This window comes from Actinoplanes sp. NPDC049681, from assembly GCF_044465265.1.
Lineage (GTDB): Bacteria > Actinomycetota > Actinomycetes > Mycobacteriales > Micromonosporaceae > Actinoplanes.
Map to the genome: position 1 here is coordinate 123027 of NZ_JBITLP010000003.1, position 57671 is coordinate 180697.

Here is a 57671-nt window from a genome sequence, read left to right on the forward strand (position 1 = left end):
CCCGGCCCGGAGGCAGGGCGCAGCCCTCCCGGAAGCAGAGCCAGGGGTTCCAACGCAGTTGCGATCCTCGCCCGGCCCGGAGGCAGGGCGCAGCCCTCCCGGAAGCAGAGCCAGGGGTTCCAACGCAGTTGCGATCCTCGCCCGGCCCGGAGGCAGGGCGCAGCCCCTGGTAGTTGATCTGCCACTGGTCGGCGTACCCGGTGTTGCGATCCTCGCCCGGCCCGGAGGCAGGGCGCAGCCCGGCGCCCGGGTTGTTCTCACCGCGGGCGAAGAACAGGTTGCGATCCTCGCCCGGCCCGGAGGCAGGGCGCAGCGGACCCGTTCAGCTCCGACAGCATGCCGAAGAACGAGTTGCGATCCTCGCCCGGCCCGGAGGCAGGGCGCAGCGGTTGTGCGCCGGCACGGATGGCACATCGACGCCGAGGTTGCGATCCTCGCCCGGCCCGGAGGCAGGGCGCAGCTTCATCGAGACCCCGGCGGACAAGCGAACCGGTGAGATGTTGCGATCCTCGCCCGGCCCGGAGGCAGGGCGCAGCGTCACCGATCCAGCGTTGGCCTTCGCCAGGGCGTTGTTGCGATCCTTGCCCGGCCCGGAGGCAGGGCGCAGCGCATCGACCAGTACGCCACCAAAACGGGCGCTGGGCAGTTGCGATCCTCGCCCGACCCGCAGGCAGAGCGCAGCGGCAGCTGAGCTGCTGAAACAGCCGTCACTGCTGTCGGGAGCAGATGTCGTCTTGCAGGATGAGCGCGGCTTGCCGCTGGCAGTAGGCGCAGTGTTCCAGCGCGGGCAGCGGCACCTCGGGGCCGCTGCCCGCGTTGTCTTGGCTGGTCATGGCCAGAGGTCGACCAGGCGGGTGAGTTCGATGCCAGCCGGCTGGTCGGTGGTGTTGATAGTGCGGTCGTAGTCGGTGTGTTGCCGTGGCGGCTTTTCGGGGTTGCTGCGGGTGAGGGTGATGCGGTTGGTCAAGGCGGCGGCGGGGGCGACGCCGAGGGGGTCGGGGTGGCTGAAGACGTACAGCCCGCACAGTTTCATTTCGCCGCGTGAGGCGGCTCGGTCGTGGTCGAACATGACGGTCAGGGCCTGCCAGAGGGCTGCCATGTCGTCGCTGGTGATTCCCGTCTGCTGGGCGCGGGGGGCGGAGAAGAAGAGGTGCGCCCGGTACAGGCCGTAGGGGACGGTCCATTTAGAGCCGATCTCTGTCTGCTTGCCGGCGTCGAGATCTTTCTGGGTGGTGGGAGTGACCCGGGTGATGGCGTGGTCGGTGGGCAGGATCGCGTCGAGGCTGCGGGCGAAGGTGAGCTGCACCGGCCCGCGGACCTTGCCGGCGCCGCCTTTGGTGGCGCCGGTGCTTAGCACGCCGCCGAACATGCGGATGTCGAAGTAGTGCTCGCACAGCCACTGCTGGGCGCCGGCGGCGTTGCCGGGGTGGGCGGTCAGGGCCTGCTCGATGCGGGTGTTTAGGGCGTGGCCGGCCTCGACGAAGATGCCGTAGCGGGGGTCGTCGCCGTGCAGCAGCGACACGGTGTCGCGGATCTTGCGTTTGAGGGCGACGTCGGTGACCAGGCCTTGACCGGTCTCGTCGTCGGTGCGGGGCTGGTTGCCGCCGTCGGGGTCACCGTTGGGGTTGCCGTCGACGACGTCGAACAGCAGCACGGCGTCGTGGCGGCGGGTGGGGTCGAGGTGCGCGGCGGTCATGCCGGGACTCCTTCGGTGACGGTCGCGTCGAGATCGACGGTGTCGAGGTCGGCCGGGTCGGTGGTGGCGGGCTCGGGGGCGGTGCCGGCCGCGGCGGCGTCTTTGGCCTTCTTGGCGGCGCGGCGTCTCGCGGTGGACGCGGCGCGTTCCTGGTGGTAGCCGAGGATGAACGCGGCCTGGTGCACGGCCACGGTCGAGGCGGGGATGCCGCCGGCGTCGGCGAGCTGGTCGAATAGGGCGTCGAGGCGCTGTTCGTAGGCGGACGCGGCGGCGGGTTTGGCGCGGCGCAGTCGTTTGAGCCAGGCACGGGCGTCGCGGCGGCCGGCGACCAGCGCGGTCAGCGGGCTGGTGACGGCGCGGCTGAAGTACCGGTCGGCGAAGGTGGTGTTGATGTCCTGGCCGTAGGCGCGGGCGTTGGCGCCTTGCAGGTCTTCCAGGACGGCGAAGACGCGTCCGGCGAGGTAGGCCGGTGACGGGTTGTCGGTGTTGAGGGTGGGCATGAGGGCCTCTCGGTCGGCGGCGGGGATGCGCGGGTGCCGGCGCAGGCTGAGCCGGATCAGGGCGGCGCGGGCGGTGTCGACGCGCCCGTCGGCGCGGATGCGGTGGATGAGGTGCACGAGCAGCCGCGGTGGCAGGGGCCGGCCGAGCACGGCCGCGGCCAGCAGCGCCCGGTGGACGCCGTCGGGGCGGTCCTCGCCGCGGGCGCCGAAGTCCGCCCAGACGCCGCGGCGGCGGTCCCAGCGGCCGGTGACTCGGGCGAGGTGCCTCAATGGGATCCGGGTCACCTCGCCGGTGAACGCGTCGGCGATCTCGTGGTCGTCCAGCCACGCCGCGATGTGCTGCTTGAGCTGCGGCAGCGGCATCTGCACCCAGTCACGGACCATGACCCGGGCGACGTTGCCGCCGACGGTCAGGGAGCAGAACGTCGACGTGTCGTCCAGCGTGGGTTGTGCGCCGCGGTGCACGTCGGTCAGCAGCCGCGCCACGTCGGCGTCGTTGGGCTGCTCCAGCGTGCCCCACGGGTCGTAGTCGGAGCCGCCGACGATCCACCACGCCAGCCGCACGTTCTGCCCGGGGTAGGCGACGCTGTGCTGCGGGTCGGACAGCAGGTCGGTCAGCGCGGAGGTGAACTTTAACGCGCAGTCGGTGCACACCGGGGTGTGCACCAGTTCCTTCTTCAGCCCGTAGCCGTGCACGGCTTCGTTGATGCTGACCAGCGAGGCGTTGTTCGACGCGCCGGGCAGCCAGCGGCGGGGGATCTGCTGCGGGATGGTGTTGAGCAGCGGCCGCGGCTGACCACAGACCAGGCACAGCCCCACCCGGCCGGAGCCCTTGCGGGCGCCGGCGACGATGGCCCAGAACCGGGTGGCGGTGTCGGTGCCGCACGCCACGGTCTGTCCGACGCGGAACGCCACCAGGTCCCCGCGGGTCCATCCGGGCGGCTGGTCGACGTCGGCGTCGTGGTGGCGGCGGTAGAACTCGGCGATGGTATGTGCCGGGCCGGCCGGGTCGTCGTCGGCCTGCTCCCAGGCGAAGATCAGGTCGCGGAACGCGGCGTGCTGCTTGGCGACCCGGTCGGGTTTGCTGGCCTCGCCCTCCCAGCCGAAGACGTACTCCGGGGTGTCCACGGCCAGCGTGGGTGACACCCCGCCGGTGCGGGTGACCGCTGGCACCAAGCGGGCGGTACCGAACTTGCGGGTGCGGTCGGTGGGGTCGGCGGTGTCGATCAGCTGGCCGGCGACGCTGCCGTCGGGATGCAGGTCGAGCAGCCACCGCACCGGCTTACGCGCGTAGAACGCCGGCACGGAGTCGGTGCTGGCGTCGGCGTACTGGACCAGCCGCTGCAGCAGCATCAGGCCCCCCGGGGCAGGTCGAGGGCGATACCGCTCGGCGGTACGTGCAGCACACCGTCCTGCAGCCGGGCGGCGAACCACTGCATCGCGACGACACCGTCGGTGTCGCGGTCGATGGAGTGCAGCATGATCCCCAGGTCCTCGTTCAGGTCCTGCCGGGGTGTGTCGTCGGGCCAGTGGAAGTCCGCGGTGAACTCGCGGGTGCCAAGATACGGCTGCTGGAAGCAGGCACCGCGGCGGACCCGGCGGCGCAACTGGTCGCGGTAGGCGGCCACCGGCTTGTCCGCGTGCGCGCGCACCTCGATGTGGGCGTGGATGCGGTAGGCGACATCACGCAGGCAGACCGCGTGACGCTGGTCGCGGTGCGCGGCGGTGTCCACCCGGCGGGTGCCCTTGATCGCCTCGGCCAGCGGCGCCACGTCGGTGGTCTCGTTACGCCGGATGGTGAACTGCTTGATCGGGTTCAGGACCTCGATCGCCACCACCCGGTAGCGCATCTCCGGTTTCCAGAAGATCGCCTCCAGCACCCCGACCGCGGCCGTCGGCGTCATCACCGGGTACGTCACCCGTTCCACCTTCAGCTCCGGGCGGGAGAACAACGCCGCGTCCCCGCGGACCTGCACCACGATCGGCAGGTCACCGCTGGCCGTGCGCTCCAGCCTCAGCCCGTTGACGGTGTTCGTCACAGCACCAGTCCTTCCACTGCGGTGTCCAGGGCGATACCGGTCGCGTCGTCGTACTCGCCGCACCACTCGAGTAACGCTCCGGGGGCTATCTCGGTGCCGAGGATCGGGCGCAGCAGCGCCGCGACGTCGGGGCGCGCGCGTAGCACGCTGCGGTGCAGGGTGGTGGTGAAGGGCTGCAGCTCGCGCAGGCCGGCCATCGCCGGTACCGGCGCGGCACGCAGCTCGGCGATCAGGTTTTCCACCTGCCGGCGCTCGCCGACGTCGGCGGCGCCCTGGGCGGTGACCACCGTCAGGGAGTCGTCGTCGATGAGCCGGAACGCCCGGCTGCGGTCGCGGCGGTTGGTGCCGGCGTCCAGCGGGCCGTCGCTGACCGTCTGGAACTCCCACCGCGCGCGGGCGCGCTGCAGGTGCTGCCCGACGTGGCCTCGGTCGGCCAGGGTCAGCGCCTCGTACAGCGACCGGTAGTAACGCGGCAGCGCCTGCAGGTCGTCCGGGTCGGCGCGGCCCGGGCCGAAATACGCGGCGGTGGTGTCCACCATGGTGGTGTAGGGCGGCGGCTGATGTCCGTCGGCCGGGGCGAACACGACCACCCTGCCGAGGCCCTGCAAGCGGCCCTCCCGGTTGGCGCGGCCCGCGGCCTGCAGCAGCGAGTCCGCCGGCGCCACCGCCCGGAACACCACCGGAAAGTCGACGTCCACGCCGGCCTCGATCAGCTGCGTCGACACCAGCAGCACCGGCCGCCCCGCCTTCAGGCGCCCCCGGACCGCGGTCAGCACCCGTCGGCGGTGCGCCGGGCACATTCGGGTCGACAGGTGCCACGCCGCCTGCTCGCCAGCGTCGCGCCACTGCTCGAACACGGTCTGCGCGTCGCGGGTGGTGTTCACCACCACCATCGCGCAGCCCGCGTCGGCGGCCTGCGCGGCGACCCCGGCCAGCGTCGGCTGCGGATCCAGCTGCCACTCGAAGCTCACCCGCCGCAGCTGGGCGGCCACCGCGGCGACATCGGGTACCAGATCGGTGGCCTCCAGCTGGGCGAACGGGCTCAGCGCCCAGAAATCCGGCTGCGTCGCCGACGACAACACCACGCTCACACCGAAGTGGCGCACCAGCAGCCGCAGCCCGTCCAGGATCGGCACGAGCATCGCGTGCGGCAACGCCTGAACCTCGTCGAGCACGATCACCGAACCGGCGAGACGGTGCAACCGGCGCACCGCCGCGGGTTTACGCGCATACAGCGACTCGAACAACCGCACGAACGTGGTCACGATGAACGGCGCGTCCCAGTTCTCCGCGGCCAGCCGCCCCCACCGCCCCGCCGCAGCGTGGTCGAAGTCCACACCACTGTGGTGCTCCAACACCACCGGCTCGGCGTCCCTACCGTCGTTGAGCAGTTCCCGGTAGACGGCGGCGTTCTGCTCCGTGATCGTCAGGAACGGCACCGCCACGATCACCCGCCGGCGGCCGTGCAGCTGGGCGTGCCGCAACGCGAACCCCGCCGCGGCCAGCGTCTTGCCGCCCCCGGTTGGCGCCGCCAGCCGAAACATCCCGCCCGGGCTCGCCGCCGCGGCCAGACACCCGCCGTAGATGTCCTGTCGCAGGCCGTCGATCCGCGATCTCGCCCTGCCGGCCAACGCAGCCGCCCGCCGGACCTCGAACCGCTCGAACAACACGCGCATGTCGACATCCGGGCGCACCCGAGCGGCCGGCGCACCGGCGAAGTGCGCCCCAGTGTCTAGGAAGTCCGCGTCCACCAGGGCGCTGAAACACAACCGCAGCGCCATCTCACCGAGCAGACGATCGCTACGCCACGCCGCCGGCACCGCATCGCGCAGATCCGCCGGCAGGTCGGCAAGCAACTCCGGCAGCCGTTGCTCAGCGCTCGACACGTTCACCTGGTGCTGCGCCAACGTCGCGCGCAGCGTCTTGCCCCACGTGGGTAGGTCAACCAGCCCGCCGTGATGGCCCCAGACTCCAACCGCGAACGGTCCCAGGCCCCGCTCGTGTGCGATCCGCGCACCCAGCGCCTTGTGATCCAGACCGACGCGACCGCCCGTGCCCGCCGCCCGGACCAGCCCCGCCTGCCAGGCACACGCCGCCTTACCCACATCGTGCAGCCGGCCCAGCCAATACCCGACGTCGCCTCCACCGAACGGCGCCGCGAAACCCCTCGCCAGCTCCGCCGTACCCCGCAAATGATCATCCAGCAGGTGCCAGGCGGAACCGGCCGCCGCCGGCGAATGCGCATACAACGGCGTCAGCTCTTGATCACCACCAGGCAGCGAAGCACAACCCATGGTGAGCATCGTGCGGGGGCGGTACGACATTTCCTTGCCCGGCCGCGCCGGCATGAGGCCGCCGGCACCATCCCGTCCACGTCCTGCACCAGCTCCTGAGCAGTGAAGATGACATCGCCGTAGTTACGTGATCTTGCCGGGTTCCGACCGCACACCGACCACTCGTACGGGTGACGGACCGGAACGTCTCACCGCGTCGGCCCTCGTCTAGGTCCAGGCGACTTGCGGGGAAACCGCTTCGCTTTGCACCGCAAATCTCCAGCCGACGCCCGCCCCGGGAGCACGCCCGGCACGAACGCTGTGGCGCTGCTGGCGGCCGCTGATAACGGCGCCGGTGGGGTGCAGCCATCGCTCAGGTGCGGCGCCGGTGCCGAGGCTGCAGCGCCGACTCGGCCAGGAACCCTCGCGTTACGCACCGACGCACACCGCCGTAGCGAACCCAGTGACGTCCCCAGTGATGGCGAGGTGCCCTCGTCACGCGTCGCACGACAGCCTGGGACAGCTACGGACAGCTATATCGCGGGACCCCGGGCGGGCAGGGTCGTCAGGGAAGCGGGCTGAACTCCAGAGCCGCTGATGCGCCGGTATCACCGACTCCCGGTGTCGGCAACGTACGCAGCGCCTTTCCGTCGGCGCGTCGCCCTTGAAGCCCTTCAGTGGAGACTTCCCTTGACCACCGCTATCGACCTCCAGCCCGGCACAAGCACCGACGCCCCCGACGTATTGCGCCGCTACCGCCTCGGGATCAGCCTGATGTTCGGCATCGCCGGCATGACCATCGGTACGTGGACCGCGCGGATCCCCACCATCCAGCACAACATCAAGATGGCCGACAGCAAGCTGAGCATCTGTCTGCTCCTGCTCGCCGTCGGCGGCCTGCTCGGCATGCGCGCCGCCGGCCGGTTCGTCGACCGCCACGGAAGCACCACGGTCATGGTCTGGCCATCGCTGGGCCTCGGCGGCGCGCTCCTGCTCGCCGGGCACGCCCCGACCTGGATCATGCTGGCCGCCGTCCTGCTCACCTTCGGCCTCCTGCACGGCACCCTCAACGTCGCCATGAACGCTGCAGCGGTCTCGTGCCAGACCGCGTACGGACGACCGATCATGACGTCGTTTCACGCGCTGTTCAGCATCGGCGGCGTCGCCGGAGCAATGCTGTCCGCCGCCTGCGCCCACATCGGCCTCAGCGTCGCCGATACCTTCGCCGCCATCGCTGTCATGTCCACCGCTGCGGCCGGATGGGCGATCCACCGCCTCATCCCCGCACCCGTCTCGAACCCCGACAGCCAGGAGTCAACAGCCACGGCCGAACCGGCGCAGCGCCAGCCGCGAACCCGGATCCTGCTGCTCGGCCTGCTCGCCTTCAGCGCACTCATCAGCGAAGGAGCCGCCGCCGACTGGGCCAGCACCTACCTCACCCGGCTCGGCGCATCACCCGCCACGGCCGCCACCGCCTACGCCGCCTTCGCCGCGAGCATGACCATCGGCCGGCTCATCGGCGACCGCCTCACCGCCACCATTGCACCCGCCGCCCTGCTGCGCAGCTGCGGCCTGATCGGCGGCGGTGGCCTCGCCCTCGGCCTGATCGGCGGCACCCCGCTCACCGCGATCGCCGGGTTCGCCTGCCTCGGCGCCGGCCTGTCCTGCGTCGTACCCCTGCTCTACTCCACCGCAGGCAGCCTCAACCCGGGCCGCCCCGGCGCAGCGCTGTCGCGCGTCGCCGCGCTGGGCTACCTCGGCTACGTCACCGGCCCGGCCATCATCGGCGGCGCCGCCATGCACGTCGGCCTCGGCAACGCCCTACTCATCCTCCCCGCCCTCGCGACTCTGCTGATCATTGCCGCCCCGGTCGTGCACCGCAGCCGCGGCCGACACCACCGAACGAGAAGCCCTCGTAGCCAGAACCCGCTCGTGCCGGCCGGAGGCGACGCCAAGGCACATCCCACCCGCCAGATCCTCACGCCCAAGTTCACCACCAACCACATCGACCATCAGGTCCCCGAGCTCGAAGGAGCCCTCCGATGAACACCACCCTCACCCGCACCGCCACCATCGCCGACGCCGCCGCGGCCATTCCTGAGCACGACAAGACGATCAGCTCGACCCGGGTCACCGCCCGGACCCGGCGCCGCACTCCGCTGCTGCTGATCATCGCCGCCGCCATCGCCGCGGCACTGCCACTGATGGGCGCCACCCCGGCGCAAGCCGCCACCTACCGAGATCCGACCCCGAACTCAGGACCAAGGGCAGCCCTGGCCGCATCCGGCTGCCGAGCAGCACCGTACTCGTTCAGCTTTTCGGGGTATGGCTCGCTGATGTTCCCCGAGCACCCGGACAAGGGATGGAGCCGCAGCTTCAGTCCGGTACTCAAGACCACCAAACAGTGCAAGGACATCCAGATCTGGAACACCAACAACTGGCGGATCCGAGCCTGCGTGAGCTTCGGTACCAGTACCTACATCAAGTGCAACTACACCACTGACTTGATCGCCGGCCAGTGGAAAAACGTGGCCACCAACGTCAAGGACGGCACCAAGTTCCGCCTGGTGGTAGGCATCATGTTCGAGGACGGCGTCCCTGGCGCATCGGGCAAGGCCGAGTTCTGAGTTCCCGACACGCCCTAGACCGACGACAGGGTGTTGCTGCGGTTCGCGCGACACCCTGTCGTCCCGCCGAGGCGGTGCCGGGCCGGGTGGACTCATGCAGCCGCCAGCCTGCTCACCGGCGGGATCGACCCTCCCTGTCCGCGTGCCCGGACGCGGCCTTCCGGGTACCCGACGGAAGCCGCGTCCGTGCGGATCGTCCACGACAAGGTGATCGTTTCTCCGCGTGGCGTGGCACCACCTCAACGTCGATGCCGAGTCCTGCGCCGTGACGCAGCACGGTGTTCTGGTAGCCACCGTCGACCCAGACCTGAGTTGGGCCAGATTAGTGCACACTGGCTGGCGGCTGGTTGATGCGGTCGAGGGCCTGGCGGAGGTCGTCGGGTAGGAAGCCGGCGGCGGTGATGGTGTGGCCGCGAGCTTGGATTTCGATGGTCCGGTAGCGGCGTGCGGTGCGGACGAATTTCGTGGTCGATCAGCCGGTCCGGTCCTCGGTCCGGCGGCCGACCGCGAGGGCAGCGAACACCATTTCACGGGCGTGCGGACGCACCGGTTCGGTCGATGTCGGTGGTCCGTGGTCGCCGCGATACTGGGTCTGCACCGATGGATCCCTGTCCCGGCTGATTCGGCGGTACGCCAGTGCGCATCGAATATGACGGATTGACGCTGATCGTGCACCATCCCGTGCCGCCGGCGGCCGACAGCCTGGTGCGGCTGGTGTTCACGCTGATGCCTGCCGCCGAGGACGCCCGGGTCGACGTATCGATGGCGGCCGACGAGGACGGGGCGCGGCCCCTCGCGGCCACCGCGGTCCGGGTCGAGCCGGGGGGCAAGGAGTTCGCCGTCGACGTTCCGTCGTACCTCGAGGGTCGGCGGGTAATCGTTGAGGTTCAGGGGACCAGCGCGGGCCGGCGGGTTCCGGCTGAGGATGACACCCGTGCCGCCCGCTGCACCGTCCTGATGCCGGCGGCGGTCGGGGAGATGGACGACGGCGAAGAGGCCGGCGACGGACGTCGCCGCGGTCGCGAGGTATTGCCCGATTTGGCCACGACGGCGACTGTGGAGGAGCGACAGGCACTCTTCGACGCCGGGCTGCGGAGCCGCGTCGAGATCAGCGCGCAACCTGCGGCGCTGATGCGGGGCCGGCTTGGTGAGACCTTCGCGCCGGAGCGGGCCGACGCGATACACCGCGTTGCAGTCGCGCAGATGTCCCTTCTCAACCAACTGGCACTGGACGCGGCGCCTGCGATCACCGGCAGCCCCTCCGGTCGCTGCGATTGCGACGATCGCGAGGCGGCGACCAGTCCGCTGGCCTACTTGGTCGATCTGATCACGTACATCGAGGCGAGCGTCACCGTCGGCACTGGCGCGCCGCTCGACATCGCACGACTCACCTCGCTTCTGCGACAGCCTCTGGGCGAACTGGTCGCCACCGTCGAGGCTGTGTCCGAGCCGGTGCGCGAGGTCCGGCTGACCGTCGAGACGCTGCGCCAGCACCTCTCGGCCAGCGGGCCGGCCGACGCCGACGTCGTGTGCAGCCCGGTGCCGCTGCCGCTCGACTTCCTGATCGGCGGCGACATCGACGGCGACCGGCGGGACGAGCTGGTCGTGGGCTTCCGCGCCGATCCGGCTTCGCCGCTGCCGCTGCCTCCCGGCGTACAGGGCGGATTCTGGGTGATGGATTTCGACCCGGTGGCGCGCACCTGGTCGCACCTGCGGCCGGGGACGGACGGCGCGGGCGCCGACGTCCTGCTCGACCCGGGCCTGCGGGTGGCGTTCTCGTGCTGCGGCGACGTCGACGGCGACGGGCGCGACGAGGTGATCCTGGCGGTCGGCAACGCCGACGGGAGCGTCGACCCGATGCGCGGGGCGTTGTGGCTCTGGATCATGCGGTTCGACCCGGCCGGCGGGTGGTCCCACCTCAACCCGTGGACGTTCGGCGCCACCGGCGCCGACCTGACGCTGGACGACCGCTCGGCCCAGGTGGTCCAGATCGTCGCCGGCGACATCGACGGCGACGGTGCGGACGAGATCGTCATCGCCACCACCTCGGCGGCGCTGCCGAACGCGTTCTGGGTCTTCGACCTGGTGACGTTGCCGAACGGGGTGTTCTGGCAGGCGCTGTCGCCCGGCCTGGATGCGTCCCTGCCGTCCTTCGAGTGCGCGCCCAGCGTCGCGTACGCCCCGCGGCTCGTGCGGATCGCGGACGTCGACGCCGGCGGCCGTGCCGAGATCGTCGGCCTGCTGGACGCGCCCGGCGCGGACGGCGCGGCGCCGTGGGCGATCGCCTATGACCCGCCGGCCGCCGGGGCCGGCGCCGTCGGCACGTGGCGGCACCTGCGGGGCAGCAACCCGGCCGGCCCGGACGTGCCACCCCCGTGGCCGTGGAACGAGCCGGCGGCGCATCTCGCGATCGCCCGGGCTCGCGGCGGTGACGCGCGCCTGGTGCTGACGGCAGGAGCGGTCGACCCGGACCGGATTTTCGCAGTGGGATACGACGGCGCCGCCGCGGATCCGTGGACGGTGGTCGCCGACGTGGACGCCGGCGCGGGTGGCGCGCGGCTCTCCTACCTGGCGGCCGCGGACGTCGACGACGACGGCCGGGCCGAGTACGTCGCGGTCGCTGAGATCGGCGGCCGCAAGATGGCATTCGTCCTGCACCGCCGCAACGACGGCTCCTGGGGACACCTCTCGCCGATCGCCGGCAACGCGGCCGGGGCCGACCTGGAGTGGACCCGCTACGAGCACGATCTGGCCGGCGTCGTGGCCGCCGACGTCGACCGTCCCCGGCCGGCCGTGCTCGACCTGCGGCAGGAGCTGATCTTTCACGGGCGCAGCTGCAACGAGATCTGGGTGATGAGCTACGACCCGGACGCCGGCAGCTGGGGACACCTGAGCCAGGTGACGCCGCCGGACCTCTCCTCGGCCTACCTGGCGGCGGCCTACCAGGCGCTGCTCGCGCAGATCGGCACGTCGCTGGAGGAGCTGCGCGCGCTGCGTGGCGCCGACCCGGCGGACCGTCAGGCGCTCGCCGATCGCCTCGGCATCCCGCTGGTCCCGGATCCCGCCGAACCGGAGAGCCTGGACCAGCTGCTGCTCTCGCCGGCCGAGGTGAGCGAGGCGGTTCTGGAGGAGCTGTTCGGCTACGCCGACACCACCCGCAATCCGCTGTCGTCCGCGGTCGTGCCGGGCGACACCCGCCGGCAGGTACGCGGGATCTCGCTGAGTGCACCGGTCTGGTCGACCAGCCCGTGGACCGCCGACGTCGGCCCCGGCGGCGACCTGCGGCTCTACATCGCCCGGGTGAACCCGCCCGCGGTCCAGGTGATTCTGGCGCGGCCGGACGGCGGGATCGTCGCCCGCGGCGAGGGGCCGCCCGGCGGGCGTATCCGGCTCAACGCCGAGTTCGGGCGCAGCGTGTCCGGCTGGATCGAGGTGGACTACCGGCAGGACGTGACCGACCTGCCGATCCAGGCGATGCCGAAGCTGACCGCGTGGCGGTTGAGCCGGTTGCGGGAGCTGTGGGACCTGCAAGACTCGCCGTCGCCGGCCGGCGACGGCGTCCCGGTGGCGGTCGACCCGGACGTCGTCGGCCCGGACGACTTCCGGGTGCCGTGCGCCAAGGCGGCCGGTCCGGACCGGGCGTTCGACCTCTGGCTGGCGCGCCGCAAGTGGGTCGACGACCGGCTGGCCGCGCTGACGGCGCTGCAGCCGGACCTCGACGCGATGTTCGCCGCACTGCGGCCGGCGCCCGGCGGTGGGGGCGGCGCGCCCGAGGACACGCCGTGGGACGGCGCACCCACGCCGGACGAGTTCGCTGCCTTGGCCGAGGCCCTGACCAGGGGAACGCCGGCCGAGGCGCTCGCCGCGGCGGAGACGGTGCGGACCGCTCTGTGGTTGCCGGCCGACGCCTTCCTGCGGATGGTCGCGCTGTCCGCCCGGGTGCGGGACGCGGTGACGCCGCCGACCGCCGCCGAGTGGGCGGAGTTGCGCTCAATCCTGGTCGTCGCGCTGAAACGACGCCGCGCTGAGCTCTGGCGAGCGGAGGAGGCGGCGTCCGGCTGCGTCGTCGGCCCGGCCGAGTTCTGGGCCGCGACCCGGACCCCCGCGGAGGGGGAGTGGCCGCCGCCGGCGCCGGCCGACGGCGTGTGGATCGATCCGGACACCGTGGCCCGGGCCGATCTGCCGGCGGGCGTCGCCGGTCTGACGGCGGCGGGCCTGCTGCGCGCCCGGCAGCGAGAGCTCGACGGCTACGCCCGGGCTGTCCGCGCGGCCCGCCCGGACGGGCTGGAGGCGATGGTGGTCGCGGCGCTGGGCCCGGCCGCGGCCGGCACGACCTGGCGCGAGCGGATCGCCACGCTCGGCACCGACCTGCAGAGCACCGATCTGACCGTCGCGGCGGCCGCCCGGGCCGCGGCCGCGGCCGAGTTCGGGCTGGACGTCGGCCCGTTCCGGCGCCTCGCCGCGGCCGACGCGGCGCTGACCGCCGGGCGCTCGCCGACGGAGACCGAGTGGCTGGACGTCGAGGCGGTGCTGACCACCGCGCGCAAGCGGAAGCTGGAATACCCGGCCTGGGTTGCGCAGGAGGCACAGCTGGCGCAGCTGCTGGCGCCGTGGCGTGCCCGGCGCGCGGCGCTGCCCCGCTGGCGCGCCACCGCCGACGACCGCCTGGCGTGGGAGCTGGAGTTGCGGCAGCGCAGCCGGGCGGCGGTCGTCGACCCCGACCGGTTCCCCTTCGGCTGGACGCGCAGCCGCGGCTTCATGGAACCCACCAGCACGCTGTACTCGCAGCGCCGCACCTGGCTGCTCCAGGAGGCGAGCCGGCTGCGGGCGGCCCGCCCGGCCGGCGCGGAGCTCCTGGAACAGTTAGACGCGGTGCTGCGCGCCGGCCTGTTCGACGTGGGGGAACACCCGCGCCTCGCCGCCGAGCTGGGCCGGCACCGGGCCGCGCAGGGCGCGCCGGCCGTCCTGGAGGAGGTGTTCGGGGCCGCGGCGGCCGATCTGCCGCAGGTACGGGCGGATCTTGACTCCGCCGACCCGGCCACCGCCCGTGCCGCGGGACGCCGGGCCGCGCGGGACTTCTGGCTCACTCCGGACCAGCTGCGCGACGTCGCCGACATCGCCGCCGGGCCAGACCCGGCGCCCGCCGCCGACGGGGCCCGCTTCGACGCCGTGGTCGCCGACGCGGCGCAGGTCGGCCGGATCGTGGCGGCCGAGCAGGACGCGAAGGTCACCGGCGTGCGTACCGCGCTGCTGCTGGCCCAGCTGGGGATCAGTCCGGCGGCCCGGGCCCAGCTGCTGCGCACGCGGGCCGTGGCGATCGCCGGTGGGCCGGTGCTCGACGAGGAGTGGGACACCGTCGTCGCGATCGCCCTGCGCGCCGCCAAGCAGCGCCGCACCGGCGAGTGGCAGCGGGCCGAGGCCGGCAAGGTCCGGCTCGGACCGGACTCGTTCGGCGAGGCCCCGGTGGAACCGTCCGGCGACGAGGGACAGCCCCGCGACTGGCTGACCACGCCGGAGGAGGTGCGCTGGTGGAGGGACACGATCGCCGCCCGGTACGACCTCGAGCGCACCGTCGTCGCGGGGCTTCGCGACGCCGTCGCGCGCGCCGAGGAGCAGGCCCTGCCGGTGCTGCGCGATCGCCTGCTGGCCGCGGTGTCCCCGCCCGACGCCGACGCCCCGGCCTGGGTGCTGGACCACTACCTGATCGACGCCCGGATGGGCCCGTGCGCCGTCACGACGCGAGCGGCCCGCGCCATCGACACGCTGCTCGCGCTGCTGTGGTCGCTGCGCACCGGCCAGCTGCGGGACACCTACCCGCAGCTGCTGCTGGACGCGCCGGCCTTCGACCAGGACTGGCGCTGGATCGGCTCGTACGCGTCGTGGCGCTCGGCGGTGCTGGTCCGGCTGTACCCGGAGAACATCCTGCGGCCGAACCTGCGCCGGCACCGGACGCCGGCCTTCGACGAGCTGCTCGACGCGGTGCGCTCGAACCGCCAGCTCACCGCCGGGCGGGCCCGCCGGCTCGCGGCCGACTATGCGAAGTACTTCCGGGATGTGTGCAGCCTGAGCCTGGCGTCGCTGGCGTGCGCGCGGGTCGAGCAGTGGACCCGCACCGGCGACGAGGGCGCCACGCCGGGGACGTACGACTTCCTGTTCGCGACCAGCGAGGCGTCCGGCAAGCTGTACTGGTCGACGCTCGCGGCGCCGGGCGCGGCCGCGGACCCGGGCTACGAGCAGTCTTTCTGGCAGGAGCTGCCGGGCTTCGACGGCGCGATCTCCTCGGTGGTCGGCGCGACGACGTACCGGCCGAGCCCGCCCACCCCGCGGGCAATGACCGCCGCGTGGGTGTACGTCTTCGTCCTCACCCGTGACCTCGACCGGCAGGGCGTGGCCTTCGTCCGGTTCAACCTGGTCACCCGCGCCTGGGAGTCGCCCAAGGACCTCGAGCCGCCCAAGAACGCCCCGGAGTTCAGCGCCGCCCTCCTGGCGGCGCCGCCGACCAGCCCGCCGGCGATGGCGTTCACCACCACCCGGCCCGACGCGGCCGGCAACCCCATCCGGGTGCAGTTCCGGGCCACGATGAACGCGAAGGGCACGGCCTGGAACAACGACGGCGTGGTGGAGCTGGCGCAGTGGCGGTGGCATGCCGTCGACGGGCAGCTCGCCGGCACTCCCGGCGATCTGCTCGCCCTGGACGCCGACGGCGACGGGATCGCCGAGCTGGCTGCGGTGCCTCCCGGCGCCGGGCGGATCGCCTTCTACGCCGGCCACGCCACCACCGCGGTCAGCCCGGCCGGGCAGACCTCGCGCGCGATCGAGAACGGCTCGCTGGTCTGCGCTGGGGACTTCAACGGCGATCGGCGGGCGGAGATCGCCTGGACCCCCGCGCCGGGCGTCAACGACATCTCGCGTACGACCGCCGTGTTCATCGAGCGGCTGGACGGCGGCGCCTGGGTGCCCGACCGCCCCGACCCGAACAGCCCCGACGGCGCCAGCGTCCCGGCGCTCAGCGTGCCGGTCCGTACGCCGTTCCTGCTGGCCGGCAACGTCGACCGCTACGGCCGGGACGAGCTGCTGATGCCGATCCCGGCGTCGTTCGAGACGGAGTGGCTCCCGAACGGCACGCTGCTCTACACCGGGACCTGGGGCTCGTTCTGGTCGGTGTACGGGCAGGACCAGCGGTACCGCCGCAACGCGCCGTACACGTACGTGCCCGACCCCGACCGGCGGACGCCGTACGACTTCGACGTGCTCGGCTCGGCGTTCACCGCCTTCACGAACGAGGTGGCGACGGCCATCGCGGTCACCGGCGACTTCGACGGCGACCACTTCGACGAGCTGGTGGTGTTCTTCGCGCCGTGGGTCAACGGCGGCGATTCGAACTACTCGCTGGGCAACGACTTCACCGCCGTCGACGTCCGCCGCGACTACAAGATGCGCACCTTCGGCCCGGTGATCAACCCGGACGTGAACACCGTCGGCGACCTCTCCACCGAGAAGACCGTCGCGGCCGCCGCGTTCGCCGCCGACGTGGACGGCGACGGCCGCGACGAGCTGGTCGTGCTCCCGTATGTCGACGACGCCGCCCGGGGCAGCAAGGTGTGGGTGTGGAAGTTCCACGCGGGCGGCGGCGTGGACCCGGCCGAGGGCGGCTACTGGGCCGCCCTGCCCGACCTCGACCTGTCCCGCGACATGGTCGCGGTGGCGCACGGCGTCGCGGCCGACGTGGACGGCGACGGCGCCCAGGAGCTGCTGCTGTTCGGCGCCGGGCGCAGCTGGGCGTACAAGTACATCCCGGTGCTGGGCACCTGGCAGCCGCTGCCCGACCCGGTGGCCCCGGGCGCCACGGTCGCGGCGGCGGCAGCCGGCCGTTTCCTGCCCGGTCCGGCCGACCGGGTGATCGTGGCATTCGGCGACGTGCAACCGGAGCAGGTCACGGACGGGCTGTCGTACAGCTGGAGCGGCGCGACCGCGGTCCGCTCGCGCTACATCCGGACGCCCGGCTCGGCGGCCGTACGGATGCTTGACCTGGCCGGCCCGCCGGACTTCACGGTGCTCCCGCAGTGCGCACACAGCGGGATCGCCCCGGCCTACACCGGATCCGGGACGGACTGGCTGCTCGACGACCGCACCGACCTGGCCGCGCGGCGCGCGAAGACCCGGCAGGCGCTGACCGAGAACGCCGGGGAGCCGGCGTCCACGATGGCCTACCTCTGGGAGGCGTTCTACGCCGTGCCGCTCGCCCTGGGGCTGGCCCTGCAGCGGGGCGGCGACCACACGAGCGCCCTCGACTGGTTCCGCCTGGTGTACGACTACACGCAGGCCCCGGAGCTGCGCAAGACGTTCCACGGCCTGGTGCTGGACGAGCAGACCGCGGGCGGCGGATCGGGATCGGTGCTGTCCTGGCTGCACGACCCGCTGGACGCCGACGCGGTCGCCGCGACCCGGCCGAACACGTACACCCGCGGGGTGGTGCAGCTGATCGTGAGCTGCCTGCTGGAGGCGGGCGACGCGGAGTTCACGGTGGACACCGCAGAGTCGATCGAGCGGGCCCGGCTGCTGTACGGCGCCGCCCTCGAGCTGCTGGCGCTCCCCGTCCTGGGCCAGATCGGCGGCTGCCAGGACATCATCGGCCGGCACGCGATGCGGGTCGGCGGCGCCGGCGCGCAGGCGCTCGTGCGGCAGGCGGGCGGGCAGCTGGCACGGGTCCTCGACGGGCCGGCGCTCGGCGCGGCGCTCGACGAGCTGGTGACGACCCTGCCGGCCGACGGGGACGCGCCGGAGGAAACGGCGAGCCGGGTCGTGGCCGCCGCGCTCGCCCAGGCCCCGCCGCCGCGGTCCCTGGCGGACACCGTGGCACTGGCCAGGAGGCCCGATCTGGCGGCACTGGCCGCGCGGCCGGAGGTGGCCGCCGCGCTCGACGGCGTGGCCGCCGCACTGAACGGCACGGAACGCCCGGCCGGCCTGCTCTGGGGTCATGTCACGGGCGCCGACCTGGTGTTCTGCGTCGGCCCGAACCCGCTGCTGAAGGCGCTGCGGCTGCATGCCGAGCTCAACCTCTACAAGATCCGTACCTGTCGCAGCATCGACGGGCTGCGCCGGTCGCTGGACTTCTACTCGGCCGCCACCGACCAGACGACGGGGCTGCCGATGATCGGCGCCGACGGTCAGCTGGTCCTGACCGGCGCCCGGCAGGCGCCGCCGACGCCGTACCGCTACGCGGCCCTGAGCGCCCGCGCCAACGAGCTGGCCAGGACGGCGCAGCAGCTCGAGGCCACCATGTTCGCCGCGATCGAGCGGCGCGACGCGGAGGCGTACACCGTCCTGCAGGCCCGGCAGGGCGCCCGGGTCGCGCGCGAGAACGTCCGCGTGGCCGAGCTGCAGGTCCGCACGGCCGAAGACCGGGTGCTGCACGCCGAGTCCCAGCAGAACCGCGCCCTGGTCGAGCAGGGCCTCTACAGCCAGCTCATCGCGACCGGCGACAGCGAGCTGGAGCGCGAGGCCCTGGACCTGCTCCAGCAGTCGATCGAGGCGCAGTCGACCGCCGAGCTGCTGGGCATCGGCGCGACGATCGGCTACGGCGCCGCGTCGCTCGCCTACACCGTGGCCGCCGCGACCAGCGCGCCGAACGCGCGCGCCGCCGCCATCGGGCAGGCGCTCTCGTCCGCCGCGCAGACCCTCTCCTCGGCCGGTGGCGTGGCCGCCACCCAGTCCGCGATCCGCTCCGCGCAGTCGCAGCTGGCCTCCACCCGGGCCGCGCTCCAGCGGGTCCGCGAGGACTGGCGGACGCGGCAGCGGCTGGCCACCGAGGACATCAAGATCGCCGCTCAGCTGGTGCAGGTCGAGACCGACGGCGTCCGCGTGGCCGAGCAGCAGCGCACCGTCTCCGAGCTCACGGCCGACAACGCCGACCGGCTGGTCGACTACCTCGACGGCAAGTTCACCAGCGTCGAGTTGTTCGACTGGATGAGCGAGACGTTCGAGCGGGTCTACTCGACCGTGCTGCAGCACGCCACCGCGACCGCACGGATGGCCGCCAACCAGCTCGCTTTCGAGCGGCAGGAGGGCACCCCGCCGCCGATCGCCGGCGACTACTGGGCCGCGCCGCCCACCGACGGCGCGCCGGGCTCGGGCGAGGGCGACGGCGTCGACCGGCGGGGGCTCACCGGGGCCGAGCGGCTCCTCGCCGACCTGGTGACGCTCGACCAGTACGCGTTCGAGACCCAGCGCCGCAAGCTGCAGCTCGCCAAGACGATCTCCCTCGCCGCGCTGGCGCCGATGGAGCTGGAGCAGCTGCGTGCCGGCGGTGTGATGACGTTCGGCACGCCGATGGAGCTCTTCGACCGCGACTTCCCCGGCCACTACCTGCGGATGATCAAACGGGTCACCGTGTCGGTGGTCGCGCTGGTGCCGCCGGTGGAGGGGATCCACGCGACGCTGTCGAGCACCGGCGCCTCGCGCATCGTGGTCGGCCCCGAGCTGTTCCAGACCATCACGGTGCGCCGGCCCGGGCAGTCGGTCGCGCTGACGTCACCGGTCGGCTCGACCGGCGTGTTCACCTTCGACAGCCAGCCCGAGCTGGCCAACCCGTTCGAGTTCGAGGGCGTCGACACCACCTGGGAGCTGCGGCTGCCGCACGCCGGCAACCGCTTCGACTTCCGCGGCATCGCCGACGTGCTGCTCACCATCGACTACACCGCGCTGGACAGCGCCGACTACCGCGACCAGGTCGTCCGCCGGCTCGACCGCCGGTTCACCGCCGAACGGCCGATCAGCCTCCGCAACGACTTCCCGGACGCATGGTGGGAGCTGCACAACCCGGATCAGACCAGCGCGCCGCACGTCGTCGCGTTCACCACCGATCCGCCGGACTTCCCGGCCAACGTCGACGATCTGGAGATCGAGCACCTGGCCCTGATGATCTCGGCCCGGACGGCGCTGCCTCCCGCGCTGACCGTGCGGCTGCGCTTCGCCGAGCGCGCCGAGCCCGGTGGCGAGGCGCCGCCGCGCACGCCATGGCTCGCCGCGTCACCGCTCGACGGCGTGATCAGCACCCGGCGGGGCAACGCCGGGTCGTGGCTGAGCCTGCTCGGCCGGCCACCGGTCGGCCGGTGGGAGCTGTCCCTGCCGGACACCGACGAGATACGCGAGTGGTTCGGCGCCGGTCTGATCGACGACATCCTGATCGTCCTGTCCTACCGCGGCCGCACCCGGGCCTGGCCGTCGTGAGCCGGGCCGATGGGTGACGCCGCCCGCGCGCCGGGCTCGATCATGGGGCCGCCGCAGGGCGGCGGCGCGGTCCGCGGCATCGGCGAGACGTTCGCGCCGGACCTGCAGACCGGCACCGGCAATCTGACCGTGCCGATCGTCGTGCCGTCCGGCCGGCGGGGCCTGCAGCCCCGGCTGGAGCTGACCTACAGCACCGGGCACGGCGCCGGGCTGTTCGGGCTGGGCTGGACCCTCGCCCTGCCCCAGATCGCCCGCAAGACGTCCGACGGCGTGCCGCTCTACGACGACGAGCGGGACACGTTCGTGCTGGCCGGCGCCGAGGACCTGGTGCCCGTGGAACGGCTCTCGCCGACCCGGGTGCGGTACCGGCCACGCGTCGAAGGGCTCTATGCCCAGATCGTGCACCACCGCGACCCGGCGACCGGCGACGACTACTGGGAGGTCGCCGGGAAGGACGGGCTGACCAGCACCTACGGCACCCCGCGGCCGGCCGGGGCTGACCCTGCGGTCCTCGCGGATCCCGACCCCCGGCGGCCCGGCCACGTCGCGGCCTGGCGACTGACCGAGACTCGGGACACGCTCGGCAACGTCATCGCCTACCGGTACCGCTGGGACGAGGGCGACGCGGACGGGCACCGGTGGCGGCAGCCGTTGCCCGCCGGCATCGACTACGCTGACCGCCTCGAGGACGGCACGCGGCGGTTCCTGGCGACGGTGACGTTCGACTACGCAAGCCGGGACGACCCGTCCTCGGCGTACCGGACCGGTTTCGAGGTACGCACGACGCTGCGCTGCACCGCCATCACCACAGCCGTGCACGTGCCCGAGGAGCGGAAGGTCCGCAGGTACGACCTGCGGTACCGGCAGGACCCGTACAGCGGCGTGTCCCTGCTGGCCGAGGTGGCCGTCGCCGGCTTCGACGGCGCCGGGCAACCGCGGGCCGACCTGCCGCCGCTGACGTTCGGCTACACCGAGTTCGACCCGCTCGGGCGCCGGTTCACCCCGGTCGGCGGCCCGGACGCGCCGCTGACCTCGCTGGCACACGGCGACCTCGAACTGGTCGACTGCACCGGCGACGGGCTTCCCGACGTGATCGAGCTGAACGGAACCGTCCGGTACTGGCGCAACCTCGGCGGCACGTTCGACCGACCCCGTTCGATGGCGGAGGCGCCGGCCGGGCTGCGGCTGGCCGACCCCGGCGTCCAGCTCCTCGACGCCGACGGCGACGGCCGCGCCGATCTGTTCGTCACCACCCCGGCGCTGTCCGGGTATTTTCCGCTGCGGTTCGGCGGCGCCTGGGGACGGTTCCGCAGGCACGCGAACGCGCCGTCGTTCGGCCTCGACGACCCGCGCGTACGGCTGCTCGACCTGGACGGCGACGGCACCACCGACGCGTTGCGCGCCGACGACCGGCTCACCTGCTTCTTCAATGACCGGGACGCCGGCTGGAGCGGACCACGGCCGGCGCCAGCCGTCGACGACGGACCGACCGGCGTGGACTTCGCCGATCCGCGGATCAAGACGGCCGATCTGACCGGGGACGGCCTGCAGGATCTCGTGCTGGTGAACGACCGCGGCGTGGCCTACTGGCCGAACCTGGGCCGGGGCCGGTTCGGCGCCCGGATCCGGATGACCGGCGGACCCGTGTTCCCGGCCGGCCACGACCCGCGGCGGCTCATCCTCGGCGACGTCGACGGCGACGGCTTGGCCGACCTGGTGTACGTGGGCGACGGCGAGACCACCGTCTGGATCAACCGCGGCGGCAACGGCTGGAGCCCCCCGCTGACCGTGCCGGGCTGTCCACGGATCGGCGTGTCCGACAGCCTCCGCGTCGTCGACCTGCTCGGCGTCGGCGTCGGCGGGGTGCTGTGGAGCCGGGACGCGTCCGCCGGGCGTCCCGCGATGTACTTCCTGAACCTCGCCGGCGCGCACAAACCGCGCCTGCTCTGCGAGATCGACAACCACATCGGCGCGGTCACCCGCATCGGGTACCAGCCGTCCAGCCGGTTCTCGCTCGTCGACGAGCGCGACCGCGCCACCCGCTGGAAGACGCCGTTGCCGTTCGTGGTGCCGGTCGTGACCTCGGTGCAGAGTGTCGACGCGGTCAGCGGCGGCAAGCTCACCAGCGTCTTCCGGTACCGGCACGGCTACTGGGACGGCCGCGAGCGGGAGTTCCGCGGCTTCGGCTGCGTCGACCAGCTCGACACTGAGACGTTCGACGGCTACCACGAGGCCGGTCTGCTCCCGGACGCGCCCTTCCGGCCGGTCGAGCGGCGCTCGTTCTGCCCGCCGCGCCTCACTCGGACCTGGTTTCATCTCGGTCCGGTCGATGAGCTCGACGACCCGTCCGAGGTCGACCACCGCGACGAGTACTGGTCCGGCGACCCGGGCCTGCTCGACCATGCCGCTGGCATCCGCCGGTTCCTGCGCACGCTGCCCGGCGCGGCGGAGCAGCGGGACGCGTTGCGCGCATTGCGCGGTCGGGTCCTGCGTACCGAGATGTACGGCCGTGACGGCACCGGGCGGGAGGATCGGCCGTACAGCATCACCGAGCACGCCTACACGATCCGGCCGGAGGAGCCGCGGGTCTTCGCTGCCTTCGAGGTGGCCCAGCGGATCAGCGAGTGGGAGCGCGGCGACGACCCCCTGACCCGGTTCACATGGACGACGGGCCACGACGCGTACGGCCAGCCCCGACGGCAGACCACGGTGGCGCCGCCCCGCCGGTCGGCGAACCGCCGGGCCCTGACCGTCGCCCCGTCCCGCACGTTCGTCCCCGACCGGACCACCGTGCTCGCGCAGCACACCCGCACCGACTACGCGGAGGGCGCCTCGCCGATCAAGGACCGGGTCGCCGAGGTCCGCACGTACGAGCCGGCCGACCCACCGGCGGTCGAGGAGGACGATCCGCAGGATCTGCCGGCGGTGCTGGCCGCGCAGGTCGCGGCGGCGACGGCGGTCCGCGACACCTTCGAGACCCTGGCCGGTGGCGCGGTCGTGCTCCTCGAGCACACGCTGCACCATTACGACGGCCCGGCGTACGACGGCCTGCCGCTCGGCCAGGTCGGCGAGCACGGCCTGCTCACCCGCACCGAGCGGCTGGTGCTGACCGACCAGTTGCTCGACGCCGTCCACGAGGACCGGCGCCCGGACTACCTCGGCGGCACCGAGCCATTGCCGGCGGGCGCTCCGGCCGGCTTCGGCGCCATCACCGGATACACCCGTCGCGACGGCGGCTGGTACGCCGACGCCGTCCGCCAGGCGTACGATGTCCAGCTGCCCGCCCCCGGCCGACCGGCGCGCGGGCTCGTCCTGGGTGTTCGGGACCCGCTGGGCAACGAGACCACCATCCAGCCGGACGGCTTCTGGCTGCTTCCGGCGTCGGCGACCGATCCGGCCGGCCTCGTGACGGCCGCGGAATACGACTACCGCGCCGGCCAGGCCCGCCGCGTCGTCGACCCGAACGGGCACGCCACCTGCTACCGCTTCCACCCGCTCGGCATGCTGACCGCCGTGTTCCTGGAGGGCCGCAACGGCGAGGGCGGCACCGCGGAACGGCCCGAGGTCGCCTACCGCTACGACCTGTCCTCCTGGTACGACCGCCGCCAGCCGATCAGCGTGCACACGACGCGGCGGGTGCGTCACCCGTCGGACCTCGGCGCCGCCGACCCGGACGAGGTGGTGGAGAGCCGGGAGTACTCCGACGGCTGGGGTCGCGTGATCCAGCAGCGCCTGCAGACCGAGGAGCTGACCTTCGAGGCGTCCGCCGTGGACGGCCCGGCGACCGGCACGCTCGTCGCCGACCGGGTCGTGGTCAGCGGCTGGCAGGTCTTCGACAACAAGGGCCAGGTGGTCGAGCGGTACGAGCCGTTCTTCGACGCCGGCTGGCTCTTCCAGCCGGAGGAGGACGCGCGGCGCGGCCGGGTCGTCAGCACCTTCCGCGACCCGCGGGGCCGGATCGACCGCATCCTCAACCCCGACGGCTCGCAACGGCTCACGGTCTACGGCGACGACCAGGGCAATCCCTCGCCGTGGACCGTCACCGGGTACGACGAGAACGACATGGCGCCGCATTCCAGCCGGCCGGACGGGACGCCGCTCGGGCCGGCCGCCCCGGCCTCGCACCACGACACGCCGGCCACGACTGTGCTCGACGCCCTAGGACGGACGATCTGTCAGGTCGCCCGCTGCGGCCCGCAACCCGGCGCCGACTGGCACGCGGTGCGGACTGAGCACGACGGGCGGGGCAACGTGCGCACCGTCGAGGACCAGCTGGGCCGCATCGCGTACGCGCACGCCTATGACCTTGCCGACCGGCCGGTCCGGGTGGACAACCTCGACGCCGGGACCTCCGTGTCGGTGTTCGACGCCGCCGGCAACCTGCTGCAGATCCGCGACTCCCGCGACGCCCTCAGCCTGCGCACGTACGACCTGCTCAACCGGCACCGCCGGACCTACGCGCGGGACCGGGCCACCGACGACCTGACCCTGCGGGAGGTCAGCGAGTACGGCGACGGCAGTGCCGCGGACCAGCCTGTGGCCGACCGCACCGCCGCCCGGGACGCCAACCGCCTCGGCCGGCTGTGGCGGCAGTACGACGGCGCCGGCCGGCTCACCGTGGACTCCTACGACTTCACCGGAAACCCGGCCGAGCAGGCACGGGAGGTGATCGGCGACGACGCGATCGCCGCGGCCGAGCCGGCCGGGTGGACCGCCGACTGGGCGGACGCCCGCGCGCGGGGGGCCCTCGACCCGGTCGCCCACCGCACGACCAGCCGGTTCGACGCACTCGGCCGGGCTACCGAGATCCTGGCGCCGGTCGACGTGACCGGGCATCGGGCGCGGATCACGCCGGACTACGCCCGGTCCGGCGCGCTGAGGGCGGTGGCGGTGGACGACGTCCCCTTCGTACGGCTCCTCGCCTACGACGCCCACGGCCGGCGGGTCCTGGCCGCCTACGGGAACGGCCTGGTCACCCGCTGCGCGTACGACCCGGACACCTTCCGGCTCACGGCGCTGCGCACCGCGCCGATGACCGCGGACGACGACACACTGACCGGCTGGACCCCGGCCGGCGCCGCGGTGCAGGACCACCGCTACGCCTACGACCTGGTAGGCAACCTCGGCACGATCGACGACCGGACGGCGGGCTGCGGCGTCGTCGGCTCGGCCGACGGGCCCGATCGGCTGGTCCGCACCTTCGACCACGACCCGCTCTACCGCCTGGTGTCGGCGACCGGCCGCGCCTGCGCCTCGATCGGCTCGCTGCGCCCGCTCGACGACGGCCCTCGCTGCGGCTTCCTCGGCCCGCCGGCCGCCGCCCCGCCGGCCGCGCCCTCCCCGGTGAACGCCCCCGAGGTCACAACCGGGTACCGCGAGCAGTACACCTACGACCCGGTGGGCAACCTGCTGGACCTGCTGTACTCGGTGACCACCGGGACGGACCGGCCCAGCTGGCATCGGCGCTACGGGTACGCCGGGCTGCCGCCCGACCAGTGGGCCGACGCGTCCGACAACCACCTGACCTCCGTCCACAACGGCGGGTCGGAGTTCACCAGCGAGATCGACGTCGCCGGCCATCTGACCGGGGAGAACGAAGACCGGCGCTACACCTGGGACCACGCCGGGCGGCTTATCGGATTCCGGGTCAGCAACGGCAACGGCACGTCGGTCGCGGCGCGCTACCTCTACGACGTCGAGGGCCGGCGGGTGAAGAAGTGGGTCCGGCGCGGCGGCAACGGGTCCCGCGACGCCAGCACCATCTACGTGGGAAATCTGGTCGAGCAGCACCGGTGGTACGGCGGCGGCGCGAACACCGTGCTGCAGGTGCTCGACGGCGACGCCCGGATCGCGCAGATCCGCAGCGGACCGGCGCATCCCGACGACGCCGGGCCGGCCGTTCAGTACACGCTCGGCGACCACCTGGGCAGCGTCGCGGTCACCGCCGACGACACCGGCGGATGGCTGCGCCGTGAGGAGTACTTCCCGTACGGGGAAACCAGCTTCGGCGGTTTCAGCCGCAAGCGCTACCGGTTCACCGGCCGGGAGCGGGACGAGGAGTCGGGGCTGAGTTATCACCTGGCCCGCTACTACGAGCCGGCGGCGTGCCGCTGGGTGAGCTGCGACCCGGCGGGACTGGGCGAGGGCCCCAACCCGTACCGGTACTGTCGCGGCAGCCCACTGCGGTTCCACGATCCCAGCGGGCTGCAGGGCCAGCCGGCGCAGCATGCGCAGCCGCAGGCTCCCGAGGACGTCGACATGGAGCCGAAGCAGGGTTTCTTCGAGAGCCTGCGCGGCTCGCAGTGGGCCAACCTGGGCGCCGGGATCGTGATGGGCACCGCGGCCGCGTGCGTGCCGTTCATCGGCGCCGCCGGGGTCGGGACCATGCAGAAGCTCGGCTACATGGACCGGCTGTCGCCCGAGGCGCAGGCCGGCGTCGGCATCGGCATGGCGGCGACCGGCATCGTCCAGGCGGTGACCGGGGTGATCGCCATGTTCGGCGGCGGCGGGCTGACCGGCGGCGGCGCGGCGGCCGCGCCCGTCACCGGCGGCGTCTCGCTGATCGGCTCGGCCATCGGCCTCGGCGCCGTCGCGGTCGGCGCGCTCTCGGCGACGGCGGGCGTCCTGAACGTCGGGGTGGGCGCGGTCGTGCTCAACGCGGGCATGGGCCGGGCGCCGACCGGCAAGCCCCAGTGGTGGCTGCGCAACGTCCGGCGGGGCGATCTCGCCCGGTCGCAGCGCGGCTACCAGGTCTACGTGCTCAAGGACCGCAACGGCAAGGTGCTCTACGTCGGCAAGTCGGGCGGCGCCGGCGGCAAGGATCCGGGCACCTGGGTCGACCGGGTGAGGGCGCACATCAGGGACACCACGAAGAGGGACTGGATCGGCGAAGTGGACCAGATCACCGTGACCTCCGATCTCACCGAGATGGAGTCGTTCGCCATGGAGGAGAATCTGATCAGTCTGAACAAGTCCACGGCTCACAACATCTCACCGGGCGAGTTCACCACCCGCTTCCCCGGCTCCAGCCTCGCGGACAACGCCAGCAGCGCGGCAGGCAAGCCGACGGTCACGTTCGAGACCGATATCGTCGCGCAGTAGCCTGCCTGCCCGGAAATCACGGGCGCGAGAGAAATCACCGCCGGGCGAGGGTTGGGGCCGGTTAGGGCCGCGAGACCATGGGCACACCCGGACGGCGGATCGATGATTACCTCCCGGGCGCAGTGGCGGATGCGGTCGCCCTCACAGCAGCGCGAGACGTGAGCCCAGTCACGTATCGAACGTTGAAAACGCGACACGGGACACTACGTCGGCAGCGAAGGTACCGCGACGAGCCATTCGCCACACCGGGTCGAAACGGGCACATCGAGTGCGGACAGAAGGCGGACGCTGGGCTGGCACATCGCCCGCCGTCCCGGCGGGCTGGTCGCACTCGCGAGCCCTGGGACTAAGCTGCCGCCGCGCCGGCCCGGCCCACGAGCCACCCGACGGCGCATCATGCTCCAAGACAGCGCAATCCTCGGCCGGCACGGGCAGGTTTAACCCTGCGTCGAACGGGCGCGAGGCGGGTCGGTACAACAACAGCTATCAGGGAGATTGGGTCCACAGCGACGACGCGCTTCGGCAGGTCGCCGGATGGCTTCGGGATCTGCACACCGCCGTGGCGGGCTTCGTGCCCGCGCCCGACGCAGAATGGCGGGAGGGCGGCGCCTGGCGCCCCGGCCTGATCATCGGCCACAACGACGCGGCGCCGTACAACGCCGCCCGGGCCGCGAGCCGGACGCCGTCGGCAAGCTCCGCGCCGCAGAGATCAAGCTTCTGCCGAATCTGCTGACCTTCGTGTCGAGCGTCGGCTTCATCCCCGACAGTGTGATCCGGCAGGCGGTCCAGGCTCTCGGTCAGCCTGGACCTCAGGTTGGCGTACGGCAGATGGCGGAGAAGATCGACAAAGCGACTGGCGCCCAGATAGCCATTTATCTGTACGACGTGGCGTATCGGCCAGCGTCGCAGTACTTCACCCATGCGACCAGCTCGGCGTTGCTGCGATCCTGCGCCGTGACGCAGCACGGTGTTCTGGTAGCCACCGTCGACCCAGACCTTGCTCACCGCCGGGTGCTCGGCGGCGAGCGCGCTCAGCAGGGTCTTGCCGGCGGCGGAGTCAGACACCGACGCCGCCGTGACCACGACCGCCAGCAGTAGTCCGAAGGTGTCGGTGGCGATGTGCCGTTTCCGTCCTTAATCTTCTTCGCCGCGTCGATGCCCTGCTGGGATTCCCTTACGTTGCAAGACGTTTTGACACTTTGAGCGTCCAGTACCGCGGCGCTCGGCTCGGCATCACGGCCCAGCGTCTCACGCACCCGCGACCGCAGAAGATCGTGGATACGCGCCGTGGTGCCGTCGGCCTCCCACTTGGCGTAGTAGTCATAGACCGTCTTCGCCGGCGGGAAGTCGTGCGGCAGGTACTCCCCACGCCATGCCGGTCCGCGCTACATACAAGATCGCATTGACGATCTCCCGCAGGTCGTGGACCGGCGGCCGGATCCCCAGACCTCGCCGCGCCGCACGCCACTGCACCAGAACGGGCTCGATCAACGCCAACCGGGCATCCGAAAGATCCGTTCGATATGGAAGCCGCTCCATCCCCATGCTCGCCCAACGAACGATCACGGCCGATGACGTGCGCAAACGTGAACTATCCCCTTAAGCCCTGGCCCGGAGAAACACACCAAGCCGGGCGCGCCCATCGCGGTCAAGCGCTCGCCGACACACACTCTGCACAGGCGCCGCCCGCGCGGCACCGACAAGGGTACTCGTAACCCTGAACGGTCCGTCGATGGCTACCGCGGAACGTGAGGAACGGGGGGCGTGCAGCGTGTGCCGCCTCCTGACGACGCTGACCAGCGAGATCCAGCAGCGCCGCTGCAAGGCCATTCGCCCTGACAGCGACCGGCCGCCCAGATCCGTAGACGCTGACAACTCCGCACCGCCGGCAGTACCACGACCGCCGCCACAAGCCGAGCGCCTCGTCTACCAGCAGTCCCATCAACTGAGCCTGTCGGTGTCGACTGTGCAGCACCGACCCGCTTGCCGACGCCAGCAGAGCGAAGAACACCACCCCGGACCATGCCGTGCCGTTCGTCGGATGCAGCACAGTGAGTTGCAAGTTCCACACCGCCAACCATCCCGAGATTCCGAGAGCAAGCGCTGGCTTCGTCAGCCTCCGAGGCCTCGTGGGCGGGGCCAACGTGCGAGCCAACGCGCTGACATGCACCACATGAGCCCTCACTGGCACGTCATAGCCATACCGACCGGTGACGCTGCCTCGCACCAGGCCGGTGGAGCGACCGTCGCGCACCGCAGCCGGCACGCTCACCATCTGATCAAGCTGCCCGCACTGCAAGCAACTCTTATACCGCGATCGTCGCCGCGGGGCATGTCCACCCGTCACCCTCGCACCTCCACATGGAACAAGTAACCACCACCGCTGGCGTGCCTTTGCAGGCTTGTTCGCCACCAAGTGCTACTGACCGGAAATGCCACCGGCTGTCGCCGCCGGGTGCAATCACGGCGGCGACGGGGCCGTCTTCCTCAAACGGCAGTCTTGGTGCCTCTAGGTCTTCAAGACCCATGGCAAGTGGAACCTCCTCTCATTGGCGCGCACCCGCAGAAGAGTGCGAGGGCGCCCTGCGGTGGCGCTTTCAGCGATGCGGAGCAGTAAGTCGCGATCCGTTGTTGACGTGACTTTCTGCTGTCGCAGCATTGCGGTCAGTTGAAATGCGGGGTGGCGCTAGGCGGCCTCGGCGAGGAGCGTCTCAAGACGCTTCACGAGATCCTTCGAGCGTCCAGGCCGTACCCGCGTGTAGAGACGAAGCGTCGTGATCTCGTCTTTATGTCCTAGGTGCTTCTGTACGTCTTTGACGCTGGCTCCCGCGTCGATAAGCAGAGATGCGCAGGTTCCTCGAAGGTCGTGCGGCAACGCGACAATCCCGGATGCATCAGCGGCCTTGTCCCAACAGTCGCGGCGCCAGTTGCTATAACGAAGATGCCTACCGAGCCGGTTCGGGAAGACGAGTTCGCTCTTTCTGGGGAGGTCGCACATTTGTGAGATCAGCGATGCAGGAAGATTGACGTCCCGGGTAGCGTAGGTCTTCGTCGGGCCAACGATGATTGCGCCTGACGTGTCTTCAACGCTGAGGCATACCTTGACATTGTTCCCGAGGCGATCAACGTCGACCCAGCGAAGGGCGAGAGCTTCACCGATGCGCAGTCCGCCGTAGGCCAGCAACCTCACCAGCACCTGATCTCGCTGGTGTCGCATGCTCATTGCGAACTTTTCAACCTCGGCTGGACTTAGCACCGGCCTGTGCATACTCGGTTGAGGTGGCAGCTTGATTGACCGATCGAGCGCGGGGTTGGTGGGGATAGCGCGGTCGCGGACGGCCCGCGCAAGGACTCGTCTCAGAACCCCCAGGGCTTCGGTCACTTTGGATGCGCTGACGCCCGCGGCGAGCATCCCGGCAACCCAGTCGTCGATCGAGTTGCCGTTGATGCGCCGTACCGGAGTGCCGCCGAATTCTGGTGCCACCCGAAGGTTCCACGATCTGGTGTACCCCGCCCGTGTGCGTGATTTGCGGTGAGCGAATGACCTCTCGTAACCCGGCCACCACTCCCGAAGTGGCCGCAGAGCTAGCTTGTCGTCAACCGCGGTGCCTGCGTCGATCTCGGTGCGCTTCTTGGCGAGCCACCGATCAGCCGCTTTCCGGTTGGCGAAGGTGTGCGGAGCCGCAACCATCTTTCCAGAGTCTGGATCCGGGTACCGCGCTTGGAAGCGCCCGCTCGGCAGTTCGCGGATCGCGCCCCATTGACGTCGTGTGCCCATAGCGTTCGTCCTTGCCCCGTGTCGCTCATTGGCTAATGGCACGCTAATGGCATGCCAGGGGTCGAACCGTACGCCAATGCTGGTCAATGCGACAAGGAGAAACTGTTCCTAAACCGCAGGTCGCAGGTTCGATTCCTGCCGGGGGCACCTCCTAGACCAGCCGAAACGCCTTCTGAGCAGGCTGCATGTACGGCTGCAAGATCAGTAGAGCTTGGTCTCGTAGGCAGGCGTATGCCGCTTGAAGCAGCCCGTTGCCACCAGTTGTGGCAAATGCGTGTCATGATCTTGAAACCGTTTGGGCTGGTCAGAGCGGGTTGCATGTCCTGGCTTGTGTCACGTGCCAGGCCTCGCGGGACACTGCTCAGGCGGCGAGGGCGAACTCAATCCGAGCCTTCATCGTGTCGCGGTCGCCGTCGATGCACTTGGCATAGACCTTCAGCAGGACGTCGACGGAGTGGCCGGCGCGGTCGGCCACGTCAGGAGCATGGACTCCTGCGTTGAGCCACAGACTGACTCCGGCGTGGCGCAGGTCGTAGGGGCGTGCGGCGAGCGGGGAGTCAACTTGCGCGGGCGTCAGTGCGAGCTTGCGCGCCTCGCGCCACACCCGTACGTAACCCGAGGAGAGATCGGTTTGCCGTTGGCGCTGCGGAACAGGTGGTCGGTCACCTTGAACCGTTTGATGCGTTCGCGCAGGATCGCCACAAGCTCCGGCGGGATCGGCACGGTGCGGGCGTCGTCTTCGCCGCGGTGCTTGAGGCCACGATCGTCGGATGCGTGAGGCGTGGGAGAAGATCCGCGAAGGTCGCGCTGGCGACGTCGGCTTCCTGTACGACAGCATCGAGGCGCATCCTCGGACGCCGCTGACTCCGGCAGCGTTGCGTATCGTCATCCCGAAGATCCGAGGGATGCCGAGTGGTTGAACGTCGAGACGATCATTCAGTCGGTCCAGAACCTGGCGATCGCTCCCGCGCGGTCGCGGCGGATGTGGCTCGACCAGGTCCTCGCCGACCAGGACGCACTCTACGGGCCGGAACAGTGGGTTCCGCTGCTGGTGGAGGGAGCGACGCTCAAGCCGGGCGACGAAGTCTTTCTAGGCTTCGACGGCGGCAAGACCGACGATGCCACCGGAATCATCGCCCTGAGAACCGACGGCGTGGCGTTTGTCCTCGGACTCTGGGAACGCCCGGACGGTCCCGCCGGTGACGGTTGGGAGGTCGACCGCGAGGCGGTCAACAGCGCGGTCCACGAAGCGTTCCGGCTGTTCGACGTCAAGGGCTTCTACGCGATGTCGCCCTGTGGGAAAGCCACATCACCGACTGGTCGGAGCACTACTCCGAGCGGCTGGCCGTCAAGGCCACCGATCGCAGCGCGATCGGCTGGGACATGCGCCAGTCGCTGCAACGCGTCACCCGTGCCACGAACGGCTCATGCGCGCCATCCTCTACGGCAAGATCGGCCACGACGGCGACCTCGCACTCAAGCGCCATGTGCTCAACCCTCACCGTCGCGTCAACCAGCACGGCGTCAGCTTCGGCAAGGCCGGGGGGCGCGAATCGCCGCGAAAGGTCGACCTGTACGCGGCGCTGATGCTCGCCCACGAGGCGCTTTACGACTACCGCACCCGGGGGCGCAAGGACCGCCCGCGCACCGGACGCGGCTACTTCATTTAGCAAATCACGCTCATGGCTGAGTCTATCCACCCGATCTGTCGCAGACGTTCGAGGCCGGCACGACTTCCATGCGATATTCCTGCTCAGCTGTGATCCACTTCCTTTGGCCAACTTGGCCGAATATGGGACTGCCGTCACTGTTAATCCGTTCCTTTGGCAGTAGTCCGCCGAAATTCTGACCGACACAGGGGGCGGGGGCTACGCGAAACGGCTGACCACCTCGATCTATGACCTGCGTGTACTTCTTGCCGCCGACCTCGTAATCCAAGGCTAAGGTAAACTCGTACGCCGATCTTGCGGTCACCAGCTCGATGTCTAGTGTTTCCTTCTTGCCGGACGTCAATCCAATCCTGTGGGCCCGGAAGAACAATTCTTTCGTCGGACCGTTGACATCCATAGTCACCGGAGTCGGGACGGGCTTATCGAGATCGATGTGCATCTGCTTAGTGTCCCCTCCCTGGTTGTAGACAAGGATGGCCGCGCCGAGCGGGTACTTCACGGCATGCCTGTCAACGTGCACGCCGAAGATAGTTACTTCCTGATTTCTTTTACCCTCAACCTCCAGGCTTAGAACGGCGCCGCCAAGTGCGAACCCCCCGGCGTCCAGGACTGAAGAGTAGTAATCAAAAGGGGTGATGCTGTTGAATGGGTAGCCCAAGGTAGTGTTTTCGATGAAGGGTCGCGCAGCCGCTCTATTCTCTACACTGAAGGCCGATGTCCACGAATCGCCAGCATCGTGAATGTTGTAGAGTGTCACCTGAAGAGCGTCGCCAGCAGCAAAGCTATCGATGAATTGCCCTGCGTCGCGATCTCTGACCGCATCCTTGGCTTTATTGGCATCTACTAGCTGTAGAGCCACAGCGCTCGCCGCGCTAACCAATACTGCGGTCAATGCGGCGGCGATTGTAGCCTTTGGATAGCGAGTAATTCTACTCCATAAGCCAGGCTTGACCTCAGCTTCGGATGCCGGCTTGGGGCCATTTAGCGAGGCTGCCCTTTGCGGACTCGCCGGTTCTGTCGAGGTATCCACGCGGCCTCGATTGTTCCGACCGGCCCTGCTCGTATTTCTATTCCGCTTCCCCATGACTTGCCAATCTGAAGTTTTTTCGAGGTGGAGGCTCTCCGTGTGTGCTGGATCTAGTGAAGCCGAGCCAACGAGCTTAACGGCTGACTTTTCGTTTTCACGACGAAAACCGCAGTATTGCCTCGTCCGAGTGACTCCCACTAGTTCCTTGCGCGCCTGGTTTTTCGGTGGAGCTTCTGCATAGCGCCTCACCAATTGAATCCCCCGCAGCGACGTGCCCCGCCGGTTCAACCTGCCTGACGAGCTGGCCGCGCGGCTGCGCGGCGCCACCGTGCAGGAGCTGGAAGCCGACGCGAAGGTGCTACAGAAGTTCGCGGTCGCGCCTTCAACACCGGCGGCGCTCAGCGGCGGACTGGACCCGGCCGACGATTCCGATACAGAGGCCGACCCGCGGGCGCTGGCCCGCAAGTACGGCAGCCGGCGCCGCTTAAGCCACAGCCTCTATTTGCCTTCAGCCTCATTGGCGGGGGCGCTCGCAGCAGCGAATCTCGTTACAACTTCAATCACACCGTCGTGCCCGGCCGCGGTCACCTGACCCGGGTGGAAATGACCTCAGCGCCGCGCCGGGTCACCGACTGGGCCACCGCAACCGGCCCCGTGCAATACGCGGACCTGCCCACCGGGGTGTGGCGCTACGAGACCGCCTATCGCATACAGGTCCGCCGCCCCCGGACCCGCGCTGAAGTGACGCCCGAATTCTAGATGCTTCGCGTGCTCGTCCTTTTCAAGGTCATCGCTTGACGACCTCTGCGGTGTATGCGCCCTTGTTGTCGGTGAACTTGACGATGACCTTGCGCATCGCATCCCATGAGGATTCTTCGGCAGTAAGTGAGGCTGAACACTCAACTTCCGTACCAGCCGTAAACTTCATGTCCGAGTCGAAATCACAGTCGACGCTGTTGTACTCGTTCAGGCGTTTGGTCAGCTCTCGCTGAACCGCGTCTTCACGTGCCGCTTGAGCATCATCTTCCGCCTCCATTTTCTCATAGGTGTCATCGGAAGGCGTGTACTTCAACTCGGCAGCGTAAGTGCCGGACTCGTAATTGTCGTTACTGTAGAAGTTGAGAGTCTTGGTGAAGCCTGGGTCAATATCCGTCGACTCGGCGGTGAGCGTTGCTACCGGGGAGCCGCCTTTCGAGATGATCAGCGTGATGCTGCCGTCTTCCGCTGAGGCATTCCCAGCGTTTTTGATTTTCGCTGTGGCAGCGAAGGTGTTGCTCTTCGTTGCGGCGCAGCCGAGGATGGGAAGACACCCGATTTCGCCGCCTGGGTCCCGCTTCACCTTGTATGACTTCAGGACTAGTTTAGCGACAGGCTTCTTCGGCTGAGACGCGGCCTTCGGGAAGTCCACCTTTCCCACGTAGCTGGTCTTCGCCTTCGAAGCCGCTTCTGTCGTGGATGCCGAGTTGCCGCAAGCGGCCAGCCCCGCCGGCACGATGAGCGCTAACGCAACTACCTTCGCGAAGCTATGCGAGGTCTTCACGCCGGACGTCGGTGCCAGTGTCGGTGCTGACGATACGCGTAGGAGCGTTGACCTTGCGGCGTTCATGGCCACAATATCGGACGTTCCTAATTGCACTTTAGGTTTCCCGGCCCGCGGGTTTTGTCCTGCGTGAAGCTGGGCTCATGACGTGGATCTCCCGGGGCAAGCTGATTGCCGCTTGGTAATCACATGCCATTCAAGGCTGAGAGGGCCAATATGGCACACCCTGGTCATGGATGAAGCCTATCCGGCCCAAGGGGGGCTGCATCTCTATTTTACGACTTAAGGAGTCGCCTCTTTGCTTAATGACAACGCCACCCTGCTCATCAATTCCGGCAACTATCTGATCGCGCCGACCGGCACCGATGTGCCCGCTGACCTGCTTACTCCGCCCTCTCCGTGGGACACCGTGGGGCATACGTCGCTAGAAGACATCTGATGAGTACCCTGTCGCTTAACGCGGAATGCAGTACTGTGCTGGATGCCTCGTTGGCTCTGAGCTGGCGGGGCAATTCCAGGAGTCTTGACGGTGAGGAGTCAGTAATGGATGAGGTAGGTTTTGTTCTATGGGACGCTCCCAAAGTGGGACAACCTCGGCTTGACCTTGTCAGCACCTCGTGGCATGACGAGGAACTCCTGACCGTAACGCTGTCCCGCTCGGCCGGAGCCGGCGGAGATATCCCCGACGTGAGCATTTGGTCAGCGAAAACCCTTGAGCGTAGCGGTCTTACGCTCAGCGCCCTTCTGCCTTTCACGCGGAGATATGCGGAGACCCACATATCAGATCAACGAGACGCTGCCAAGGCACTGGAACTGATTTCCATGGCATCCGGCACGCCGACTGAGATAAAAATTGGCGGCGCGTTTGTGTCGGCGGAACGCTATGAGGTTCCGGGCACGAAAGATTGGGTGGTTACTGCGACTGACCCTTCGTTCCCTGTGAGCGTCGCGGGTATCGGCGGACACGACGTTCCGGAGCTGGAAGTGGCTGACATGGTGCTTTGGAGATGGCCGATCGAGGACCAGACCATTCAAGCGCGAGATGCCGCACGCTCTCAGCGGCGGCAAGAGTGATGGCCGTATAGCTGCCTATCAGGGAAACAGCCACCGGGGCGCAGCCCTCACACGGACTGAATGCACCGATCCCCCGCCCATCTACGTTTCCGCCGACCCTGGGTCTCGTCATGCCGGACCGTGCCAACCGAGCGATTGGCACTACATGCAGACCGGCCTGCAGCCCGGGAGTCTCGCCTGGGCCCGTGCAAAGTCACGCCGCGGTAGTAGCCTTCTTCCTTGCTGCGGCCTTACCGGCCTTGCCCGCATCGGCCGCTTTCGCCCGCGGCCGACGGGCGGCTGTCTCTGGCGCTGCGGCCGGAACCTTCTTGGCCGCCTCGTATGCCTCCACCACGCCCGTGGGAATCCGACCACGGTCTGACAGATCGTACCCATTGGCGCTGGCCCACTCGCGGATAGCCTTGTTGTCCGCCCTGATTGCCCATTGAGCGCTTGCTCCGAGGCCAGGACGCCACGTACCGGCTCCTCGGACCCGCCGTGGTTGGATGGCGGGGTGGAGATCGCGGTTACCGACGTACCCGAGCGGGAGCGTTTCGAGGCCCGAGACGAAGAAGGCACCCTCGCCGGCGTCATCACCTATCAGCTGACCGGCGGCATCATCGCCTACACGCACACCAACGTCGATCCGGCCTTCGAGGGGCACGGCGTCGGCTCGGCCCTCGCCCGGGCCGCTATGGACGATGCTCGGGCCCGGGGCCGTACCGTCGTCCCCATCTGCCCGTTCCTCGGCGGCTGGCTGGACAAGCACCCCGAGTACGAATCCCTCCTCGCGCGGTCCACCCGCAGGATCAAATAGCCTCCGGCTTGCGGCCGGTGATGCCCCAGATCAGCCGCTCGAAGGGGTCCGTCTCCGGCTCCCGCATGTCGATCACCTGCCACAGGTCGAGGAACCCCGGCATGCGCGGCGTTCCGCGCCGCCCCGGCAGCACCACCGGGATGATCGGGCGGTGCTGTCGCGCGTAGTGCTGGAGGAGCGTCTCCACCTCGAGGTCCTGCCATGGGCCGGGTCCGCCGGGTCCCACGAACACCGCTGCCGACCGGGCGGATTTCAGGCCCTTCCGAAGCACCTTCTGCCATCGGACGCCGGGTGGTATCTCCCAGACGTCCAGCCAGGGCAGGATGCCTCGCTCCTTGAGCCGTTCGGCGAGCGCCACGACGGATTCGCGGTCGCGGGTGTTGTAGCACAGGAAGACGTCGAAGTCGGATGTTTCGATCTTGCCTCGCAGGACCGTCTGCGCGATGTCCGAGTCGCGGTACGAGTTGGCGTTGCGGTGCATCTCGGAGACCGCGGACTGCTCGGCCGGGACCGGGGTGTCCTGTCCGATGGGTATGACCTGGGCCTCGCAGTCCGGGCACGTCGCGGTCGTCGCGCCGCGGGCGAGTTTCCGCTGGATCAGGTCTTCCGGGAGGACGTATCCGCATCCGGGGCACGAGCGGATGTGGCGGGCCGATACCGAGCCGGGGGCCGATCTGAGCTGCAGGTGCTCCATCACGTACGCCTCGAACTGCTGGCGTACCGTCGGATTGGCCTGGTCGTCGAAGAAGACCGCGAGCTCTCCGCGGCCCTCTTCCAGCTCGCGCAGCGAGAGGCCGCAGGTGCCGCCGACCGTGGCCCGGTACGACGCCGCGTTGCGCCACATCTCGAGGCGGGTGAAGAGGCGGGAGCGGGCCAGGCGTACGGCCAGGGTCGCGTACACGTTCTGGAGGGCGCCGTCGAAGGTCAGGGTCACGGTGTGGCCGTGGACCTGGGGGGCTTCCGGCCGCTCGCGGGTGAACTGGGCGGGGAAGACGATGTCGACGCCGCTGTCGGTCGTCTCCTTCAGCGCGACCTCGTGGCGGAGGAGTTCCTCCACGGTGGCGATGATCAGGAGTTTTTCCTGGGAAGTGTCCTTGACGCGTTCGCCGGCGGGGAGGGTGAAGCGTCCGGCCAGCACGTCGTTCTCCGGGATGAAGCCGAGGCCGTCCGGTTCGTCCTTGGCCGTCTGCACGATCGCTGACGCGTACGCGTCCAGCAGCTCCGGCTGCAGCAGGATGAGGTCGCCGAACCGGAGGCGGCGCAGCAGTCCCCGGCTCTCGATCCGTCCGAGGCACACCTCGAAGTTCGCCCGCAGTGTGGTGCCGGAGTCGTCGCGGTACTTGGCGCGGTACGCCCGGAACAGGTCGTCCATGGTGGCCAGCAGGCGCCCGTCCTGCTTCTCCTCCAGCAGGAAGTCGCGCATCCGGTCGAAGAGGGTGTTCGAGCTGACCGTGGGCAGGTGGTCCCAGGGGATGGCGTTCCGGATGGCGTCGGTGAGCTCGGCGACGTTCAGGCCTTCCTTGGCGCTGGTTTCGTAGAACGCGTCGATGCCGTACTCCTCGCACAGCGTGGTGATCCGTTGCCGGCCGACCCCCACACCGCCGCGGTCGATGCGGCCCGCGACCAGGAAGATCTTCATCGGTGTCACACCCTGGTCCTCGGTGCGGCGGGCCTGGGCGAGGGCTCGCAGCCAGTGCTTCACGCCGGTGAAGGGGTCGGTCTCGCTGCGGGAGTCGAAGACGACGAGGGCGACCGTCACCTCGTTGAGGTGCAGCTGGTGCACCAGCCGGTAGCCGGGCTGACCGGCCAGGTCCCAAAGGAGGATCTCCCTGGTCACCATGGACGAGCCGCCGCCGCGAACCTGTTCGCTGTGCGCCACCCGGACGCTGCGGGCGTGGGTGGAGTCGGTGGCCCGGTATTCCTCCCCGCTCAGCACGAGGCCCAGGCCCGATTTGCCGACGCCCGTGTCGCCCACCAGGACGACCTTGGCGTTCACGTAGCGCGTCGAATTCCCGGACATCGGTCTCGCGCTCAGGGCGTCGTAGTCCAGGCCCCAGCAATTGACTCTGTGGCCCGCGCTGTCCTTGGCGGCGAGGACCGGTCTGTGCGGGTGGAAACTGAGCCCGCCGGCCCAGCGCAGGCCGCCGCGGGGAATGGTCGCCACGCATTCCCAGTCCTCGCATCGCCACAGGCGTACGGTGCCGTCCTTGGCCGACGAGGCGAGGATCTCGTTTCCGGGCGAGAACGCGACCGAGAGGATGGAGCCGGTGTGGCCCTCGAGGATGGCGACCTGTCGTCCGCTGTGGAGGTCCCAGACGCGGACGTCGCTGTCCTGGGAACCCGACGCGACGTAGCCGCTGCCGGGGGAGACCGCGAGGTCGTACACGTATCGCGAATGGCCGACGAGCCGGTAGCGCACCGACAGGCTCTCCGGATCGAGGATCGCCACGCTGCCGTCCTCGCACCCGGTGATCAACGCCGTGCCGTCCGGGGCCCAGCCCACGACGTAGACCGAGCTGTCGTGGACACGCTTGAAGCTGAGCCGGGTTCCGCGCTCCATGTCCCACAGTCCGATGCAGCCCTCGAAGTCCACTGCGGCGAGGCGCCGGCCGCTGGGCTCCCATGCGGCGTGGGACAGGCCGCCGACGTCGACCGACCGTGAGGTGTCCGAATCCAGATTCCACAGGGTCACGAAGTCGCGCCGGGTGGCCGCGGCGAGCTCCGGCCTGGTGGGATGCCAGAAAACCGCCAGCGCCGTCTCCGACGACGGACCCTGCAATATCCGCGGACCGTCCCCCTCCGCCTGCCAGAGAGCGACGACGCCACCGTCGGCGCCGGCGGCCAGCAACCGGCCGTCGGGTGACCAGGAGAGGTCATAGGTGTTCGTCGGGAGGCCGGGGAGGACGTGGGTCAGCTCGAATCCCTGGGCCTCCGGCATGCCGGAAATCCTCTCATCGCACCCGTCGGGGCGCGAATGGTGATTGAGCCGCGCCCACCTGCGGCGTACCGTCCCGGCCATGCCGACCTACGTCAAGAGCGTGACCTTCGACTGCCAGGACGCCCTGGTCGTCGCCGAGTTCTGGGCCGCGGCGCTCGGCGGGGAGGTGGACGAGGAGTCGACCTCCGCCAAGGCCTACGTGGAGCCTCCCGGGTGGGGCGGACCGACGTTGTGGTTCCAGCGGGTGCCGGAGCCACGTACCGTCAAGAACCGGATGCATTTCGATCTGCGGGCGCCCGGCACCGTCGAGGACGAGGTGGCCCGGCTGACCGCGCTGGGCGCGACGGTGGCCGCGAAGCATGGAGAACTCACGGTCATGCAGGATCCCGAGGGCAACGAATTCTGCGTGGAGCGGTAGCGGCGCCATCACCGTTGGCTCGTCGTCGCGTTTGACGGGCCATGAGCGTGATCGATCTGGACCGGGCTCCCGCCGTACGGTCGAAGCCGGCCCGGCGCCGCGTCGGGACCGCGCTGGCCGCTGTGATGATCTTCGTTGCCGGTGGCGCCGGAACCTCCGTGTGGGGCCGGTGGCAGGCGGACCGGGCTCGCAGCAGCGAGGTCTCCGTGCTGCTGCTGGCCGACACCGGACCGCAGGCCAACGACGCCGGGGTGGGCGGTGTGGTGGCCGGCGGCAAGGTCGTCGACGCCTCCCTCACCCGCCGGGTCACGCTCGTCAACGCCGGTCCCTTGCCGGTCGACGTGCACGGGTTGCGGTTCGTGCGGGCGGGGCTGACCGTACGGGCCGCCGAGGAGCGGCGCTGGATCAAGCACGGTCAGGCGGTGCAGGCGGACGCCGACATCCGGGTCGTCTGCGCCCGGGGGCTGCCCATCGGCCGGCTCTCGGTGGAGCTGGCGGTCCGCACGTACGACGACCGGGAACGCACCGCGACCGCCGTGCTCGACGCAAGGGAGTGGAACGAGCAGGCGCGGGTCGCCTGCGCCGGTGATCTCCTATAGGTCGAACGCCCGGCGGCAGTGAGGCAGCAGCGCGCGCAGCACAGTGCTCCCCTCCTTGCGCCAGACCAGCGCCAGCAGCGCCGGCACGTCGACGCCGGCGATCGGGACGGCGGTCAGCTCCGGTCGGTCGGCGGCCATGGAGGTGCTGAGCACCGCGACCCCCAGCCCGCGTGCGGCCAGGTCGGCGACGGCGCCCGGTGCCGTCGCCTGCAGCGCGACGTTCGGGCGCAGGCCCTCCGCGGCGCAAGCTTGATCGAGCACGCTGCGGATCCCGGTTCCGGACGGCAGGCACACCAATGGGTACGCACCCAGCCGTCGCAGCGTCACCTCGTCCTTCTCCGCCAGGACATGGTCCTCGGGCACCAGGGCGACGAGGCCCTCACTGACAAGGGTGACCGACGCCAGGTCGCCGGGCATCGCGCCGGCCGCCCCGACGAGGGCGATGTCCAGGTCTCCCGCGCGGACGTCCTCGATCAGCGCGTCCGAGTTGGCCTCGCTGAGCGTCACCTCGATCCGCGGGAACGCGCGGTGGAAGGACGCCAGCGCGACGAACAGCGGCGTCACCGTGCATCCGGTCACCATGCCGAGCCGGAGCCGGCCGCGGACCAGCCCGGTCACGTCGTCGATCGACTGTCGGACCGCCTGCGCGGCGGCGAGCGCCTGTCTTGCGTGCGGCAGCGCAGCGGCCCCGGCGGCCGTCAGCCGGACCATCCGGGACGAACGGTCGAACAGGTCGGCGCCGAGTTCCTTCTCGAACTGCCGGATCTGCGCGCTCACCCCTGACTGGGTGATGTGCACGCGCTCGGCGGCCTTGGTGAAGTTGGCCTCCTCGGCCACCGCGACGAAGTATTCGAGCTGCCGCAGATCCATGAGCATGGATCATAGCTGAGTGAAGAACTATTTGTTGGACTTGTCGTCCCAACGGAGGAACGCTGGGGGCATGACCGAACGAGAGAAAGCGCGTACGCCCGAGGACCTCACCCGCCTGTTCGTCGAGCGCGCCAACGCCAAGGACGCCGAGGGGCTCGCCCTGCTGTACGAGGAGAACGCCGTGATGGCGTACCCACCGGGCAGCCGGACCGTCGGCAGAGAGGCTATCCGCAGGTTCTGGGAGGACGCCCTGCCCCACCTGCCGGCCTTCGAACCGGAGCCGCCGCTCCCGACGCTGATCAGTGGGGAACTGGCACTGACCTCCACCCCGCCGAAGGACGGCGCCGGAGCCCGCGCACAGGTGGTCCGCCGGCAGCCGGACGGCACCTGGCTCCGCGTCCTCGACCAGCCGGAGTTCACCCCGCCGCGCGAGAGGCGAAGTATGCAGGGATGAGCACCGTCGAGTGGGACGACTTCGCGCGGGCCGCCGGCCCGGTCGAGGAGCTCACGTCCCAGATGACGGGTTTGGATCTGCCGGCGGAGACGTTCGCCTGACGGCCAGAACGTCGAAGACATGCCAGTGCTTCGGCCCGCTGAACGCCGGCCCGTCCGCGTCCTCCTCGGCGAACGACCGGATCTCCAGGCCGTCGAGCAGGGCGCGCACCTCGGCGCCGCTCAGGTAGGTCTCGCCCGGAGAACCCGCCCACGAGTCGTTCTCGCCGAACAGGTTGACGGCGAGCACGCCGCCCGGGCGCAGCGCGGCGCGCATCAGCCCCCAGATCCGGTGGAACGACGCCGGATCCTGATACGGCAGCGAGTACCCGGCGTAGATGAGGTCGGCCGCCGGCAGCTCGGACAGCTCGGCGTAGTGGCGTACGTCCACCGTCAGCCGGTCGTGGACACCGCCGACCGTACGGGTGACCACGGCCGGGCTCTCCGGCGAGCCGTCGACGGCGTACACCCGCCAGCCGGCGTCGAGCAGCGCCCTCGTCTCGATGCCGGCGCCGCAGCCGAGGTCGACGGCCGTACGGGACCCGCCCGGCCCCGCCGCGGCGATCGCCGACCGGCACAGGGGGCGCACCGGGCGCCCGCCCTGCACGCCGTTGAAGCGGATCCAGTGGTCGTCGTCGTGGCGCATCGGATCAGGAAACCATGGCGGAGACGTCTGTCGATAAGTTGACAGGCGGTCACGCGAGTACGACGCGGATGCGAGTCACGGCTGGGGTTTGCGGGATACCGCACCACCGCGAAGGGTTCACTCACCCGGTGGCGGGGTGTTGCCTACTGGCAGGAACCGGGTGCTTACGGGCAGGATCGGCGCATGACGACCTCCGGCCGCCTGCCCTATCCGATCACGCTGACCGGGGACGGCATCACGCTGCGCGAGTGGCGGGACGAGGACCTCGACGAGCTGGTGGCGATGCTCGACGAGCCCGACATCGCCCGGTGGACCCCGATGCCGTCGCCGTTCGACGCCGAGGCCGGAGTGGCCTACCTCAAACGCGCCCGGCAGGGGCGGCTCAGCGGGCAGCGCATCCAGCTGGCGATCACCACCGACGGCGGCAAGCCGCTGGGCGAGGTGCTGCTCTTCGGCGTCGACGCCGGCCTGCGGGAGGCCGAGCTGGGTTACCTGGTCAGTGCCCAGCACCGCCGGCGCGGGCTCGCGAGCGCGGCACTCTCACTGCTTTCCGGGTACGCCCGCAGCACGATCGGCCTCAGCCGTCTGCTCCTGCGCATCGACCCGGGCAACACCTCGAGCACAGCGGTGGCGCGCCGCTGCGGCTACCGGCTGACCGGTGAGCCGCCGATCCTGCAGGAGGGCCCGTACGGCCCCAGCAGCCTCGACACCTGGGAACTCGTCTCCGTGGGCGCGGGCAGCCGGTTGGAACGGCTGAGAAACGTCGCCGCCCGGCGGTACGGTCGTCGCGGCTGATCGGAGATGCGCGCATGAACGTCGACCGCGAACGGGTGATGGCCTATCGGGTGGCCGCCCTCGGCCTGGCCGAGCGGGGTGAGCAGCGACCGGGTGACCTTGCCGTGCTCGACCTGGGCGTCCAGGAGTACGCGCCCGGTTCCGTCCAGGTGGCCCTCGCGGCGCGCACCGGTGCGCCGCTCGGCGACGGCAGGCTGATCATGGTCTGGGCCGCCCGAGGCGCGCCGCATCTGCACCGCAAGCGCGACCTCGCCGCCCTGGTCAAGGCACTGTGGCCGGTCAGCGATGCGGACGCCTCCGCGCGCATCAAGAGTGCCCAGATCCCCGACGGCGGCAAGCTGGGCATCAAGGCTTTCGAGGTGACCGCGGCGGCCTTCCGCGAGGTGGTGACGTCCTCGATGCCGCGCGGGGAGGTGAGCACCGAGGTGAGCCGGCGGGTGCCGCGCGAGCTGACGTACGACTGCCGCACCTGCGGCGCCCGGCACGTCTCCGGCAGCGTCTGGCAGCACTCCGGGCTGGCCGGGGGAGTCCAGGTGGAGTCGCGGGGCCGGGACGCGACCCTCGGCCCGATCCCCGGCGCGCCGCCGCAGCCCACGGCGAACGAGGGCATCGACCGGCTCATCACGACGTATCTGCGGCTGCTCGGCCCGGCCGGGCCCGCCGAGGTGGCGAAGTATCTGGGCAGCCCGGCGGCGGAGATCAAGAAGGTCTGGCCGGCCTCGGGTCTCGAGGAGGTGCGGGTGGACGGGCGCAAGGCGTGGCTGCCGTCCGGCTCGGTGCAGGCCTTGTCCGATGCCGATCCGGTCACCGGGGTGCGCTTCCTGCCCGGGATGGACCCGCTGCTGCAGGCCCGGGACCGCGACGTGCTGGTGCCTGAGAAGACGAGACAGAAGGAGGTCTGGCGGATCCTCGGCAATCCGGGCGTGATCCTGGTGGACGGGGAGATCGCCGGCGTGTGGCGGGCCAAGATGGCCGGCCGCAAGCGGGTCGACCTCACGGTGACGCCGTTCGCGACGCTGACCGCCAAGGCGCGCAAGGCTCTGGAGGGTGAGGCGGCCCAGGTGGCCCGGGCTCGTGAGGTCCCGGACGTGACCGTGTCGTTCGACGTCTGAGCCTTACCAGACCGGGGGCAGGATGTCCGGCCCGCCGCGGTGCGCCGGGCGGCAGCGGTAGCCCAGCGCCACCATGATGACCAGGGCCCAGACCCCGGCGACGATCGCGGCGGCCCACCAGCCCACCACGGCCAGGATCAGCGCCGCCGCCCAGATCACGGTGGCGGCCAGGATCAGCGAGACGGGTACGGGCTTGCGGGCCGGATGCCCGCCGGTCATGCGGGAACAGAAGTCAGGGTCTTCGCGGCGGAGCTGCCGTTCCAGCTGAGCCAACCGGCGGCTGTCTTCCTTGTTGAGCATGTCGCACCTCCGGCGGGGCCCGGACTGTAGGGGCACGACGACCGGGACGCTGAACCATCCCGGTCGATGCCCCTATTGTTACCCGTAGGTCACGGAATTCATACCGTTGAGGGGGTTGTGTTCATGCTCGGTTCATGCCCCGGCCGGTGTGCCCGGAAGACCCAGCTGCGCATCAGCAGGAAGCGGACGCCGGTGGCCACGAGGTTGGCGATCACGAGCACCCCGAGCTCCAGCGCGGTGGCCGGGACGGTCAGCGCGTGCAACAGCCCCAGGGAGCCGCTGGTCAGACCCAGGCCGACGGCGAAGACCACCAGCCCCTGGGCCTGATGGCGCCAGGCGCCGTCGTTGCCGCGTACCCGGAAGGTGAGCCGGCGGTTGGCCGCCGTGTTGGCCACCGCCGTGACGAGCAGTGCCGTGAGGTTCGCCCACTGAGGACCGACACCCGGGCGAAGAATGGCATACAGCACCAGGTACGCCAGGGTGCTGGCCACGCCCACCGCGCCGAAGCGCAATAGCTGCCCGGTCAGCCCCGCGGGTACGCCCGCCACCGGCAGCGGATTGCGACCGAGCTGCTCGCGCAGGGCTGCCAGGGGCAGCCGCCCGGTGCCCAGCCCCCGGGTGAGCCGGGCGATCCCCCGCAGGTCCGCCATCGCGGTCGCGACGATGTCCACCCGGCTGTCCGGGTCGTCGACCCAGTCCACCGGCACCTCGTGGATGCGCAGGCCGGCGCGCTCGGCCAGGACCAGCATCTCGGTGTCGAAGAACCAGCCGGTGTCCTCCACCATCGGCAGCAGCCGCTCGGCCACGTCCGCGCGGATCGCCTTGAATCCGCACTGCGCGTCGGAGAAACGGGCCGAGAGAGTGCCCCGCAGGATCAGGTTGTAGCTGCGCGAGATGAACTCCCGCTTCGCGCCCCGGACGACCCGGGAGCCGCGGGCCAGCCGGGAGCCGATCGCCAGGTCCGAGTGGCCGGAGATCAGCGGCGCCACCAGCGGCAGCAGGGCGCCCAGGTCGGTCGACAGGTCCACGTCCATGTACGCGAGCACCGCCGCGTCCGAATGCGTCCACACGTGCTTGAGCGCCCGCCCGCGACCCTTCTCGGCCAGGTGCACCGAGGTCACCCCGGGCAGCGTGGCGGCCAGCCGGCGGGCGACGTCCGCCGTCGAGTCGGTGCTCGCGTTGTCCGCGATCGTGATCCGGAACCGGTACGGGAACCCACCCGCCAGGTACGCGTGCAACCGCTGCACGCACGGCTCGAGATCGATCTCCTCGTTGTAGACCGGAACGACGACATCGAGCACCGGCGCGGCGGACCGGATCAGCGCGGAGGCCTGCGAGGGCAACGTGGAAAGGCTCATGCCACCAAGGTCGTCGGCGCTGCTTTGCCCGTTGTGTGGCGACGCTGTGCCCGGCCTATGAGTGCGGACGCGCCGCAGGCGGCCCCCGTCACCGGAAGCCGCCTGGTGGTCGTCGTGTGTGGTCACTGCGTGGTCAGGTCGTAGACCGTCACCCCGTCGACGGTCTGTGCTCGGTATGTCGACGCGACCCACTCGGCAATCTGCGAACTCGCGTTGCTGCCCCCGCCGGAGCCGCCCCGGCCGCCGAAGCCGCCCCCGCCGATGAAGTAGTGGATCTTCCCCGTGGTGACGTACTGCTGGAACTGCGCCAGCGTGGGCGACGGGTCGCTGCCGTTGAAGCCGCCGATCGCCATGACCGGCTTCTCCGTGGCGAGCTGGTAGCCCGAGGCGTTCTGCGAGCCGACGGCAGCCGCCACCCAGGTGTACTTGTCGGCGTTCGTTTCCAGCAGCGCCTTCATCTGGTCGCTGACGGTGGCGGCGTCGAGCAGGCCGCCCATGCCGCCGCCGCGGTTGCCTCCGAAGCCGCCCGGGCCGGGAACGCCGGTCGTGCCGCCGGGGGCGGTGCCCGTTGTGCCGCCAGGGGCCGTGCCGGTCGTGCCGCCGCCCGGAAAGCCGCCGGGGAAGCCACCTGGGCCGCCGCCCGGGAAGCCGCCCCCGGGGAAGCCGCCGCCCGGAAAACCGCCGCGCATCCCGCCCGGGCCGCCGCGTCCGCCGCCGGGGCCGAAGCCGCCGCCCTGCGTCGCCGGTCCCGCCGAAGGGATCGAGCCGGTGTGCGGCTCCGAGGCGGTCTGGACGGCGTACGCCGCCGGGCCGGCGAGCACCGCCGCGAGCGCGAGAGCGGCCGAGGCGAGCGCCACCTTCGCCGGCAGCCGCAGCGAGGCCAGCACGCCCAGCGCCGCCAGCACGCCGCCGACCAGCACCACCCAGCGCAGCCACGGCACGAAGTCCGGGCTCCAGCCGAGCATGTGCCACGACCACCAGGCGGTCACCCCGATCGCCGCCGCAAGCGCGACCGCCGCGAACGGGTTGCGCCGGACCCGCCACAGCAGCACCGCGCCCATGCCGACCACCGCACCGACCGCCGGCGCCAGCGCCACGGTGTAGTACGCGTGGAAGATGCCCTGCATGAAGCTGAACACCAGCCCCGTGCCGACGAGCCAGGCGCCCCACAGGATCAGCCCGGCGCGCAGCCGGTCGGTACGCGCCGCGCGTACGGTGAGGACCAGACCGGCGACCAGCACGATCAGTGCGGCCGGGAGCAGCCACGAGATCTGACCGCCCTGCGCGGTGTCGAACATTCGCAGCAGCCCGGTCGAACCCCAGTTGCCGCCACCGTTGCCGCCACCGCCGCCGACGCTGCCGGTCTCGTCGCCGCTGAGCCGGCCGAGGCCGTTGTAGCCCAGCGTCAGCTCGAGCAGGCTGTTGTTCTGCGAACCACCGATGTACGGCCGCATCGACGCCGGCACCAGCTCGACGATCGCGATGTACCAGCCCGCCGACACGACCAGCGCGAGCCCGGCGAGGAGCAGTTGCCCGAGCCGCCTGCCCAGCTTCGGCGGTCCGGCGACCAGGTACGCGAGGGCGTACGCGGGCACGACCAGCAGGGCCTGCAACATCTTGGTGAGGAAGCCGAAACCGACGAAGACCCCGGCGAGCATGAGCCACTTCGTCGAGCCGTTCTCGATCGCCCGGACGGTCGCGTACGCCCCGGCCACCGTGAGCAGCACCAGCAGCGCGTCCGGGTTGTTGAAGCGGAACATCAGCACGGCGATCGGGGTCAGCGCCGACACCGTGCCGGCGATCAGGCCGGCGGCCGGGCCGTACCAGCGGCGGACCGTGGTGAAGAGCAGGCCGACCGTGGCGACGCCCATCAGCGCCTGCGGGACGAGGATGCTCCACGAGCTGAGGCCGAAGATCCGTACGGAAAGGGCCATCACCCACAGCGAGGCGGGCGTCTTGTCGACGGTGATCGAGTTGGCCGCGTCGGACGAGCCGTAGAAGAAGGCTTTCCAGCTCTCCGAGCCGGCCTGCACCGCGGCCGAGTAGAAGGCGTTGCCCCAGCCCGAGGCGCCCAGGCCCCAGATGTAGAGCACACCGGTCAGCAGAAGCAGGGCGAGGAGTGACAGCCGGACCCACGGCGCGTCGTCCGGACGGCCGCGGAAGAACACCGACCAGCGGGACGGGTTGCGCGCCGCGGGGGGCGCGGCCGGTGGGTCCACCGGCTCCACCATCGGCGGTACGGGCAGCGTCGAGGTCATCAAGGGTCCTTAAGGCAGGCGGAAGCTCTGACACCCGTACTGTCTTCCGCCCGCCTGTCGGGCCCTTATGCCGTTACTGTGCCGCCCCTGTGAAGGCGGAACGCCGCTTCGCCGACGCCGCGGCCAGGCGCTCCAGGACGCCCACGGTCGGCTCCCAGCCCATGCATGCGTCCGTGACGCTCTGGCCGTACGCGAGCTCACCGCCCAGGTCCTGGCGGCCCGGGATCAGGAAGCTCTCCAGCATCACACCGCGGATGCCCTGCTGGCCCGCCTCGAGCTGGCCCGCGACGTCGTCCGCGACGATCGGCTGGCGCAGGTGATCCTTGTTGCTGTTGCCGTGCGAGCAGTCGACGACGACCCGCCCGGGGAGGCCGGCCTGGCGGAGCAGCTCGAGCGAGGCCTGGACGTCCTCCGCGCTGTAGTTGGGGCCCTTGCCGCCGCGCAGCACCAGGTGGCAGTCGGGATTGCCGCTCGTGTGCATGATCGCCGGGGTGCCGGAGACGTCGATGCCGGGGAAGACGTGCGGCACGGCTGCGGCGTTGATCGCGTCGATCGCGGTGCCGATGCTGCCGTCGGGGCGGTTCTTCATGCCGATCGGCATGGACAGGCCGGAGGCGAGCTGGCGGTGCACCTGAGATTCGACCGTACGGGCACCGATCGCGCCCCACGCCACGGTGTCCGCGATGTACTGCGGGGTGATGGGGTCGAGGAATTCCACCGCCACGGGCAGCCCCCGCTCCAGCACCTCGAGCAGCAGCGACCGGGCCATGCGCAGGCCCTTGCCCACGTCACCCGTACCGTCCAGGGCCGGGTCGTTGATCAGGCCTTTCCAGCCGACGGTCGAGCGCGGCTTCTCGAAGTAGACCCGCATGACGATCAGCAGGTCGTCGGCGAGCCGCTCCTTCTCGGCGGCGAGGCGGTCGGCGTATTCGGCGGCGGCGACCGGGTCGTGCACCGAGCAGGGGCCGACGACGACGAGCAGGCGCGGATCTCGGCCGTCGAGCACGGCCTCCACCTGACTGCGGCTGTCGAGCACGCTCGCGGACAGCTCGTGGGTCAGCGGGAGTTCGTGGTGGAGCAGGGCGGGGCTCATGAGCGGCACGACGCGGTCGATGCGGTGGTCGCTGACCCGCTGCACCTCGGGGATGGTCACGGTGTCTTCCTTCTCCTCCGCCGGCTCCCGGGGCCGGCGTCCCCGGGCGTTGGGCCGGCTCGTTGCAAACGAAAAGGCAGCGACTTCGCGTCGCTGCCTCTGCCGGCCCTGCTGGGGTGTCTCAGGTCATGACCTCATGGCCGAGCCACCGGCGGAGCCGGCCACTGAAACCATGAATACGTGGGCAACCACGAATACCAACGGGACACGCGGTCATGGTAGCCCATGGAAGGCGGAGAGTGTCCGTCAGCCGGGGTATGGGCACATGCAAGTTGCGTGTGCTGACATGAGACGCATGAACAACGCGAGCCCGCCGCACCTCCTCGACGGCCTGTCCGAGCTGTCCCCGGCGGAACGCCGGCAGGCGGTGTCCCTGGTGGTGCTGCGGGTCTGGGAGACGCCCCAGGTGCTGCTCGGGGACATCCCGCCGGAGCAGGCGCTCGCCGCCGTCGCGGCCATCGCGGCCGGCCTCCCGGAAGCACAGGGCCGGCCGTGGCTCGACGACCGCCTGCGTGCCGCCGCGATCGAGGGCGTGACCAGCGATCTGGCCGGCCGCGCGCTGTGCGCCCTCGACGTCCTGGTGGGCCGCGACCGCGAATCGGTGCCGCTGGAGCTGCACGTCTCCGACGGGGACGCGGCCGGTGCGCTACTGGACGACCTCCGGGACGTGCTCATGGACGGCATCCGGCTCGGCCGGTAGGGCCGGGGTCAGCGGCAGCCGCACGGTGAACTCCGTACGCCCGGGCCGGCTGTCGACGCCGACTGTGCCGCCGTGCGCGGTCACCACCGCGTGCACGATCGACAGGCCCAGACCGGTGCTGCCGGCCGCCCGTGAGCGAGAGCTGTCGCCGCGCGCGAACCGCTCGAAGATGTGCGGCTGGAGCTCGGCGGGGATTCCCGGGCCCACGTCCGTCACCCGTAGGACCGCCGAGCCCTCCTCCGCGGCGACCCCGACCGTCACGGTGGTGCCGTCCGGGGTGTGCGTACGGGCATTGGCCAGCAGATTGGCCAGCACCTGGTGCAGCCGCTGGCCGTCGCCGGTGACCGTGACCGGCTCCTCGGGCAGGTCCAGCTGCCAGTCGTGGCGGGGGCCCGCCGCATGCGCGTCGCTGACAGCGTCGACCACCAGCATCGTCAGATCGACCGGGTCGTGCGCCAGCGGCCGGCCGGCGTCGAGGCGGGCGAGCAGCAGCAGGTCCTCCACCAGGGCGGTCATCCGCTGCGCCTCGGACTCGACGCGGCGCAGCACGTGGCCGATCTCCTCCGGCACCTCAGTGCGGCTGCGGCGGCTCAACTCGGCGTAGCCGCGGATCGCGGCGAGCGGGGTGCGGAGCTCGTGGCTGGCGTCGGCCACGAATTGGCGCACCTGCATCTCGCTGGCGTGCCGCGCCTCCAGGGCGTTGCCGACGTGGTCGAGCATGCGGTTGAGCGCCGCGCCGACCGCGCCGACCTCCGTGCGCGGGTCGGTGTCGGCCGCGGGAACCCGCTGGGCCAGGTCGACCTCCCCTTCGTCGAGCCGCAGCTCGGAGACCTTGGTCGCGGTGGCGGCGACCCGGCTCAGCGGCTTGAGGTTTCGTCGGATGATCACCGCTCCGGCCCACCCGGCCGCGACGAGTGCCAGCAGCACCGCACCCCCGGTCACGCCGGCCACGGCGAGCAACGTCTGTTCGGTGTCCCTCAGCGGGATACCGGTGACGATCATGGTGTTGCCATCGGGGGTCATGCTGACCACCCGGTAATCGTCCAGTTCGTCGCCGAGGTCCACGTCGACATGCGCGCCGTCGGGCGTCAATGTCGAGAGCGTGTTCACGGCGGAGTCGGGCGCCTTGACATATTCGTTGCGCTGACCACGCGAGGTCTCGCCGCCGTTGGTGTCGGCCTCCTTGTATTTGACGACACCCCCGCCGAGTTGGGTCACCGCTCCCGCATCCGACCTGGTGAAGATCAGCACGATCCAGTTGTTCTGGGCTCCCGGCGGCGGCTCGGTCGCGGTGTCGAAGTGGAAGAACGGTCCGGAATTCGGTGGTCCGGCCCGGCCGGGGCCGCCCCTGGCGCGCTCACTCGCCTCGCTGAGCTGGGTGTCGAGGCGCTGGTAAAGGGTGTTGTGGAGATAGATCTCGGCGGTCGCGCCGACGACCAGGCCCAGGACGGTGAGCAGGACGATCACGATGGCGATCAGGCGCGTCCGCAGGGACCAGCCCGCCGGGGAAGGCCACCGGGCCGGGTGGGGGAGGGCCGGCATGTCAGTCGGCCGGCTTCAGGACGTAGCCCGCGCCGCGCATGGTGTGGATCATCGGGGCGCGGCCTGCGTCGATCTTCTTGCGCAGGTACGAGATGTAGAGCTCCACGACGTTGGCCTGGCCGCCGAAGTCGTAGTTCCAGACCCGGTCCAGGATCTGGCTCTTGCTCAGCACGCGGCGGGGGTTGCGCATCAGATAGCGCAGCAGCTCGAACTCCGTCGCGGTGAGGGTAACCAGGTCGCCGCCGCGGCGTACCTCGTGGCTGTCCTCGTCCAGGCTGAGGTCTCCCACGATGAGCTCGGAGTCGGTGCGCATCGGGGAGCGGCCCATCCGGCGCATCAGGCCGCGGAGCCGGGCGACGACCTCCTCGAGGCTGAACGGCTTGGTGACGTAGTCGTCGCCGCCGGCGGTCAGGCCGGTGATCCGGTCCTCGACCGAGTCCTTGGCGGTGAGGAACAGCACCGGCACCTCGGGCGTCTCGCCGCGCAGCCGGCGCAGCACCTCGAGGCCGTCGATGTCGGGCAGCATCATGTCGAGGACGACGGCGTCGGGGCGGAAGTCCCGGGCGGTACGCACGGCGGTCTGGCCGTCGCCCGCGCTGCGCACCTCCCAGCCCTCGTAGCGCAGCGCCATCGACAGGAGCTCGGCCAGGGTGGGCTCGTCGTCGACCACCAGAACCCGGACCGGGCCGCCGTCGGGCCGCCGGAGCTCGCTGCTGGGGTCTGCGTTCGCCATCGTCATGCCCCTACTGTCTTGGGCCGTGTTGTGTGACGGCTTTCGGCTTCCTGTGTACCACCTGTGGATGCCGCCCATAGGGAGTGAGCCGGATCGCCGGCGTGACGATGACCGCCGGCCGCTCGCGGTGAGGACTGCGTGTCAAAACGGACTTAGGACTCAATACTCCGCATAATTCCCGCGTTGTGTCGGGCGGGTGAGCGGAGGAACGGGTGCGACTGGGCCGTATCGCTGGTGCCGTCACCGCGCTGTTCCTCGCCCTGGCTCCGGCGTCGCCGGCTGCCGCCGGGGCGGCGTACCCACCGGGGGTCACCGCCGACACGCTGCGCATCGCCTCCGCGGGGCCGGCCCAGGTCGCCGCCGGGGGAGCCCACTCGTGCGCGACCACCAGCGTGGGCGACGTGTACTGCTGGGGTGACGACTCGTCCGGCCAGCTCGGCGACGGCGCCCGGCCGCACGGCTTCGGCGAGCCGGTCGTGGCACTGCACCACGCGGTGCAGATCGACGCCGGGCGGGCCCACACCTGCGGCATCGACGTGAACGGGGTCGCGTACTGCTGGGGTGACGACTCCGCGGGGCAGCTGGGCGACGGCGGGCGTACCGACCGGGAAGGGCCCGAGCCGGTACGAGCCCTCGCGGCCCGGACGCTCGTCGACATCGCGACCGGCGACCGGCACACGTGCGCCCTGGACGACGAAGGTGCGGTGTGGTGCTGGGGTGACGACTCGCATGGGCAGCTGGGCGTACCGGGAACGGCGGGATCCTCGGCGCCGGCGCGGGTCGGCATGACGGATCCGGTCGTCGACATCGCGGCCGGCGGTGACAGTACGTGCGCAGCCACGGCGGGCGGGGTCGCGTACTGCTGGGGGTCGGGGGTTCCCGACGGCGACCGGCCCGCGGCGCTCTGGACCGACGGCAAGGTCCGGCAGGTGACGGTCGGGGCGGCGGGGCCGTGCGCGCTCGACGCGGAGGGGATGGCCACCTGCTGGACGCCGAAGGCGAGGACGACCGGGCCGTTCTCCGCGATCAGCGCCGGGGGGCGGCAGATGTGCGGCCTCGACCGTGCGGGGCGGGCGTCGTGCCGAAGAGGTGGGCCGTTCGTCGCTGTTGACGCCGGCACGGACCACACGTGCGCCCTCGACTCCCAGGGCTACGCGTCCTGCTGGGGTGCGGGGCGCGACGGTCAGCTCGGTGCGGGGGTCACGTCGCTGTCCGCCGTACCGGTGCGGGTCGAGGGTCTGCCGCGACCCCCCGCGGCGGCGACCGGCCTGCGGGTGCGTGCCCTCGACGGCGGCCTGCGGGTTTCCTGGCGGCCGCCCACGGACCTGGGCAGCGGGCGGTTCGAGTATCTCTGGGTGACGACCGCCGGGAACGAGGCGGGATGCAGACTCGACGCGCCCGGCGCGAGCGGGTGCGAGCTGAAGAACCTGCGCAACGGCCGGGACTACGACGTTGCCGTGCTGGTCAAGACCAGCGACGGGGTGACGGTGAGCGACTTCGTGACCGCGGCGCCTGCGGCGATCGCGCCGGAGCCCTCGGGCGCCGCGCACTCGCTGCCGCGCGAGTTGCCGCCGGGCGGGGACGGCGGCCTGCCGGTGACCGGGCTGAGCCCCGTGGCGCTCGTGTCCATCGGCACGATGCTGGTCGGCGGCGGGCTGGTCGCCCTGCTGGTCAGGAAGCCGTCACCGCGAGCGCCGCGTCGCGGAACAGCTCGGCGCCGTTCTTGAGCCGCTCGGTGGAGAAGACCCGGTTCCAGTTCGTCCAGGTCACCCTGCCGACCGCCTGATCCGTCCCGGAGGCGGAGACCGTCACGCCGACGCCCGGGCCGGCCTGCAGGGTCAGCTTTCCGCCGGACGGCACGCCGACCATGTGCTTGGACGGGTCGGCGTACCCGAGCATCGCCCAGGGCACGCGGACCACGAGGTCGTCGCCGTCGCGGTACCACAGGGCCCGGCTGTCGTCCGAGGGGCGGCCGTACCGCAGCGATCCGGCGTTCTGCAGCTCCGCCGGCAGCCGCTCGCCCGTGGCCGGGATCGTCAGCTCGCGGTTGACCACCAGCTCGAAGCGGCGCCAGCCGTCCGGCGCCGGGCCGCGCAGGGCGGCCGGGACGTCGTAGTCGAGCACCGTCGGATCCAGCTCTTTCCGCAGGTACGCCTGCCCGCCGCGAGCCACGAGATCGAGCACGAACGCGGCGTCCGCCTCCCCGTCACCGCTGCCCGGCGCGGGCTTGCCGACGAGCCCGGGGAGCACGTCGAAGCCGAGTGTCAGGGCGCCCGGCGGTGAGTTGCCCAGCCCGATGCGCAGGTTCACGTACGACTCGTCGATCCGCGCGGTCACCCGGCGGGCCGGCCAGGCGGACTCCTCGTCGAGCAGGTAGGCCGCGGACGCGTCGGGCGGACCGGCCGCATCCATCGCGATCAGCCCGAAGTGCTGCTCGTTGGTGAGCGGGTCGTGCCACAGCTGCCGGCGCTCGCCGCCCTGATGGGCGACGGTGTTCCAGGTGAACTTGAACCACTCGTCCGCCCAGGAGAAGAGGAAGCCGCCGGCCAGCCCCTGATCCTTGATCAGCCGCAGCAGCTCCGCGTCGATCCGCATGGCATCCCGCTCGCTGTGGTCGCCCTGCGAGCGACCGAGCGGGCCGTTGTGGGCCGAACCGAGCGACGACGGTACGCCGAACTCCGTGACCACCGTCGGCATGGCGCGGTGGTGGCGGCGCAGGGCGGCGAGGTAACCGGCGTACGGGTCCACCCGGCCGCCGTACCGGTACGCCTGGAGCGCCGGCTCGTGCCGCTCGAAGTCCGGGTAGTACGGGTAAGCGTGGTAGCTCGCGAACGTCCCGGCCGGCCACGCGGCGGTGGGGAGCACGTGGTTGGCGTCGAGCGGGACCAGGTCCTCCTGCTCGAGCGGTTCCTCCGGGTGCCGCAGCGGGTCGGTCGTCGGCCAGTTGACGAAGGCGATCGGCTGGCTGAGGCCCTGCTCCGCCTCGTACCCGGCGAGCTCGTCCATGCGGGCCGCCAGCCAGCGTTCGGTGGGGGAGGCGGCCGGGGCGCTGCGGAAGTACCGGCCGCGGGTCGCGGGGGCGGTGCGGTTGCGCCGGTCCGAGGCCCGGGCGGCGTACGGGTCCAGCTCGACGCCGATGATCCAGCCGGCCAGCCACGGGGTCACGTCGGCGGTCCACGTGCCGCTCGCCCGTCCCGGCTGCGGATCCCGGGCGAGCCGGCCCCGTACCGCCGCGCTGGCGTCGCGCAGCTCGTCCTGGAACGCCTTGGTCACCGCGGCGTCGTAGAGGTTGCCCTTCTCGACGTACGACTCGTCGGGGAAGTAGACGCCCTGCATCAGGTAGAGCGGACGGTCCGGGTTGGCGTGGTTGTAGCGGGCCAGTTCCGTGTAGAAGGCGGGCGGGTGGATCGTGTAGGTCCGGACCGCCCGGATCCCGAGCCAGCCCATCGCCGCGAACCACACGCGGTACTGCTCGGCCCCGATCGCCAGCTCCCCGGGCAGGTGGCCGGGGGTGGTGCTGCCGAGGTTGACGCCGGGCAGGAAGGTGACGTTCCCGCCCTCGGTACGCAGCTCCAGCGTCCGGCCCCGGGCGGCCGCGACGCTCGCCAAACCGTGCTCCACCCGGGGCGCCGGGGCCCACGAGGGTCCCGCGGGCGGTGCGCCCACCGCCTGCATGCCCGGGATCGCGAACGCCGCCGACCGGACCGCCGGCCGCGGGGTCGCACCGGCCAGGAAGAGGCACATGGTGAGCGTCACCAGCCCGATCGTGGCCGCCTTGGCACGCCCGAACCGGGGCCGCGGCGGGGCCTCGACGAGGTGACGCGGGAAGTCGCCCACCTCGGCATTGTCTGCCGCAGGAGTTGCAGATTGGGGTGAATTGTCGGGAAGCTGGACCCGAGGGAACACTCGCCGTTCGGCGGGAGTTGTGCCAGCGTTGGTCGAAGTGGGCGGCGCGAGCAGGAGGTGCGGTTTCGTGGATCTTCTGGAGGAGTACCGCAGGGCCACGTTCGTCTTCGAGTCCGGCGACCCGCTCGGCGCCGCCCGGATGCTCGAGCCGATCGTCGAGGCCGAGCCGCACAACACCGCCGTACGCCAGCTCCTGGCCCGCGCGTATTTCAACTCGGCGCAGCTGGCCGGGGCGGAGACCCAGCTCAGAGCGTTGATCGAGCATGATCCTTCGGATCACTACGCGCACCACGTGCTCGGCCGGACCCTGGAGAGGGCCGGCCGTTTCCGTGAGGCCCTGCCGCACCTGCGCCTGGCCGCGGCGATGAAGCGGCACGACGCCTACGAGGACGCGCTGCGCCGGGTGGAGGCGTGGCTGGGCAAGAACGGCGGCCGGGGCTCGTCCGCCGCTGGGTAGGCTGCGGCTGTGAAGCTCAAGCTGGATCTCCACGACATCTTCAA

39 protein-coding genes, 3 pseudogenes and 1 CRISPR repeat array (1 of these 43 only partly in view) are annotated in these 57671 nt (G+C 70.8%); of the genes and pseudogenes, 19 read left to right on the forward strand and 23 right to left on the reverse strand.

The genetic code is table 11. The features are described 5' to 3' along the window. Nucleotides 1-57 precede the first annotated feature (57 nt). A CRISPR array of direct repeats spans nt 58-682; the repeat unit is 37 nt; unit sequence GTTGCGATCCTCGCCCGGCCCGGAGGCAGGGCGCAGC. Between the two features lie 25 nt (nt 683-707). From ACIBO8_RS10415 to cas3, 5 genes are read right to left on the reverse strand one after another with little or no spacing between them, the layout of a single operon-like run. After that, the gene (locus tag ACIBO8_RS10415; RefSeq protein WP_396114870.1) at nt 708-833 is read right to left on the reverse strand and encodes a hypothetical protein; all 126 of its coding nucleotides are present in this window, start codon (nt 831-833) and stop codon (nt 708-710) included. Further along, entirely contained in the window at nt 830-1696 is an 867-nt protein-coding gene (gene cas7c, locus ACIBO8_RS10420) for a type I-C CRISPR-associated protein Cas7/Csd2 (protein WP_396114871.1), read from the reverse strand. Before cas7c ends, ACIBO8_RS10415 begins: the two co-directional genes overlap by 4 nt. Next, entirely contained in the window at nt 1693-3549 is a 1857-nt protein-coding gene (gene cas8c, locus ACIBO8_RS10425) for a type I-C CRISPR-associated protein Cas8c/Csd1 (RefSeq protein ID WP_396114872.1), read from the reverse strand. Before cas8c ends, cas7c begins: the two co-directional genes overlap by 4 nt. Then, nucleotides 3549-4235 (reverse strand): type I-C CRISPR-associated protein Cas5c, encoded by a 687-nt coding sequence (cas5c, locus tag ACIBO8_RS10430; RefSeq protein ID WP_396114873.1) that lies wholly within the window; start codon nt 4233-4235, stop codon nt 3549-3551. The genes cas8c and cas5c overlap by 1 nt, the downstream gene beginning before the upstream one ends. Beyond that, a complete protein-coding gene (cas3, locus tag ACIBO8_RS10435) occupies nt 4232-6529 on the reverse strand; it encodes a CRISPR-associated helicase Cas3' (RefSeq protein WP_396114874.1) in 2298 nt (765 codons plus the stop codon). The genes cas5c and cas3 overlap by 4 nt, the downstream gene beginning before the upstream one ends. Nucleotides 6530-7198: 669 nt before the next feature. On the opposite strand from cas3, the gene ACIBO8_RS10440 reads away from it, so the two are divergent. Together ACIBO8_RS10440 and ACIBO8_RS10445 are read left to right on the forward strand one after the other, a co-directional pair. Beyond that, a complete protein-coding gene (locus ACIBO8_RS10440) occupies nt 7199-8554 on the forward strand; it encodes an MFS transporter (protein WP_396114875.1) in 1356 nt (451 codons plus the stop codon). Further along, nucleotides 8551-9135: a hypothetical protein gene (locus ACIBO8_RS10445; protein WP_396114876.1), complete on the forward strand. Its 585-nt coding sequence runs from the start codon at nt 8551-8553 to the stop codon at nt 9133-9135. Before ACIBO8_RS10440 ends, ACIBO8_RS10445 begins: the two co-directional genes overlap by 4 nt. 214 nt (nt 9136-9349) lie before the next feature. Here ACIBO8_RS10445 and ACIBO8_RS10450 read toward each other — a convergent pair. Further along, a pseudogene (locus tag ACIBO8_RS10450) lies at nt 9350-9448 on the reverse strand (IS5/IS1182 family transposase); the annotation flags it as partial. A gap of 323 nt (nt 9449-9771) precedes the next feature. Between ACIBO8_RS10450 and ACIBO8_RS10455 the strand changes: the two are divergent. Together ACIBO8_RS10455 and ACIBO8_RS10460 are read left to right on the forward strand one after the other, a co-directional pair. Further along, complete coding sequence (locus ACIBO8_RS10455) at nt 9772-20364, forward strand: neuraminidase-like domain-containing protein (RefSeq protein WP_396114877.1); 10593 nt, start codon at nt 9772-9774, stop codon at nt 20362-20364. Between the two features lie 9 nt (nt 20365-20373). Then, on the forward strand, nt 20374-27465 hold the full coding sequence (locus ACIBO8_RS10460) for a SpvB/TcaC N-terminal domain-containing protein (protein ID WP_396114878.1): 7092 nt from the start codon (nt 20374-20376) through the stop codon (nt 27463-27465). Nucleotides 27466-27951: 486 nt separating this feature from the next. On the opposite strand, the pseudogene ACIBO8_RS10465 reads toward ACIBO8_RS10460, so the two are convergent. The 4 genes and pseudogenes from ACIBO8_RS10465 to ACIBO8_RS10480 form a co-directional block, all read right to left on the reverse strand. Beyond that, nucleotides 27952-28587: pseudogene (locus tag ACIBO8_RS10465) on the reverse strand (transposase); the annotation flags it as partial. 198 nt (nt 28588-28785) lie between these two features. After that, on the reverse strand, nt 28786-29010 hold the full coding sequence (locus ACIBO8_RS10470; RefSeq protein WP_396115607.1) for a transposase: 225 nt from the start codon (nt 29008-29010) through the stop codon (nt 28786-28788). Between the two features lie 1141 nt (nt 29011-30151). Next, the gene (locus tag ACIBO8_RS10475) at nt 30152-31243 is read right to left on the reverse strand and encodes a tyrosine-type recombinase/integrase (RefSeq protein ID WP_396114879.1); all 1092 of its coding nucleotides are present in this window, start codon (nt 31241-31243) and stop codon (nt 30152-30154) included. Nucleotides 31244-31604: 361 nt separating this feature from the next. Then, a complete protein-coding gene (locus tag ACIBO8_RS10480; RefSeq protein ID WP_396114880.1) occupies nt 31605-31847 on the reverse strand; it encodes a hypothetical protein in 243 nt (80 codons plus the stop codon). Between the two features lie 166 nt (nt 31848-32013). Between ACIBO8_RS10480 and ACIBO8_RS10485 the strand changes: the two genes are divergently transcribed. Both ACIBO8_RS10485 and ACIBO8_RS10490 read left to right on the forward strand, forming a co-directional pair. Then, nucleotides 32014-32163 carry a hypothetical protein gene (locus ACIBO8_RS10485; protein WP_396114881.1) on the forward strand — a complete coding sequence of 50 codons (150 nt, stop codon included), beginning with the start codon at nt 32014-32016 and terminating at the stop codon, nt 32161-32163. Nucleotides 32164-32670: 507 nt separating this feature from the next. Then, entirely contained in the window at nt 32671-32913 is a 243-nt protein-coding gene (locus tag ACIBO8_RS10490; RefSeq protein ID WP_396114882.1) for a hypothetical protein, read from the forward strand. Between the two features lie 22 nt (nt 32914-32935). Here the strand turns inward: ACIBO8_RS10490 and ACIBO8_RS10495 are convergent, their stop codons facing one another. Beyond that, nucleotides 32936-33805, reverse strand: a complete 870-nt coding sequence (locus ACIBO8_RS10495) for a hypothetical protein (protein WP_396114883.1) — start codon at nt 33803-33805, stop codon at nt 32936-32938. A 406-nt stretch (nt 33806-34211) separates the two neighbouring features. On the opposite strand from ACIBO8_RS10495, the gene ACIBO8_RS10500 reads away from it, so the two are divergent. Further along, nucleotides 34212-34532 carry a hypothetical protein gene (locus tag ACIBO8_RS10500; RefSeq protein WP_396114884.1) on the forward strand — a complete coding sequence of 107 codons (321 nt, stop codon included), beginning with the start codon at nt 34212-34214 and terminating at the stop codon, nt 34530-34532. A gap of 195 nt (nt 34533-34727) precedes the next feature. Here the strand turns inward: ACIBO8_RS10500 and ACIBO8_RS10505 are convergent, their stop codons facing one another. After that, nucleotides 34728-35480, reverse strand: coding sequence for a hypothetical protein (locus tag ACIBO8_RS10505; RefSeq protein ID WP_396114885.1), 753 nt, complete (start codon nt 35478-35480; stop codon nt 34728-34730). 298 nt (nt 35481-35778) lie between these two features. Between ACIBO8_RS10505 and ACIBO8_RS10510 the strand changes: the two genes are divergently transcribed. Further along, nucleotides 35779-35919: a hypothetical protein gene (locus ACIBO8_RS10510; protein ID WP_396114886.1), complete on the forward strand. Its 141-nt coding sequence runs from the start codon at nt 35779-35781 to the stop codon at nt 35917-35919. After that, nucleotides 35919-36554 carry a hypothetical protein gene (locus ACIBO8_RS10515; RefSeq protein WP_396114888.1) on the forward strand — a complete coding sequence of 212 codons (636 nt, stop codon included), beginning with the start codon at nt 35919-35921 and terminating at the stop codon, nt 36552-36554. Before ACIBO8_RS10510 ends, ACIBO8_RS10515 begins: the two co-directional genes overlap by 1 nt. 316 nt (nt 36555-36870) lie before the next feature. On the opposite strand, the pseudogene ACIBO8_RS10520 reads toward ACIBO8_RS10515, so the two are convergent. Continuing rightward, nucleotides 36871-37068, reverse strand: a pseudogene (locus ACIBO8_RS10520) (histone-like nucleoid-structuring protein Lsr2); the annotation flags it as partial. On the opposite strand from ACIBO8_RS10520, the gene ACIBO8_RS10525 reads away from it, so the two are divergent. Then, nucleotides 37048-37350 carry a GNAT family N-acetyltransferase gene (locus ACIBO8_RS10525; RefSeq protein WP_396114889.1) on the forward strand — a complete coding sequence of 101 codons (303 nt, stop codon included), beginning with the start codon at nt 37048-37050 and terminating at the stop codon, nt 37348-37350. The pseudogene ACIBO8_RS10520 and the gene ACIBO8_RS10525 sit on opposite strands and share 21 nt — an antisense overlap. On the opposite strand, the gene ACIBO8_RS10530 is transcribed toward ACIBO8_RS10525, so the two are convergent. Then, a complete protein-coding gene (locus ACIBO8_RS10530; protein ID WP_396114890.1) occupies nt 37343-40288 on the reverse strand; it encodes a TIR domain-containing protein in 2946 nt (981 codons plus the stop codon). The two genes, ACIBO8_RS10525 and ACIBO8_RS10530, sit on opposite strands and share 8 nt — an antisense overlap. A gap of 79 nt (nt 40289-40367) precedes the next feature. Here ACIBO8_RS10530 and ACIBO8_RS10535 point away from each other — a divergent pair, with 79 nt between their 5' ends. Together ACIBO8_RS10535 and ACIBO8_RS10540 are read left to right on the forward strand one after the other, a co-directional pair. After that, nucleotides 40368-40706: a VOC family protein gene (locus ACIBO8_RS10535; protein WP_396114891.1), complete on the forward strand. Its 339-nt coding sequence runs from the start codon at nt 40368-40370 to the stop codon at nt 40704-40706. Between the two features lie 41 nt (nt 40707-40747). Next, nucleotides 40748-41305: a hypothetical protein gene (locus tag ACIBO8_RS10540; RefSeq protein WP_396114892.1), complete on the forward strand. Its 558-nt coding sequence runs from the start codon at nt 40748-40750 to the stop codon at nt 41303-41305. On the opposite strand, the gene ACIBO8_RS10545 is transcribed toward ACIBO8_RS10540, so the two are convergent. After that, a complete protein-coding gene (locus ACIBO8_RS10545; RefSeq protein ID WP_396114893.1) occupies nt 41300-42175 on the reverse strand; it encodes a LysR family transcriptional regulator in 876 nt (291 codons plus the stop codon). The genes ACIBO8_RS10540 and ACIBO8_RS10545 overlap by 6 nt on opposite strands. 70 nt (nt 42176-42245) lie before the next feature. Between ACIBO8_RS10545 and ACIBO8_RS10550 the strand changes: the two genes are divergently transcribed. Further along, the gene (locus ACIBO8_RS10550) at nt 42246-42629 is read left to right on the forward strand and encodes a YybH family protein (RefSeq protein ID WP_396114894.1); all 384 of its coding nucleotides are present in this window, start codon (nt 42246-42248) and stop codon (nt 42627-42629) included. Nucleotides 42630-42680: 51 nt separating this feature from the next. On the opposite strand, the gene ACIBO8_RS10555 is transcribed toward ACIBO8_RS10550, so the two are convergent. Then, nucleotides 42681-43313, reverse strand: coding sequence for a class I SAM-dependent DNA methyltransferase (locus ACIBO8_RS10555; RefSeq protein ID WP_396114895.1), 633 nt, complete (start codon nt 43311-43313; stop codon nt 42681-42683). Nucleotides 43314-43496: 183 nt separating this feature from the next. Here ACIBO8_RS10555 and ACIBO8_RS10560 point away from each other — a divergent pair, with 183 nt between their 5' ends. Then, nucleotides 43497-44108 (forward strand): GNAT family N-acetyltransferase, encoded by a 612-nt coding sequence (locus ACIBO8_RS10560; RefSeq protein ID WP_396114896.1) that lies wholly within the window; start codon nt 43497-43499, stop codon nt 44106-44108. Nucleotides 44109-44122: 14 nt separating this feature from the next. After that, a complete protein-coding gene (locus ACIBO8_RS10565; protein WP_396114897.1) occupies nt 44123-45220 on the forward strand; it encodes a winged helix DNA-binding domain-containing protein in 1098 nt (365 codons plus the stop codon). A 3-nt stretch (nt 45221-45223) separates the two neighbouring features. On the opposite strand, the gene ACIBO8_RS10570 is transcribed toward ACIBO8_RS10565, so the two are convergent. The 4 genes from ACIBO8_RS10570 to ACIBO8_RS10585 all read right to left on the reverse strand — a co-directional run bounded on the left by ACIBO8_RS10570 (nt 45224) and on the right by ACIBO8_RS10585 (nt 50289). Beyond that, a complete protein-coding gene (locus ACIBO8_RS10570; RefSeq protein ID WP_396114898.1) occupies nt 45224-45520 on the reverse strand; it encodes a DUF3040 domain-containing protein in 297 nt (98 codons plus the stop codon). 98 nt (nt 45521-45618) lie between these two features. Further along, nucleotides 45619-46878, reverse strand: a complete 1260-nt coding sequence (locus ACIBO8_RS10575; protein ID WP_396114899.1) for a glycosyltransferase — start codon at nt 46876-46878, stop codon at nt 45619-45621. A 122-nt stretch (nt 46879-47000) separates the two neighbouring features. Further along, the gene (locus ACIBO8_RS10580; RefSeq protein WP_396114900.1) at nt 47001-49136 is read right to left on the reverse strand and encodes a glycosyltransferase family 39 protein; all 2136 of its coding nucleotides are present in this window, start codon (nt 49134-49136) and stop codon (nt 47001-47003) included. 73 nt (nt 49137-49209) lie between these two features. Beyond that, entirely contained in the window at nt 49210-50289 is a 1080-nt protein-coding gene (locus ACIBO8_RS10585) for a 3-deoxy-7-phosphoheptulonate synthase (RefSeq protein ID WP_396114901.1), read from the reverse strand. Between the two features lie 295 nt (nt 50290-50584). Between ACIBO8_RS10585 and ACIBO8_RS10590 the strand changes: the two genes are divergently transcribed. Further along, nucleotides 50585-50989: a hypothetical protein gene (locus ACIBO8_RS10590; RefSeq protein ID WP_396114902.1), complete on the forward strand. Its 405-nt coding sequence runs from the start codon at nt 50585-50587 to the stop codon at nt 50987-50989. On the opposite strand, the gene ACIBO8_RS10595 is transcribed toward ACIBO8_RS10590, so the two are convergent. Next, nucleotides 50936-52531 carry an ATP-binding protein gene (locus ACIBO8_RS10595; RefSeq protein WP_396114903.1) on the reverse strand — a complete coding sequence of 532 codons (1596 nt, stop codon included), beginning with the start codon at nt 52529-52531 and terminating at the stop codon, nt 50936-50938. The genes ACIBO8_RS10590 and ACIBO8_RS10595 overlap by 54 nt on opposite strands. Before the next feature lies 1 nt (nt 52532). Further along, entirely contained in the window at nt 52533-53270 is a 738-nt protein-coding gene (locus ACIBO8_RS10600; protein WP_396114904.1) for a response regulator transcription factor, read from the reverse strand. Between the two features lie 206 nt (nt 53271-53476). Here ACIBO8_RS10600 and ACIBO8_RS10605 point away from each other — a divergent pair, with 206 nt between their 5' ends. Next, nucleotides 53477-54991, forward strand: coding sequence for a hypothetical protein (locus ACIBO8_RS10605; RefSeq protein ID WP_396114905.1), 1515 nt, complete (start codon nt 53477-53479; stop codon nt 54989-54991). On the opposite strand, the gene ACIBO8_RS10610 is transcribed toward ACIBO8_RS10605, so the two are convergent. Next, on the reverse strand, nt 54936-57101 hold the full coding sequence (locus ACIBO8_RS10610; RefSeq protein ID WP_396114906.1) for a hypothetical protein: 2166 nt from the start codon (nt 57099-57101) through the stop codon (nt 54936-54938). The genes ACIBO8_RS10605 and ACIBO8_RS10610 overlap by 56 nt on opposite strands. 136 nt (nt 57102-57237) lie before the next feature. Here ACIBO8_RS10610 and ACIBO8_RS10615 point away from each other — a divergent pair, with 136 nt between their 5' ends. Both ACIBO8_RS10615 and ACIBO8_RS10620 read left to right on the forward strand, forming a co-directional pair. Further along, nucleotides 57238-57627 (forward strand): tetratricopeptide repeat protein, encoded by a 390-nt coding sequence (locus ACIBO8_RS10615; protein WP_396114907.1) that lies wholly within the window; start codon nt 57238-57240, stop codon nt 57625-57627. Between the two features lie 9 nt (nt 57628-57636). Then, nucleotides 57637-57671, forward strand: the beginning of a protein-coding gene (locus ACIBO8_RS10620; protein ID WP_364714176.1) for a Smr/MutS family protein. Its footprint extends 250 nt past the window's final position; 35 of the gene's 285 nt are visible here — the first part of the coding sequence; the start codon lies at nt 57637-57639; the stop codon falls past the right edge of the window.

Excerpts from the sequence above, each read along its gene's own strand:
- ACIBO8_RS10540 (WP_396114892.1), top strand. The coding sequence starts at position 40,748 with ATGAGCGTGATCGATCTGGACCGGGCTCCCGCCGTACGGTCGAAGCCG.
- ACIBO8_RS10575 (WP_396114899.1), bottom strand. The coding sequence starts at position 46,878 with ATGAGCCTTTCCACGTTGCCCTCGCAGGCCTCCGCGCTGATCCGGTCC.
- ACIBO8_RS10565 (WP_396114897.1), top strand. The coding sequence starts at position 44,123 with ATGAACGTCGACCGCGAACGGGTGATGGCCTATCGGGTGGCCGCCCTC.
- ACIBO8_RS10570 (WP_396114898.1), bottom strand. The coding sequence starts at position 45,520 with ATGCTCAACAAGGAAGACAGCCGCCGGTTGGCTCAGCTGGAACGGCAG.
- ACIBO8_RS10530 (WP_396114890.1), bottom strand. The coding sequence starts at position 40,288 with ATGCCGGAGGCCCAGGGATTCGAGCTGACCCACGTCCTCCCCGGCCTC.
- ACIBO8_RS10485 (WP_396114881.1), top strand. The coding sequence starts at position 32,014 with ATGCGTGAGGCGTGGGAGAAGATCCGCGAAGGTCGCGCTGGCGACGTC.
- ACIBO8_RS10515 (WP_396114888.1), top strand. The coding sequence starts at position 35,919 with ATGAGTACCCTGTCGCTTAACGCGGAATGCAGTACTGTGCTGGATGCC.
- ACIBO8_RS10580 (WP_396114900.1), bottom strand. The coding sequence starts at position 49,136 with ATGACCTCGACGCTGCCCGTACCGCCGATGGTGGAGCCGGTGGACCCA.
- cas7c (WP_396114871.1), bottom strand. The coding sequence starts at position 1,696 with ATGACCGCCGCGCACCTCGACCCCACCCGCCGCCACGACGCCGTGCTG.
- cas8c (WP_396114872.1), bottom strand. The coding sequence starts at position 3,549 with ATGCTGCTGCAGCGGCTGGTCCAGTACGCCGACGCCAGCACCGACTCC.
- ACIBO8_RS10590 (WP_396114902.1), top strand. The coding sequence starts at position 50,585 with ATGAACAACGCGAGCCCGCCGCACCTCCTCGACGGCCTGTCCGAGCTG.
- ACIBO8_RS10560 (WP_396114896.1), top strand. The coding sequence starts at position 43,497 with ATGACGACCTCCGGCCGCCTGCCCTATCCGATCACGCTGACCGGGGAC.
- ACIBO8_RS10470 (WP_396115607.1), bottom strand. The coding sequence starts at position 29,010 with ATGGGGATGGAGCGGCTTCCATATCGAACGGATCTTTCGGATGCCCGG.
- ACIBO8_RS10490 (WP_396114882.1), top strand. The coding sequence starts at position 32,671 with ATGCGCGCCATCCTCTACGGCAAGATCGGCCACGACGGCGACCTCGCA.
- ACIBO8_RS10600 (WP_396114904.1), bottom strand. The coding sequence starts at position 53,270 with ATGACGATGGCGAACGCAGACCCCAGCAGCGAGCTCCGGCGGCCCGAC.
- ACIBO8_RS10445 (WP_396114876.1), top strand. The coding sequence starts at position 8,551 with ATGAACACCACCCTCACCCGCACCGCCACCATCGCCGACGCCGCCGCG.
- ACIBO8_RS10550 (WP_396114894.1), top strand. The coding sequence starts at position 42,246 with ATGACCGAACGAGAGAAAGCGCGTACGCCCGAGGACCTCACCCGCCTG.
- ACIBO8_RS10460 (WP_396114878.1), top strand. The coding sequence starts at position 20,374 with ATGGGTGACGCCGCCCGCGCGCCGGGCTCGATCATGGGGCCGCCGCAG.
- ACIBO8_RS10555 (WP_396114895.1), bottom strand. The coding sequence starts at position 43,313 with ATGCGCCACGACGACGACCACTGGATCCGCTTCAACGGCGTGCAGGGC.
- cas3 (WP_396114874.1), bottom strand. The coding sequence starts at position 6,529 with ATGGGTTGTGCTTCGCTGCCTGGTGGTGATCAAGAGCTGACGCCGTTG.
- ACIBO8_RS10595 (WP_396114903.1), bottom strand. The coding sequence starts at position 52,531 with ATGCCGGCCCTCCCCCACCCGGCCCGGTGGCCTTCCCCGGCGGGCTGG.
- ACIBO8_RS10545 (WP_396114893.1), bottom strand. The coding sequence starts at position 42,175 with ATGGATCTGCGGCAGCTCGAATACTTCGTCGCGGTGGCCGAGGAGGCC.
- ACIBO8_RS10415 (WP_396114870.1), bottom strand. The coding sequence starts at position 833 with ATGACCAGCCAAGACAACGCGGGCAGCGGCCCCGAGGTGCCGCTGCCC.
- ACIBO8_RS10475 (WP_396114879.1), bottom strand. The coding sequence starts at position 31,243 with ATGGGCACACGACGTCAATGGGGCGCGATCCGCGAACTGCCGAGCGGG.
- ACIBO8_RS10535 (WP_396114891.1), top strand. The coding sequence starts at position 40,368 with ATGCCGACCTACGTCAAGAGCGTGACCTTCGACTGCCAGGACGCCCTG.